Annotated in this window: 52 protein-coding genes (1 of these 52 running past the window's edge); 27 read left to right on the forward strand and 25 right to left on the reverse strand. The window is 72.1% G+C overall.

Going from position 1 to position 56,153, the window contains the following annotated elements; genetic code table 11:
- Positions 1-89: 89 nt before the first annotated feature.
- Both ACF1BE_RS32570 and ACF1BE_RS32575 read right to left on the reverse strand, forming a co-directional pair.
- A complete protein-coding gene (locus tag ACF1BE_RS32570) occupies positions 90-1,496 on the reverse strand; it encodes a glutamate decarboxylase (protein WP_392202595.1) in 1,407 nt (468 codons plus the stop codon).
- A 36-nt stretch (positions 1,497-1,532) separates the two neighbouring features.
- Positions 1,533-2,819: an ion channel protein gene (locus ACF1BE_RS32575; protein ID WP_392202596.1), complete on the reverse strand. Its 1,287-nt coding sequence runs from the start codon at positions 2,817-2,819 to the stop codon at positions 1,533-1,535.
- Positions 2,820-2,931: 112 nt separating this feature from the next.
- Between ACF1BE_RS32575 and ACF1BE_RS32580 the strand changes: the two genes are divergently transcribed.
- Complete coding sequence (locus ACF1BE_RS32580) at positions 2,932-3,696, forward strand: MerR family transcriptional regulator (RefSeq protein WP_392202597.1); 765 nt, start codon at positions 2,932-2,934, stop codon at positions 3,694-3,696.
- A 15-nt stretch (positions 3,697-3,711) separates the two neighbouring features.
- Here the strand turns inward: ACF1BE_RS32580 and ACF1BE_RS32585 are convergent, their stop codons facing one another.
- Positions 3,712-4,077, reverse strand: a complete 366-nt coding sequence (locus ACF1BE_RS32585; protein WP_373908307.1) for a YbjQ family protein — start codon at positions 4,075-4,077, stop codon at positions 3,712-3,714.
- A gap of 176 nt (positions 4,078-4,253) precedes the next feature.
- Between ACF1BE_RS32585 and ACF1BE_RS32590 the strand changes: the two genes are divergently transcribed.
- Positions 4,254-5,228 carry a DedA family protein gene (locus tag ACF1BE_RS32590; RefSeq protein ID WP_392202598.1) on the forward strand — a complete coding sequence of 325 codons (975 nt, stop codon included), beginning with the start codon at positions 4,254-4,256 and terminating at the stop codon, positions 5,226-5,228.
- A gap of 18 nt (positions 5,229-5,246) precedes the next feature.
- Here the strand turns inward: ACF1BE_RS32590 and ACF1BE_RS32595 are convergent, their stop codons facing one another.
- Positions 5,247-6,902 carry a threonine/serine exporter ThrE family protein gene (locus tag ACF1BE_RS32595; protein ID WP_392202599.1) on the reverse strand — a complete coding sequence of 552 codons (1,656 nt, stop codon included), beginning with the start codon at positions 6,900-6,902 and terminating at the stop codon, positions 5,247-5,249.
- A 133-nt stretch (positions 6,903-7,035) separates the two neighbouring features.
- Complete coding sequence (locus ACF1BE_RS32600) at positions 7,036-7,527, reverse strand: inorganic diphosphatase (RefSeq protein WP_030734045.1); 492 nt, start codon at positions 7,525-7,527, stop codon at positions 7,036-7,038.
- A gap of 124 nt (positions 7,528-7,651) precedes the next feature.
- Between ACF1BE_RS32600 and dacB the strand changes: the two genes are divergently transcribed.
- The 6 genes from dacB (at position 7,652) to folE (ending at position 15,333) form a co-directional block, all read left to right on the forward strand.
- Positions 7,652-9,211 carry a D-alanyl-D-alanine carboxypeptidase/D-alanyl-D-alanine-endopeptidase gene (dacB, locus tag ACF1BE_RS32605; RefSeq protein ID WP_392202600.1) on the forward strand — a complete coding sequence of 520 codons (1,560 nt, stop codon included), beginning with the start codon at positions 7,652-7,654 and terminating at the stop codon, positions 9,209-9,211.
- A 111-nt stretch (positions 9,212-9,322) separates the two neighbouring features.
- A complete protein-coding gene (locus ACF1BE_RS32610) occupies positions 9,323-10,456 on the forward strand; it encodes a zinc-dependent metalloprotease (RefSeq protein WP_392202601.1) in 1,134 nt (377 codons plus the stop codon).
- A 192-nt stretch (positions 10,457-10,648) separates the two neighbouring features.
- Positions 10,649-11,713 (forward strand): tRNA lysidine(34) synthetase TilS, encoded by a 1,065-nt coding sequence (gene tilS / locus ACF1BE_RS32615; protein WP_392202602.1) that lies wholly within the window; start codon positions 10,649-10,651, stop codon positions 11,711-11,713.
- A gap of 86 nt (positions 11,714-11,799) precedes the next feature.
- The gene (hpt, locus tag ACF1BE_RS32620) at positions 11,800-12,360 is read left to right on the forward strand and encodes a hypoxanthine phosphoribosyltransferase (protein ID WP_392202603.1); all 561 of its coding nucleotides are present in this window, start codon (positions 11,800-11,802) and stop codon (positions 12,358-12,360) included.
- A gap of 196 nt (positions 12,361-12,556) precedes the next feature.
- Positions 12,557-14,596 carry an ATP-dependent zinc metalloprotease FtsH gene (gene ftsH, locus ACF1BE_RS32625; RefSeq protein ID WP_392202604.1) on the forward strand — a complete coding sequence of 680 codons (2,040 nt, stop codon included), beginning with the start codon at positions 12,557-12,559 and terminating at the stop codon, positions 14,594-14,596.
- A gap of 131 nt (positions 14,597-14,727) precedes the next feature.
- Positions 14,728-15,333: a GTP cyclohydrolase I FolE gene (gene folE, locus ACF1BE_RS32630; RefSeq protein WP_356821310.1), complete on the forward strand. Its 606-nt coding sequence runs from the start codon at positions 14,728-14,730 to the stop codon at positions 15,331-15,333.
- 25 nt (positions 15,334-15,358) lie between these two features.
- On the opposite strand, the gene ACF1BE_RS32635 is transcribed toward folE, so the two are convergent.
- The 6 genes from ACF1BE_RS32635 to ACF1BE_RS32660 form a co-directional block, all read right to left on the reverse strand.
- Positions 15,359-15,847 carry a DUF3180 domain-containing protein gene (locus tag ACF1BE_RS32635; RefSeq protein WP_392202605.1) on the reverse strand — a complete coding sequence of 163 codons (489 nt, stop codon included), beginning with the start codon at positions 15,845-15,847 and terminating at the stop codon, positions 15,359-15,361.
- Positions 15,848-15,926: 79 nt separating this feature from the next.
- Positions 15,927-16,538 carry a 2-amino-4-hydroxy-6-hydroxymethyldihydropteridine diphosphokinase gene (folK, locus tag ACF1BE_RS32640; RefSeq protein WP_392202606.1) on the reverse strand — a complete coding sequence of 204 codons (612 nt, stop codon included), beginning with the start codon at positions 16,536-16,538 and terminating at the stop codon, positions 15,927-15,929.
- The gene (gene folB / locus ACF1BE_RS32645) at positions 16,535-16,894 is read right to left on the reverse strand and encodes a dihydroneopterin aldolase (RefSeq protein ID WP_392202607.1); all 360 of its coding nucleotides are present in this window, start codon (positions 16,892-16,894) and stop codon (positions 16,535-16,537) included. Before folB ends, folK begins: the two co-directional genes overlap by 4 nt.
- 272 nt (positions 16,895-17,166) lie before the next feature.
- Complete coding sequence (locus tag ACF1BE_RS32650) at positions 17,167-17,700, reverse strand: nuclear transport factor 2 family protein (protein ID WP_392202608.1); 534 nt, start codon at positions 17,698-17,700, stop codon at positions 17,167-17,169.
- Positions 17,697-18,659 (reverse strand): dihydropteroate synthase, encoded by a 963-nt coding sequence (gene folP / locus ACF1BE_RS32655; protein ID WP_392202609.1) that lies wholly within the window; start codon positions 18,657-18,659, stop codon positions 17,697-17,699. The genes ACF1BE_RS32650 and folP overlap by 4 nt, the downstream gene beginning before the upstream one ends.
- 126 nt (positions 18,660-18,785) lie before the next feature.
- Positions 18,786-20,600: a phosphatidylglycerol lysyltransferase domain-containing protein gene (locus ACF1BE_RS32660; protein WP_392202610.1), complete on the reverse strand. Its 1,815-nt coding sequence runs from the start codon at positions 20,598-20,600 to the stop codon at positions 18,786-18,788.
- 227 nt (positions 20,601-20,827) lie between these two features.
- On the opposite strand from ACF1BE_RS32660, the gene ACF1BE_RS32665 reads away from it, so the two are divergent.
- The gene (locus ACF1BE_RS32665) at positions 20,828-21,955 is read left to right on the forward strand and encodes an alpha/beta hydrolase (protein ID WP_392202611.1); all 1,128 of its coding nucleotides are present in this window, start codon (positions 20,828-20,830) and stop codon (positions 21,953-21,955) included.
- A 98-nt stretch (positions 21,956-22,053) separates the two neighbouring features.
- Entirely contained in the window at positions 22,054-23,328 is a 1,275-nt protein-coding gene (locus ACF1BE_RS32670) for a hypothetical protein (RefSeq protein ID WP_392202612.1), read from the forward strand.
- Positions 23,329-23,452: 124 nt separating this feature from the next.
- Here ACF1BE_RS32670 and ACF1BE_RS32675 read toward each other — a convergent pair whose 3' ends face one another.
- Together ACF1BE_RS32675 and ACF1BE_RS32680 are read right to left on the reverse strand one after the other, a co-directional pair.
- Positions 23,453-24,760: a PH domain-containing protein gene (locus tag ACF1BE_RS32675; RefSeq protein ID WP_392202656.1), complete on the reverse strand. Its 1,308-nt coding sequence runs from the start codon at positions 24,758-24,760 to the stop codon at positions 23,453-23,455.
- Positions 24,761-24,837: 77 nt separating this feature from the next.
- On the reverse strand, positions 24,838-25,341 hold the full coding sequence (locus tag ACF1BE_RS32680; RefSeq protein WP_392202613.1) for a PH domain-containing protein: 504 nt from the start codon (positions 25,339-25,341) through the stop codon (positions 24,838-24,840).
- A gap of 31 nt (positions 25,342-25,372) precedes the next feature.
- Between ACF1BE_RS32680 and ACF1BE_RS32685 the strand changes: the two genes are divergently transcribed.
- A complete protein-coding gene (locus tag ACF1BE_RS32685; RefSeq protein WP_392202614.1) occupies positions 25,373-26,524 on the forward strand; it encodes an NADH-quinone oxidoreductase subunit D in 1,152 nt (383 codons plus the stop codon).
- A gap of 19 nt (positions 26,525-26,543) precedes the next feature.
- Here ACF1BE_RS32685 and ACF1BE_RS32690 read toward each other — a convergent pair whose 3' ends face one another.
- A complete protein-coding gene (locus tag ACF1BE_RS32690) occupies positions 26,544-27,707 on the reverse strand; it encodes an SAM-dependent methyltransferase (RefSeq protein WP_392202615.1) in 1,164 nt (387 codons plus the stop codon).
- 118 nt (positions 27,708-27,825) lie between these two features.
- Here ACF1BE_RS32690 and ACF1BE_RS32695 point away from each other — a divergent pair, with 118 nt between their 5' ends.
- Together ACF1BE_RS32695 and ACF1BE_RS32700 are read left to right on the forward strand one after the other, a co-directional pair.
- Complete coding sequence (locus ACF1BE_RS32695; protein WP_392202616.1) at positions 27,826-29,031, forward strand: sensor histidine kinase; 1,206 nt, start codon at positions 27,826-27,828, stop codon at positions 29,029-29,031.
- A gap of 99 nt (positions 29,032-29,130) precedes the next feature.
- Positions 29,131-29,802 carry a response regulator gene (locus ACF1BE_RS32700; RefSeq protein ID WP_392202617.1) on the forward strand — a complete coding sequence of 224 codons (672 nt, stop codon included), beginning with the start codon at positions 29,131-29,133 and terminating at the stop codon, positions 29,800-29,802.
- 22 nt (positions 29,803-29,824) lie between these two features.
- Here ACF1BE_RS32700 and ACF1BE_RS32705 read toward each other — a convergent pair whose 3' ends face one another.
- Positions 29,825-30,967: a DUF5937 family protein gene (locus tag ACF1BE_RS32705; RefSeq protein ID WP_392202618.1), complete on the reverse strand. Its 1,143-nt coding sequence runs from the start codon at positions 30,965-30,967 to the stop codon at positions 29,825-29,827.
- Between the two features lie 213 nt (positions 30,968-31,180).
- Here ACF1BE_RS32705 and ACF1BE_RS32710 point away from each other — a divergent pair, with 213 nt between their 5' ends.
- On the forward strand, positions 31,181-31,387 hold the full coding sequence (locus ACF1BE_RS32710; protein WP_392202619.1) for a hypothetical protein: 207 nt from the start codon (positions 31,181-31,183) through the stop codon (positions 31,385-31,387).
- Between the two features lie 30 nt (positions 31,388-31,417).
- Here ACF1BE_RS32710 and ACF1BE_RS32715 read toward each other — a convergent pair whose 3' ends face one another.
- Positions 31,418-32,566 (reverse strand): threonine aldolase family protein, encoded by a 1,149-nt coding sequence (locus ACF1BE_RS32715; RefSeq protein WP_392202620.1) that lies wholly within the window; start codon positions 32,564-32,566, stop codon positions 31,418-31,420.
- 181 nt (positions 32,567-32,747) lie between these two features.
- Here ACF1BE_RS32715 and ACF1BE_RS32720 point away from each other — a divergent pair, with 181 nt between their 5' ends.
- From ACF1BE_RS32720 to ACF1BE_RS32765, 10 genes are all read left to right on the forward strand, one after another.
- Positions 32,748-33,776, forward strand: a complete 1,029-nt coding sequence (locus ACF1BE_RS32720) for a Rossmann-like and DUF2520 domain-containing protein (protein WP_392202621.1) — start codon at positions 32,748-32,750, stop codon at positions 33,774-33,776.
- Positions 33,773-34,765: a pantoate--beta-alanine ligase gene (gene panC, locus ACF1BE_RS32725; protein WP_392202622.1), complete on the forward strand. Its 993-nt coding sequence runs from the start codon at positions 33,773-33,775 to the stop codon at positions 34,763-34,765. Before ACF1BE_RS32720 ends, panC begins: the two co-directional genes overlap by 4 nt.
- Positions 34,762-36,483 carry an L-aspartate oxidase gene (locus tag ACF1BE_RS32730; protein WP_392202623.1) on the forward strand — a complete coding sequence of 574 codons (1,722 nt, stop codon included), beginning with the start codon at positions 34,762-34,764 and terminating at the stop codon, positions 36,481-36,483. The genes panC and ACF1BE_RS32730 overlap by 4 nt, the downstream gene beginning before the upstream one ends.
- Before the next feature lie 5 nt (positions 36,484-36,488).
- Positions 36,489-37,466 (forward strand): carboxylating nicotinate-nucleotide diphosphorylase, encoded by a 978-nt coding sequence (nadC, locus tag ACF1BE_RS32735; RefSeq protein WP_392202624.1) that lies wholly within the window; start codon positions 36,489-36,491, stop codon positions 37,464-37,466.
- Between the two features lie 5 nt (positions 37,467-37,471).
- On the forward strand, positions 37,472-38,269 hold the full coding sequence (locus ACF1BE_RS32740) for a type III pantothenate kinase (RefSeq protein ID WP_392202625.1): 798 nt from the start codon (positions 37,472-37,474) through the stop codon (positions 38,267-38,269).
- A gap of 157 nt (positions 38,270-38,426) precedes the next feature.
- Entirely contained in the window at positions 38,427-39,062 is a 636-nt protein-coding gene (locus ACF1BE_RS32745) for a hypothetical protein (RefSeq protein ID WP_392202657.1), read from the forward strand.
- Between the two features lie 120 nt (positions 39,063-39,182).
- Positions 39,183-39,362, forward strand: coding sequence for a hypothetical protein (locus tag ACF1BE_RS32750; protein WP_392202626.1), 180 nt, complete (start codon positions 39,183-39,185; stop codon positions 39,360-39,362).
- 250 nt (positions 39,363-39,612) lie between these two features.
- The gene (locus ACF1BE_RS32755; protein WP_392202658.1) at positions 39,613-40,011 is read left to right on the forward strand and encodes a BlaI/MecI/CopY family transcriptional regulator; all 399 of its coding nucleotides are present in this window, start codon (positions 39,613-39,615) and stop codon (positions 40,009-40,011) included.
- Positions 40,012-40,020: 9 nt separating this feature from the next.
- Positions 40,021-40,554 (forward strand): amino-acid N-acetyltransferase, encoded by a 534-nt coding sequence (locus ACF1BE_RS32760; RefSeq protein WP_392202627.1) that lies wholly within the window; start codon positions 40,021-40,023, stop codon positions 40,552-40,554.
- A 203-nt stretch (positions 40,555-40,757) separates the two neighbouring features.
- Positions 40,758-41,093, forward strand: coding sequence for an Lsr2 family protein (locus ACF1BE_RS32765; protein ID WP_030751806.1), 336 nt, complete (start codon positions 40,758-40,760; stop codon positions 41,091-41,093).
- On the opposite strand, the gene ACF1BE_RS32770 is transcribed toward ACF1BE_RS32765, so the two are convergent.
- Positions 41,072-41,695 carry an SCO3374 family protein gene (locus ACF1BE_RS32770; protein WP_392202628.1) on the reverse strand — a complete coding sequence of 208 codons (624 nt, stop codon included), beginning with the start codon at positions 41,693-41,695 and terminating at the stop codon, positions 41,072-41,074. The two genes, ACF1BE_RS32765 and ACF1BE_RS32770, sit on opposite strands and share 22 nt — an antisense overlap.
- Before the next feature lie 429 nt (positions 41,696-42,124).
- On the opposite strand from ACF1BE_RS32770, the gene ACF1BE_RS32775 reads away from it, so the two are divergent.
- Complete coding sequence (locus ACF1BE_RS32775) at positions 42,125-44,650, forward strand: ATP-dependent Clp protease ATP-binding subunit (RefSeq protein ID WP_392202629.1); 2,526 nt, start codon at positions 42,125-42,127, stop codon at positions 44,648-44,650.
- 67 nt (positions 44,651-44,717) lie between these two features.
- Here ACF1BE_RS32775 and ACF1BE_RS32780 read toward each other — a convergent pair whose 3' ends face one another.
- Both ACF1BE_RS32780 and ACF1BE_RS32785 read right to left on the reverse strand, forming a co-directional pair.
- Entirely contained in the window at positions 44,718-47,678 is a 2,961-nt protein-coding gene (locus ACF1BE_RS32780; protein WP_392202630.1) for an NACHT domain-containing protein, read from the reverse strand.
- Positions 47,679-47,737: 59 nt separating this feature from the next.
- The gene (locus tag ACF1BE_RS32785; protein WP_392202631.1) at positions 47,738-48,361 is read right to left on the reverse strand and encodes an HAD family acid phosphatase; all 624 of its coding nucleotides are present in this window, start codon (positions 48,359-48,361) and stop codon (positions 47,738-47,740) included.
- A 455-nt stretch (positions 48,362-48,816) separates the two neighbouring features.
- Between ACF1BE_RS32785 and ACF1BE_RS32790 the strand changes: the two genes are divergently transcribed.
- The gene (locus tag ACF1BE_RS32790) at positions 48,817-49,368 is read left to right on the forward strand and encodes a M23 family metallopeptidase (protein WP_392202632.1); all 552 of its coding nucleotides are present in this window, start codon (positions 48,817-48,819) and stop codon (positions 49,366-49,368) included.
- A gap of 1 nt (position 49,369) precedes the next feature.
- On the opposite strand, the gene ACF1BE_RS32795 is transcribed toward ACF1BE_RS32790, so the two are convergent.
- Positions 49,370-49,969 (reverse strand): TetR/AcrR family transcriptional regulator, encoded by a 600-nt coding sequence (locus ACF1BE_RS32795; protein WP_392202633.1) that lies wholly within the window; start codon positions 49,967-49,969, stop codon positions 49,370-49,372.
- A 125-nt stretch (positions 49,970-50,094) separates the two neighbouring features.
- On the opposite strand from ACF1BE_RS32795, the gene ACF1BE_RS32800 reads away from it, so the two are divergent.
- Entirely contained in the window at positions 50,095-51,666 is a 1,572-nt protein-coding gene (locus ACF1BE_RS32800; RefSeq protein ID WP_392202634.1) for an MDR family MFS transporter, read from the forward strand.
- Between the two features lie 96 nt (positions 51,667-51,762).
- Here ACF1BE_RS32800 and cseC read toward each other — a convergent pair whose 3' ends face one another.
- The 5 genes from cseC to ACF1BE_RS32825 all read right to left on the reverse strand — a co-directional run.
- Positions 51,763-53,115, reverse strand: coding sequence for a two-component system sensor histidine kinase CseC (gene cseC / locus ACF1BE_RS32805; protein ID WP_392202635.1), 1,353 nt, complete (start codon positions 53,113-53,115; stop codon positions 51,763-51,765).
- Between the two features lie 13 nt (positions 53,116-53,128).
- Positions 53,129-53,833, reverse strand: a complete 705-nt coding sequence (cseB, locus tag ACF1BE_RS32810; RefSeq protein ID WP_392202636.1) for a two-component system response regulator CseB — start codon at positions 53,831-53,833, stop codon at positions 53,129-53,131.
- 38 nt (positions 53,834-53,871) lie between these two features.
- The gene (locus ACF1BE_RS32815) at positions 53,872-54,525 is read right to left on the reverse strand and encodes a hypothetical protein (RefSeq protein WP_392202637.1); all 654 of its coding nucleotides are present in this window, start codon (positions 54,523-54,525) and stop codon (positions 53,872-53,874) included.
- The gene (locus ACF1BE_RS32820; protein ID WP_055703482.1) at positions 54,513-55,052 is read right to left on the reverse strand and encodes a SigE family RNA polymerase sigma factor; all 540 of its coding nucleotides are present in this window, start codon (positions 55,050-55,052) and stop codon (positions 54,513-54,515) included. The genes ACF1BE_RS32815 and ACF1BE_RS32820 overlap by 13 nt, the downstream gene beginning before the upstream one ends.
- 273 nt (positions 55,053-55,325) lie before the next feature.
- Positions 55,326-56,153: the 3' portion of an A/G-specific adenine glycosylase gene (locus ACF1BE_RS32825; protein WP_392202638.1), read on the reverse strand. It continues 48 nt past the right edge of the window; 828 of the gene's 876 nt are visible here — the last part of the coding sequence; the start codon falls outside the window, past its right edge; the stop codon is at positions 55,326-55,328.

Genomic DNA, 56,153 nt, shown 5'->3' on the forward strand with positions numbered 1-56,153 from the left:
CCCGCTACGACAAACGCGCCCGCCACTACCAGGCGCTGGTCACCCTCGCCTGCCTACGACTCTGGCTGCCCTGACTTTGCGGACACGACCTAGTGGTGGAACCCGGTGGCCGCCCCCTTGTCCCGGGTCCGGGGGGCCTGCTGCCGGCGCAGTTCGGGCAGGAGGCGGGTCAGGTCGGCCATGAACAGGTCGGCCAGGTCGTGGGAGAAGCCGTTGCGGCACACGATCCGCAGCACGGACAGGTCCTCCCGGTTGGCCGGGAAGGTGTAGGCGGGCACCAGCCAGCCGCCCTCGCGCAGCCGCCGGGAGACGTCGAAGACGTCGTACGCCGTGACATCGTCGGCCGTGGTGAACGCGAACACCGGCAGCTCGTCCCCCCGGGTGAGCAGCCGGAAGTCGCCCAGCGCCTCGATCCGCCCGGCGAGTGAGCACGCCACGTCCCGTGTCGACTGCTGCACCGCGCGGTAGCCCTCGCGGCCCAGCCGCAGGAACGTGTAGTACTGCGCGGCCACCTGGGCGCCGGGCCGGGAGAAGTTCAGCGCGAAGGTGGGCATCTCGCCGCCCAGGTAGTTCACCCGGAAGACCAGTTCCTCGGGCAGCGCCTCCTTGTCCCGCCACAGCGCCCAGCCGACACCGGGGTACACCAGCCCGTACTTGTGGCCCGAGGCGTTGATGGAGGTCACGCGCGGGAGGCGGAAGTCCCACACCAGGTCCTCGTCCAGGAAGGGCGCCACCATGGCACCCGACGCCCCGTCCACGTGCACCGGCACGTCCAGCCCGGTGCGTTCCTGGAGGGCGTCCAGGGCCGCGCACAGCTCGGCGACCGGCTCGTAGGAGCCGTCGAAGGTCGAGCCGAGGATGCCGACCACCCCGATGGTGTTCTCGTCGCACAGTTCCACGGCGGCCTGCGGGTCCAGATGGAACCGGTCGCCCTCCATGGGCACCTGCCGGGCCTCCACCTCCCAGAAGGCGCAGAACTTGTCCCAGCACACCTGGACGTTGACGCCCATCACCAGGTTGGGTCGCGCGCCCGGGTACCGGTCGGCGTTCCGCTTCGTCCAGCGCCGCTTCAGCGCCATCCCGGCGAGCATGCACGCCTCGCTGGAACCGGTCGTCGAACAGCCGACGACGGCCGCCGGGTCCGGTGCGTGCCACAGGTCGGCGAGCATCGCCACGCAGCGCCGTTCCAGCTCGGCCGTCCGCGGGTACTCGTCCTTGTCGATCATGTTCTTGTCGCGGCACTCCGCCATCAGCACCCCGGCCTGCGGCTCCATCCAGGTGGTGACGAAGGTCGCCAGGTTCAGCCGGGAGTTGCCGTCCAGCATCAACTCGTCGTGCACCAGCTGGTACGCCGTCGTCGGCGGCAGCGGGGCGTCCGGGAGCCGGTGCGTGGGCGGGGCCTCGGTCATGCCGCCGACCGGGTTCGCCTCCCCGAAGAACGGGTTGACCGACATCGGCCGCCCCTCGTGCTTCTGGGGACCTTTGTGCAGGGCCATGAATGTGCCTCCGGAGGGATGGGAGAAGGACGGGGGTCAGCGGAGCGGGGTGCCGTCGTCGCGCAGCTGCATCTGCGGGCGGCCCGTCACCAGCAGCCAGGCCGGCAGCGACGCGATGGTCAGCAGGGCGATGATCGTGGGCGACGCGACCAGGACGGCGGCGGTGAACAGGCTCACCCAGCCCTGCCGGGTGATGGCCAGCAGCATGCCGAGGACACCGGTGGCCACGCCCAGTGAGGGCTGCACGGCCGGCACGAGCGCATGGGCGCACAGGCCCAGGGCGGTGCCCACGAAGACCGCGGGGAAGATGCGGCCGCCACGGAAGCCGCATGCCGCGGCGACCAGCAGCGCGGCCAGCTTGACCACCGTCATCGTCGCGAACTGCCCGGCCGACCAGCCCTCGGGGTCATGGGCCAGCTGCCCGACCTCCGACAGCCCCTTGAACAGCGTCAGATGGCCGCCCACGGCCGCCAGGGCCCCGAGTACGGCCCCGCCGGCCGGAAGCATCAGCATCGGGTGCCGCAGGCGCCGGAAACCCGCGTGGACGTACGGGAAGGCGTACACGGCACACATGCCGAGCAGCGCGGACACGGGGGCGATCACGAGGGCCGCCAGCAGGTCCCCGGCGTGCGGATGACCCAGGGGCGGCAGCCCGAGGTCGAAGGTCGGACGGGCCACCAGGGTGGTCGTCATGGCCCCGCACGCGCCGGCCGTCAGCGGCGCGAACAGGTTGTCCCACAGCCGTCCCCGCATCGGCCGCCCCGCCAGCGCCTCGGAGATCACCAGCGCCGCCGCCACGGGCGTGCCGAACAGCGCGCCGATCGTCGCCGACTCCGCGAGCACCGGCCACAGGGCGTTCGGCGCCCTGGGCAGCAGGCGCCCGCCGAGCCAGACCGCGAGGCCCACGTTCACGGCGATGATCGGGTTCTCCGGGCCGAGGCTGGGGCCGCCGGCCAGCATCAGCGCGGTCGCCAGCGCCAGCCCGGGCAGCACCCCCGGCCGCAGGACCGGGGCGTCGAGGCCGAGCGTGGCCGGGTCGGGTCCGGCGTGCCCGGGCACCTTCCAGACCACCAGCCCGACGGCGATGCCGGTCGCCACGAGCATGACGAACATCCACAGCACCGAGTAGCGGCCCACGCCCAGCGCGTCCGGCAGGGGGCCCCACAGCACGTGCTGGAGCTCTTCCGCCGCCGTGCTCACGCCGACGAAGAGCAGGCTCGCGGCCACGCCCACGGCGACGGCGGGCACGATGAACGGCAGCAGGGCCCGTGCCGGGGCCGTGGGGGCGCTCGAGGGCGCCTGCTGCGTCGTGTCCTGGGCCACGCGCTCACCATAAGCGGACAAAAGCCACCCAACATCCCGAACGCCGGCCGGCTTGCACCTCACGTGACGTGATGCCGCAGCGTGGTGGCGTACCGACGACAAGGAGCGGAAAGTGAGCTACTCCGTGGGACAGGTCGCGGGGTTCGCCGGGGTCACGGTGCGCACCCTGCACCACTACGACGAGATCGGCCTGCTCGTACCCGGCGACCGGACGTACGCCGGCCACCGGCGCTACGACGACACCGACCTCGACCGGCTTCAGCAGATCCTGTTCTACCGGGAGCTGGGCTTCCCGCTCGACGAGGTCGCGGCCCTGCTCGACGATCCGGAAGCGGACCCGCGCGCGCACCTGCGCCGCCAGCACGACCTGCTGACCACCCGGATCGAGACGTTGCAGAAGATGGCCGCGGCCGTGGAACACGCCATGGAGGCACGCAGCATGGGTATCAGCCTGACACCGGAGGAGAAGTTCGAGGTCTTCGGTGACTTCGACCCCGACCGGTACGCCGGCGAGGTGGAGGAGCGCTGGGGCGACACCGAGGCCTACCGGCAGTCGCAGCGCCGGACCGCCTCGTACACCAAGGAGGACTGGAAGCGGATCAACGGGGAGATGGACGCGATCCACCGCCGTATGGCCGGCCTGCTCGCCGAGGGCACGCCCGCGGACTCGGACGCGGCGATGGACGTCGCCGAGGAACACCGCCGGTTCATCACGCGTGCGTACTACGACTGCGGGCACGCGATGCACGCGTGCCTCGGCGAGATGTACGTCGCCGACGAGCGCTTCACCGCCACGTACGAGGACATCCGGCCCGGTCTGGCCGGGTACCTGCGGGACGCGATCGTGGCGAACACGGCCCGGCACCGCACGTCCTGACGCGCCGGCCCGGGATCACTCCCGGGCCAGCACCACCGCCGTGCCGTACGCGCACACCTCGGTGCCCATGTCCGCGGCCTCCGTCACGTCGAACCGGAACGCCAGCACGCCGTTGCCGCCACGCGCGCGTGCCTGCTCCACCAGCCGCTCCATGGCCTGGGTGCGGGTCAGCACGAGCGTCTTGGTGAGCCCCTTCAGCTCACCGCCGATCATCGACTTCAGCCCGGCGCCGATCTGGCTGCCGAGGTGCCGCGAGCGTACGGTCAGTCCGAACACCTCGCCGAGCACCTCCTGCACCCGGTATCCGGGCACGTCGTTCGTCGTCACGACCAGCACGTCCGGCCGGGGCCCCTGGCCGCCGCCGTAGTCATCGAGTCCCATGGGTCACAGCTTTCTCCCGGTCGCCCCACAGTGCATCCTGGAGGCCCCGGTGGAACCTGGGGCGGTCACCTCACGTTGATAGCTTTGTGCGGCGACACCTGGACGCAGCAGACGCAGCGAGCACGGCGGCCCCCCGGCCGCCGTAGCCGCCTTCACCCCCTCAGGAGCCCGGACCCGTGATGACACTCGCCCTAGGCCCGAGCTGGATGGATCCCAACCACCTGCTCGGCACGTACGGCATCTGGGGTCTGCTGCTCGTCGTCTTCGCCGAGTCCGGCCTGCTCATCGGCTTCTTCCTGCCGGGTGACTCCCTGCTGTTCACCTGCGGCCTGCTGATCACGTCGCACAAGCTCGACTTCCCGCTGTGGGCCGCGATCGGCCTGATCTGTCTCGCCGCGATCCTGGGCGACCAGGCGGGCTACATGTTCGGCAAGAAGGTCGGCCCGTCCCTGTTCAACCGCCCGGACTCCCGCCTGTTCAAGCAGGAGAACGTCGTCAAGGCGCACGAGTTCTTCGAGAAGTACGGCCCCAAGTCCCTGGTGCTGGCCCGCTTCGTGCCGATCGTGCGGACGTTCACGCCGATCATCGCGGGCGTCAGCGGCATGCGCTACCGCTCGTTCCTGACCTTCAACGTCATCGGCGGCCTCCTGTGGGGCGCGGGCGTCACCCTGCTCGGTTCCTGGCTCGGCAACATCGGTGTCGTCAAGAACAACATCGAGGCCATCCTCATCCTGATCGTCCTGGTCTCGGTGGTCCCGATCGCGATCGAGTTCCTCCGCGCGCGCGGCAAGAGCAGGAAGGCGGCCGGCCGGACCGAGCCGGAGGCCCCGCAGCAGCCCGCGTACCAGCAGCAGCCGTACCAGCGGCAGCCGGTCATGGACGACGCGACGACCCGCCTGCGCCGCATCGCCCCGGAACAGCCGTACGAGCAGCCGTACCAGCAGCAGCCGTACCAGCAGGAACAGCCGTACCAGCAGCCCCAGCAGCACTGGAACCAGGGCGGCTACGAGCAGCAGCACCACGACCAGCAGCAGTACCCGCAGCAGCAGTACGACCAGAACCAGTACGACCCGAACCAGTACGACCAGAACCAGTACGACCCGAACCAGCACGACCCGAACCAGTACCCCTACGACCACCGCCGGCAGTAGCAGGCACGCGCCGGGCGCTCAGAAACCTCTGGTCCGCTTCGCGGCCCGGCGCTTGCCGGCGGAGCCGACGCGCAGGAACAGCCGCGAGATCTCCGACCCCAGGTTGACCCCGATGGCGATGGCCATCGCCAGTGACGCGGCCTTGGCCAGCGACACCAGCCCCTTGTCCACGTTGTTCTGCGCCATGGACAGCAGTCCGAAGTAGGTCGCCGAACCGGGCAGCAGCGGCCCGATCGCCGCGGTCGTGTACGGCAGCGCCGAGGCGAACCGGTACCGGGACAGCAGCTGCCCGAACAGCCCGACGAGTCCCGCCGCCACGGCAGTGGAGGCCACCGGCGAGATGCCGCCCGCGTAGTGCATCGCGCCGTACACCGACCAGGCGACACCCCCGTTGAGGGTCACCCAGAGCACGGTGGACCGTTCCTGCTGGAGCAGCACCGCGAAGGTCAGCGACAGCAGCATGGAGGCCGTGATCTGGAGCAGCGGACGCTCGGAGATGCCCAGCGCCGCGTCCGGGTTCAGCTCACCGCCGATCTTCACGCCGAAGTACAGGACCACCAGCACCCCGACGACGATGCCGACGAAGAAGTACATGACCTCCAGCAGGCGCGCCGACGCCGTGATGTAGAAGCCCGTCAGCCCGTCCTGCACGCCCGCCACCAGCGCCCGCCCGGGCAGCAGCGCGAACAGCCCACCGGTGATCACGGCGGACGCCTTCACGTCCACGTGCGCCAGTGTCAGCGCCACCCCTATCGCCGCGGGCGGCATCGCGGCCACCGTGAACTGGTAGAACTCCGGCAGCCCGCGTCCCGCGCACAGCCATGCCAGCCGGTCGCCGAGCATCGCGCCGACGGCCGCCGCGAGGAACACGATCGGGTCACCGCCGACCAGGATGGACGCCGCACCGGCCAGCAGTCCGCTCGCGAGGGTGAGCGCCCAGCCGGGGTACGGGTGCCGGTTGCGGCGGATCTCCGCCAGGCGCCGGTAGGCCTCCTCCAGGGAGACGTGCGTCTCCGGGTCCGTGAGGTCGTCCACGAGCCGGAAGACGGCCGCCAGCCGCGTGTAGTCGGTGCCCCGCCGCCGTACCGTCCGGGACGCCGTCACGGGGTCCTCGACCAGGGACGGCTGGTGCGAGATCGACAGCAGGGTGAAGGTGACGTTCGGCTCGCACCGGTCCAGGCCGTAGGACCGGCACACCGCGAACATCGCGGCCTCCACGTCCTCCGCACCCTCGCCGCCGGCGAGCAGCAGTTCCCCGATACGCAGGGTCAGGTCCAGCACGCGCGGGACGGCCGGGCCGCCCTCCTCCGCGCGCTGCACCGGCTCCGGCGCCGGCCGCTCGGTCACCGGCATGCGCAGCATGGTGCGCATGCGGTCCTGCCAGGGCGCGTCCTTGACCAGACTGACCAGCGGCACCCCGGCGGCCGGCGTGAACGCGGGCGGCGGGCTCTTCGCGTCGTAGGTGCTGGGCGTGCTGAACGCGGATCCCTCCGGTTCGGCACTGTGCGGATGCGGCGTCTGGAGCCCGTCGGGTACCGCGAACTCGGACGTCGTCTCCGGCTCACCACCGACCCTGGGAACGTCGAGGCCCCGGGGAACGGCGAACTCGGACGTGATCTCCGGGTCGTACCGCGCCTCGTCGGACCGCAGTTTCCGGTCCTCCGTCTCCGTCACCTCGCACCGCTCCCTGAACGACACATTCCGTAAGCCTCAGTATGCGCACACGTACCCGGACGGGCCGCACACCTGCCCGCATGCGAAACGGGCCGCACGCATGCGCGTGCGGCCCGTTCAGCGAAGCGTGGGCTCAGTGGCCGCCCTGCTCCTTGAAGCGCTTGTACGACCGCTCGATCTCCGTCTCGGCGTCCGTACGGCCGACCCAGTTCGCGCCCTCGACCGACTTGCCGGGCTCCAGGTCCTTGTACACCTCGAAGAAGTGCTGGATCTCCAGGCGGTCGAACTCCGACACGTGGTGGATGTCGCGCAGGTGCTCCACACGCGGGTCGGTGGCCGGGACGCACAGCAGCTTGTCATCGCCGCCGGCCTCGTCCGTCATACGGAACATGCCGATCGCGCGGCATCGGATGAGGCAACCCGGGAAGGTCGGCTCGTCCAGGATGACCAGCGCGTCCAGCGGGTCACCGTCCTCGCCGAGGGTGTTCTCGACGAAGCCGTAGTCGGTCGGATAGGCGGTCGAGGTGAAGAGGCGACGGTCCAGGCGGATCCGACCGGTCTCGTGGTCCACCTCGTACTTGTTCCGCGAACCCTTCGGGATCTCGATCGTGACGTCGAACTCCACCGGTGGCTCCTCCATGATCAGCACATAGTTCTGGTGGTTAAGTGTCCCTCACGCAGGTGTGTGATCGCGAAAGGGGCTGGTGGTCGTGCCAGTACTGAGGCCTTGGCGGGCCACGAGACCGCGGGTGGCGCGGATCGCGAACGCCGTACGACCGTGTCTGGCACGCGCCGCGACGGCCGCCGGGCCGCGGATCGCGCGGCTGACGAAGGCCGTGCGCGTCGGACCTGCGCACCTCTCCCGTCCGCGGACCGTCAGGACCTGGCAGTACACCGCGGGCGCCGCCACCGCCGGCCTGGTGCTGGCCGCCGGCGTGGTGACCGTCGCCGGTCCCTGGGACGCCAACGGTCAGCGTACGGCCGAGGGGGACCGCGCCGCCGCTCTGGAGGGATCAGGTGGCGCAGATCACGGCCGTTCCGGTACGGCTGCGGGAGCGCCCCGGCCCGCGCCGAGCGCCGCGCCCGTCCTGACGGGCCTGGGCGGCACCGGTGGCGCCGTCGGCACCCGGAAGGCCCCCTCGGGCGGCAGGCCTCTTCCGGACGTCCTGGAACCCCTCCTGGACGCCCCGGCGCTCGGCGACGACCGCGCGGCGGCCGTCGTCGACGTCGCCACCGGCACCCGCCTCTACGGCACCGGCGACGGCAAGGCCCTCACCCCCGCCTCCACCACCAAGATCGCCACCGCCGTCGCCGCCCTGTCCGCCCTCGGCCCCGACCACCGCCTCACCACCCGCGCCGCCCTCGAACCCGACACCCGGGAACTCGTCCTGGTCGGCGGCGGCGACCCCACCCTGACCGCACACCCGAAGGCCGGCGGGGGCTGGGCCGCCCTGCGCACCCTGGCCGCGGACACCGCGAAGGCGCTGGACAGGCGCGGCATCCACGACATCACCCTCTCGTACGACACCACCCTCTACACCGGCCCCGCCCTGCACCCCATCGGCGTCAACGACAACCTCGCCCCGGTCAGCGCCCTGGCCGCCGACGAGGGCCGCGCGGACGACTCCGCCGGCGGGCCGGCGCCCCGTGTGAGCGACCCGGCGGCGGACGCGGCCGCGAAGTTCGCGGGCTTTCTCAAGGCGGCCGGCATCACCACCACGTCCCCGGGCCCGTCCAAGGCCAGCACGCGCGCGCAGACCCTCGCCACCGTCTCCTCGCCCCCGCTGTCCGCCCTGGTCGAGCGCATGCTCACCAACAGCGACAACGACATCGCCGAGGCCCTGGCCCGCCAGACCGCCCTCGCCGGCGGTGACCCCGCGAGCTTCGCCGGCGGCGCCCGGGCGATCGCCACCCAGCTGCGCAAGCTCGGCCTGCCCGTGTCCGGGGCCGCCTTCCACGACGGCAGCGGCCTCGACCGCGCCGACCGGCTGACGGCGGACCTCCTCACCGCGCTCCTGGTCAAGGCGGGCGACCCGGCCCGCCCGGGCCTCCGCCCCGTCCTCACCGGCCTCCCCGTCGCCGGCTTCACCGGCACCCTGAGCGCCCGTTACACCGACGGCGCCGCCGGGGTCGTACGCGCCAAGACCGGCACCCTGACCGGCGTGAACACCCTCGCCGGCACGGTCGTCGACAAGGACGGGCGGCTCCTCGCCTTCGCCTTCCTGGCCTCGCACACGGCCGACGCGACGGAGGCCCAGTCGGCCCTGGACGCCGCGGCGACGGCACTCGCGGGCTGCGGCTGCGGGTAGGCACGCACACGTGGGCCGGACGTACGGTTCCCGCCGCGGCCCGGTCCCCGCCCGTGGTCGCCCCGGCCCCACGGCCTGCCCCAACGGGGGCCGCTCACGTACCGTTGACGCATGACTGGCTTCGGTGGCACCGCATCTCCCGGGATGGTCGACTGGAACCTCGCGGTGGCGACCGCGACACGGCTCGTGCGACCGGGCCCCGACGTCAGCCGTGACGAGGCCCGGTCCGTCGTCGCGGAACTGCGCCGCCACGCGAAGGCCTCGGAGGAACACGTCCGGGGCTTCACCCGGATGGGCACCGACGAGATCCACGACACCCCCGTCCTCGTGGTCGACCGCCCCGGCTGGGTCCGCGCCAACGTCGCCGGCTTCCGGGAGATCCTGAAACCGCTCCTGGAGAAGATGCAGGAACGGCGTGGCGGCAACCCGGGCAGCGCGGTCCTCGGCGCCGTCGGCGGCAAGGTCACCGGCGTGGAACTCGGCATGCTCCTGTCGTTCCTGTCCTCCCGCGTTCTCGGCCAGTACGAGACCTTCGCCCCCGCCGCCCGCGACCTCCCGGCCGGCGCGAACGGCGGCGGCCGGCTGCTGCTCGTCGCGCCCAACATCGTCCACGTGGAGCGGGAACTCGACGTGGAGCCGCACGACTTCCGGATGTGGGTGTGCCTGCACGAGGAGACCCACCGCACGCAGTTCACCGCCGTGCCCTGGCTCCGTGACCACCTGGAGGGCGAAATCCAGTCGTTCTTGGCCGAGACCGACGTGGACCCGATGACCTTCCTGGAGCGCATCCGGGAGGCTGCCCAGTCCCTGGCGGGCGGCCGGCCCGAGGCCGAGGAGGAGGACGGCGGACGCTCCTTCGTGGAGCTGGTGCAGAGCCCGGCCCAGCGAGAGGTCCTCGGGCGCCTGACCGCCGTGATGTCCCTGCTGGAGGGCCACGCCGACTACGTCATGGACGGCGTCGGACCCAGCGTCGTACCGACCGTCTCGGAGATCCGCGAGAAGTTCCAGCAGCGCCGCGCGAAGGGCGCCTCCCGGCTGGACCTCGCCCTGCGCAAGCTGCTGGGTCTGGATGCCAAACTCAAGCAGTACCGGGACGGCGAGCGGTTCGTGCGGGCCGTCGTCGACCAGGTCGGCGTCGACGGCTTCAACCGCGTGTGGACCTCGCCCAACACCCTGCCCACCAAGGGCGAGATCGCCCAGCCGGCCGACTGGGTCACCCGGGTGCACCGCAAGGCCGAGTCGTGATCCGTGCCCGGGCGTCGTGAGACGAATCCGGCCGACGGCAGGCGAACGCCCCTTCAATCACCCGTCCGAGGGACCGTGAGCCATGCGTAGGCGTGCAATGCTCGGGGAACGGCCCGCTTCTGTCACCATCTACACACTCTGTGTGACCGACTCGGGTTCACCCCCCGGAAAACTTCATGAAGGGAACCGGACATGGGTCCCCATCCTGCGGTCGCGGCGATACGCCTGGCGGTTCGCCGCGTCCTCCACGACATCCTGAACGACCACCAGACCTCCGGCGCGCACGCGGCCCGGCAGGCCCCCGGTGAGCGCCGGCGGCCCGGCCGGACGGACGAGCGGCCCCCCTCCCCGCTCGTCCTCGTCGCCTGCTCCGGCGGCGCCGACTCCATGGCACTCGCCTCCGCCCTCGCCTTCGAGGCCCCCAGACTCGGCATCCGCGCCGGCGGGGTCACCGTCGACCACGGCCTCCAGCCCGGTTCGGGACTGCGCGCCGACGAGGTCGCCCTGCGGCTGCGCGAGCTGGGCCTCGGCCCGGTCGACTCCGTCGCCGTGACCGTCGGCCGTGAGGGCGGGCCCGAAGCCGCCGCCCGCGACGCCCGCTACGCCGCCCTCGACGCCGCCGCCGAACGCCACGGCGCCACCGCGGTCCTGCTCGGCCACACCCGCGACGACCAGGCCGAGACCGTCCTGCTGGGCCTCGCCCGCGGCTCCGGCATCCGCTCCCTGTCCGGCATGGCCGCGGTCTCGGGGGCCGGCGGCCGTTACCGGCGGCCCTTCCTGCACCTCGACCGGCAGACCGCCCGCAAGGCCTGCATGGTCCAGTCCCTTCCCGTCTGGGACGACCCGCACAACGCCGACCCCGCCTACACCCGCTCCCGGCTCCGGCACGAGGGACTGCCCGCCCTGGAGAAGGCCCTCGGCAAGGGCGTCGTGGAGGCGCTCGCCCGCACCGCCCAGCTGTCCCGCGACGACGCCGACGCCCTCGACGCCTGGGCCGGCCAGGCCGAGGCCGCCGTGCGGGACGCGGCGGGCCTGCTGGAGTGCGCCAAGCTCTACGCCCTCCCGCCCGCCGTGCGCCGCCGGATCCTGCGCCGCGCGGCCATCGAGGCCGGCGCCCCGGCCGGTTCGCTGTTCGCCCGCCACATCGAGGAAGTCGACCGCCTGATCACCGGCTGGCGCGGTCAGGGAGCCATCAATCTCCCGGGCAGAGTCGTCGCCCAGCGCCAGGGTGGCAGACTGGTGATTCGGCAAGGCTGAACCCGGCCCCTCCCGGAGCGACCCTCCGGCGGGCCGGGCAGCCGGTGGCCGCGCATGCGGCCGTAAGTGCGGGACGACCGAAAGTGATGCGGGTGGACGCGAAAGACATGGGTGCCGACCTCCAGCAGGTGCTCATCACCAAGGAAGAGATCGACGCGAAGCTGGCCGAACTGGCCGCGAAGATCGACGCGGAGTACGCGGGCAAGGACCTGCTGCTCGTGGGCGTCCTCAAGGGCGCGGTGATGGTCATGGCCGACCTCGCCCGGGCGCTGTCCACCTCCGTCACCATGGACTGGATGGCCGTGTCCTCCTACGGCGCGGGCACCCAGTCCTCCGGTGTCGTCCGCATCCTCAAGGACCTCGACACCGACATCAAGGGCCGGCACGTCCTGATCGTCGAGGACATCATCGACTCCGGCCTGACCCTCTCCTGGCTGATCAACAACCTCGGTTCCCGCGAGCCCGCCTCCCTGAAGGTGTGCACGCTGCTGCGCAAGCCGGACGCCGCCAAGGTCGCCATCGACGTGGAGTGGGCCGGCTTCGACATCCCGAACGAGTTCGTCGTCGGCTACGGCCTCGACTACGCCGAGAAGTACCGCAACCTGCCGTTCGTCGGCACGCTGGCGCCCCACGTCTACGGCGGCTGAGCCAGTCGGCCCAAGCCCGGCAGGATGATCGGGAACCCCAGCGGGTCCTGTGCCGTTGAAGCTTGCAGAGACGGGTTTTCCCAGCCGTCGAAACGGCTCCGTGCGGCTTCGGGCAACAATGCTGGGGTACCGTCAGAAGAACTGTCTTATCAAACTCACTATGGCAGGAGGGACGGGGCGGCACCGCTCCGTATGGATGGACGTGAAGCGATACTTCCGTGGGCCGGTCATGTGGATCGTGCTGGCCGTCCTTGCCGTGGTCGTGTTGATGCAGGTCGTCGGCTCGTCCGGCGGCTACAAGACGGTGGACACCGGCCAGGTCGTGGCGGCGATCAATGCGAACAAGGTCGAATCGGCCAAGCTCACAACCGGTGACGAACAGAGCATCAAGGTCACCCTCAAGGACGGTTACAAGGTCCAGGGCAGCTCGAAGATCCAGGCGAGCTACATCGGCGACCAGGGCGTGACCATTGCCGGCACGCTCCAGACCAAGTACCAGGACAAGCAGATCACGGACGGCTACACCGTGGCGCCGTCCAAGCAGAACCCGTTCCTCGGCGTTCTGCTGTCGCTGCTGCCCTTCGTCCTGATCGTGGTCGTCTTCCTGTTCCTGATGAACCAGATGCAGGGCGGCGGCTCCCGGGTCATGAACTTCGGGAAGTCCAAGGCGAAGCTCATCACCAAGGACACGCCGAAGACGACCTTCTCCGACGTCGCCGGCTGTGACGAGGCCGTCGAGGAGCTCCAGGAGATCAAGGAGTTCCTCCAGGAGCCGGCCAAGTTCCAGGCCGTCGGCGCCAAGATCCCCAAGGGCGTGCTCCTGTACGGCCGCCCGGGTACCGGCAAGACCCTGCTCGCGCGCGCCGTCGCCGGCGAGGCGGGCGTCCCCTTCTACTCGATCTCCGGTTCCGACTTCGTCGAGATGTTCGTCGGTGTCGGTGCCTCCCGGGTCCGTGACCTGTTCGAACAGGCCAAGGCGAACGCCCCGGCGATCGTCTTCGTCGACGAGATCGACGCGGTCGGCCGTCACCGCGGCGCCGGCCTCGGCGGCGGTCACGACGAGCGCGAGCAGACCCTGAACCAGCTGCTCGTCGAGATGGACGGCTTCGACGTCAAGGGCGGCGTCATCCTGATCGCCGCCACCAACCGTCCGGACATCCTCGACCCGGCCCTCCTGCGCCCCGGCCGCTTCGACCGCCAGATCGCGGTCGACCCGCCGGACCTCCAGGGCCGTCTGGAGATCCTCAAGGTCCACCAGAAGGGCAAGCCGGTCGCGCCCGACGTCGACCTGGCCGCGGTCGCCCGCCGTACGCCGGGCATGACCGGTGCCGACCTCGCCAACGTGCTGAACGAGGCCGCGCTGCTCACCGCCCGCGGTGACCAGAAGCTGGTCGACAACAAGGCGCTGGACGAGGCCATCGACCGCGTGGTCGCGGGACCGCAGAAGCGGACCCGGATCATGTCGGACAAGGAGAAGAAGATCACCGCGTACCACGAGGGCGGTCACGCCCTGGTCGCGGCGGCCTCGCCGAACTCCGACCCGGTCCACAAGATCACGATCCTGTCCCGCGGCCGTGCCCTCGGTTACACGATGGTCCTGCCGGACGAGGACAGGTACTCGACCACCCGCAACGAGATGCTCGACCAGCTCGCCTACATGCTGGGCGGCCGGGCGGCCGAGGAACTGGTCTTCCACGACCCGACCACCGGTGCCGCGAACGACATCGAGAAGGCCACCAATCTGGCCCGCGCGATGGTCACGCAGTACGGCATGACCGAGCGGCTCGGCGCGATCAAGTTCGGCGGCGACAACAGCGAGCCCTTCCTCGGCCGCGAGATGGCGCACCAGCGCGACTACTCGGAAGAGGTCGCCGCGCTCGTCGACGAAGAGGTCAAGAAGCTCATCGAGACCGCGCACAACGAGGCCTGGGAGATCCTGGTCGAGAACCGCGACGTGCTCGACAACCTCGTTCTCCAGCTGCTGGAGAAGGAGACGCTGGGCAAGGAGGAGATCGCCGAGATCTTCGCCACCATCGTCAAGCGCCCGCCGCGGCCGGCCTGGACCGGCTCCTCCCGCCGCACCCCGTCCACCCGTCCGCCGGTGCTCTCCCCCAAGGAGCTGGCGCTGACGAACGGTGCGAACGGCGCGACGGCGGCGATCAGCACGGTCAAGTCCACCGTCACGGAGTCCGCCCCGGTCACGGAGCAGGCCCCGGAGGACCGCTCCGAGAGCTGATCGTCCGGCCCGCAGACCCGGAATGCATGCCGCGCCCCCCAGGTTCTAGCCTGGGGGGCGCGGCATTGCGCATGTCCGCAGACGGAACGCGTGTCCGACGCGTGTGCAAGGCACAGGAACGAGGAACCCAGATGACCGACCCGGTGACGCTGGACGGCCAGGGGCCCATCGGTGAGTTCGACGAGAAGCGCGCCGAGAACGCCGTACGGGAACTGTTGATCGCGGTCGGTGAGGACCCGGACCGCGAGGGCCTGCGGGAGACGCCGGCACGGGTGGCGCGAGCGTACAAGGAGATCTTCGCCGGTCTGTGGCAGCAGCCCGAGGACGTCCTGACGACGACGTTCGACCTGGGGCACGACGAGATGGTCCTGGTGAAGGACATCGAGGTGTACTCGACGTGCGAGCACCACCTGGTGCCGTTCCGGGGTGTCGCGCACGTCGGCTACATCCCGTCCGAGGCCGGCAAGATCACCGGCCTGTCGAAGCTGGCCCGGCTGGTGGACGTCTACGCCCGCCGGCCGCAGGTCCAGGAACGGCTCACCACGCAGATCGCCGACTCCCTGATGAGCATCCTGGAGCCGCGGGGCGTCATCGTGGTCATCCAGTGCGAGCACATGTGCATGTCCATGCGCGGCATCCGCAAGCCGGGCGCGAAGACCATAACGTCCGCCGTGCGCGGCCAGCTGCGGGACGCGGCGACCCGCAACGAGGCGATGAGCCTCATCATGGCGCGCTGAACAGACCGGTGGGCGGGGCCGGCGGTCAGGCCGCCGGTTCCACTCCCGTGGGGTTCTGGTCGTCGTCCTCGGGGAGCTTGCAGACCCGCTCCAGGAACAGGGCCGCCGCTATCACACCGACGCCCGCCAGGAGCGAGAAGCCGGCGTAGAGCGACTGGTCGCGGCGGGCCGGGATGTCCAGCAGCTCCAGCAGGAAGACGCCCGTGCCGCCGTACATCCCGGCGACGAGCGCGGCCACCAGGGCGCTGGCCTGGCCGAAGACGACCGCCCGTGCCGCCATCAGCGGGTCGACCCCCTTGGCGCCGGGCCGGCGCTCGCGCTGGGCCCTGAGGCGGGCGCGCAGCGAGAGCGCCGTGGAGAGCAGCACCACCGCGATCAGCGCGAGCACGATGGGGGCGGCCAGGGGGACGCTGGGCAGGGTCCCGATCGAGTTCCAGAGGCGGGCGCCCGCCCAGGACAGGATTGCGGCCACGGCGAACACGCCGACCAGCACCCTGATGCGCAGCTCTCTCACGGTGTCCCTTCAGTTCCCCCGGACCGTCCCGGTGCGTGGTCGTGGTGGTCTCGGTCCTGACCCGTCTCGACCTTAACGACTACTCGGGCAGGCGGAGTTCCAGGTCCTCGCGCGGTTCCACACCCTCACGGGTGACGGCGGACAGCAGATCGGCCACCGCGCCACGGCCGGCGAGCCGCGCCTGCGGGTCCACGTCGTGCCAGGGAGCGAGCACGAAGGCCCGCTCGTGGGCGCGCGGATGGGGCAGGGTGAGGTGCGGGTCGTCCGAGGTGACGTCCGCGTAGGCCACGATGTCGACGTCCAGCGTGCGCGGGCCCCAGCGCTCGTCCCGGACGCGGTGGAAGGCCTCCTCGACGGCGTGCGCCCGCTCCAGCAGGGAGGCCGGGGGCAGCGTCGTCCTCAGGACCACGACCGCGTTGAAGTACGACGGCTGGCTGCCGGGCGTCACGCCCCACGGCTCCGTCTCGTACACCGGGGAGACGGCCTTCACGCGGACGCCCGGGGTGTCCTCCAGGGCGTCGACGGCCCCCTGGAGGGTCTCCAGGCGGTTGCCGAGGTTGGAACCGATGGAGACGACGGCCCACTGCGGGTTGTGCAGGGTCGTGTCGGCGGCGTCCACCTTCTCCACGACCGAGGCGGGCACCGGCTGGACGGTGGGGTCGCTCTGACCCTGGCGGAAAGGTCGGGTCATACTCGGCTCCGGGTGATGGTGACGGTCACGTCGTCGAAGGGGACGGTGATCGGCGCGTCGGGTTTGTGGACGCAGACCTCGACCTCCCGGACACCCTCGTGCTCCAGGCAGGTCCGGGCGATCTGCTCGGCGAGCGTCTCGATGAGGTTCACCGGCTCGCCCTCGACCACGGCCACGACCTCCTCGGCGACGATGCCGTAGTGCACGGTCTTCGTCAGGTCGTCGTCGGCCGCCGCCGGCCGGGTGTCCAGGCCGAGGACGAGGTCCACGATGAAGGTCTGACCCTCCTCGCGCTCCCTGGGGAACACACCGTGATGCCCGCGGGCCTTCAGGCCGCGCAGCGCGACACGATCCACGCGAATCACTCCTGCAATCGTCGGGAACGACCGGTCGGTACCGCGTGCGGGCGGTACACCGGCCTTGGACGAATCTACCCGCGGGCACCGGCAGAGCCGGGCCGCGGGGGCGTGGGGCGGGGCCGCGGCGCGGAGGGTTCACCGGATGTTTCCCCCGGGGAACCCGGCCGTGCCGGCGGTTGGTAGCCGCTCCTACCCCCGGCGGGTGATTCCAAGCACGCTCCGTCTCCGCCCCGCTCCTGTGCGTGCCGCGGTCGCGGGTGCCCGTCCGCTCAGGCGAGAGGTTCGTCGCCCGGGTCCACTCCGTTGACGCTCTCCTCGTCGTCGGCGTCGTCGGTCTCGGCCAGGACGGGAGAGGCGTGATGGGACCAGAGTTTCCAGCCGGAGTGCGTGCGCCGGAACACGTTCGTGGCGACCACGAGCTGGCCGACCAGCGGTCCGAGTTCCGCGCCCTCCTCCGGGGCGGGACCACCGCTGAGGATGTTCTCCGTGCAGGTCACGAGCGCGGTGTCACCGGTGACGGAGACGTGCACGTCGGTGAGGAAGAACTGGATGTAGTCGGTGTTCGCCATGATCAGGGCGTACGACCTGAGAACCTCGCCGCGGCCGGTGAGCACCGGCCAGCCGGGGTGCACGCAGGAGACGACGCCGGTGTCCGCGGGGTCGTGGTACGTCTCGTCCACGCCCAGGTCGACGGGTGCGAGCCAGAGCGAGGAGACCTCTTCGAAGTCGCCGCGTTCCAGCGCCTCGTAGAAGGCGGTGTTGGCGGCCTCGACCTGCTCGACATCGGTATGGGGGGCGCTCACCGGTCTCCTTCCGCCCCGCGCTCGCCTTCGACGCCCGGCACGTGCGCGGTGCCAGGCGGGGCGCCGCGCGCACCCCCGGGGCCCGGCGTCGTCCCCGCCGTACGCGCTCCCTCCACGGCCCGTGCCACCCGTACGGCGTCCGCGGTGGCGCGTACCTCGTGCACGCGCACCGCCCATGCGCCGGCCTGGGCGGCGAGCGCGGACACGGCGGCCGTGGCGGCGTCGCGCTCCCGGGCCGGCGGGGGCGCCCCCTGGGGTCCGGCGAGGACCCGGCCGAGGAACCGCTTGCGGGAGGCGGCGACCAGCAGGGGGTGGCCGAGAGCGCGCAGGCGGTCGAGGTGGGCGAGGAGGGCCAGGTCGTGGCCGGCCTCCTTGGAGAAGCCGAGGCCGGGGTCGACGACGACGCGGTCGAGGGCGATGCCGCCCGCCAGCACGGCCTCCACGCGCGCACGCAACTCGTCCAGGACTTCGGTGACGACGTCCTCGTAGACGCCCCCGGCGTTGCCGCCCTGGAGGAAGCCGCGCCAGTGCATGACGACGAACGGGGCGCCCGCCTCGGCGACCACCGGGATCATCGCGGGATCGGCCAGGCCGCCGCTGACGTCGTTGACGAGGCAGGCGCCGGCCGCGAGGGACCGTTCGGCGACGCAGGCGCGCATGGTGTCCACGGAGACGGCGACGCCCTCGGAGGCGAGGCCGCGCACCACGGGGATGACCCGCCGCAGTTCCTCCGCCTCGTCCACGCGCGTGGCCCCGGGCCGGGTGGACTCGCCGCCGACGTCGACCAGGTCCGCGCCCTCGGCCACCAGACCGAGGCCGTGTTTGACGGCGGCGGTCGTGTCGAACCAGCGGCCGCCGTCGGAGAAGGAGTCGGGGGTCACGTTCACGACCCCCATGACCGCGCACCGGTCCCATGCCGGAAGGCCGGCCACTCGGCCGCGCCCGCTGAGGTTGTTCATACGTTCAGCGTAGGCCCAGCAGGGAGGCCGTGAACGCGCGGCGACCCGGGCGGAAGCCCTCGTGCCGGAGGGGGTGGGCTTCCGCCCGGGCCGGTCCTGGTGCCGCACCGTTCGTCCGGTCCGGGCTCAGGCCGCCCGGACGTCCCGTTCGCCCATCGCGTGGGCGCAGGGGCGCTGGGCGGCCGTCCTGCGCCGGCGCAGGAAGCGCGGCAGCGGCAGGGCGAGGTTGACGAAGCCCTCCGCCTGCATGGCGGCGAAGCCGATGCGGGGCAGGTCGCCGGAGGCCCGGTAGACCACGAACCGCGGCTCCCAGCGTGGCTGGAACTTGGCGTTGAACTTGTACAGCGACTCGATCTGGAACCAGCGCGAGAGGAACACCAGCAGCCCGCGCCAGGCGCGCAGCACCGGACCGGCGCCGATCTTCTCCCCGCGTGCGAGGGCGGAGCGGAACATCGCGAAGTTCAGCGAGACCCGGGCGATGCCGAGCTTCGGGGCGGCCTGCAGGGCGGCGACGATCAGCAGTTCGTTCATGCCCGGGTCGGCGCTGCGGTCCCGGCGCATCAGGTCCAGCGAGACGCCGTCACCGCCCCAGGGCACGAAGTGCAGGATCGCCTTCAGGTCGCCGTACTCGCCCGGCGTGTCGTCGGCCTTGTGCGCGGTGGCGATCAGGCAGTCACCGTCGGACGGGTCGCCGATGCGGCCGAGCGCCATGGAGAAGCCGCGTTCGGTGTCGGTGCCCCGCCAGTCCTCAGCGGCGCGGCGGATCCGCTCCAGCTCGGCGTCGCCGACGTCACGGATGCGCCGGACCCGGGTTTCGTAGCCGGCTCGCTCGATGCGCTTGACCATCTGGCGCACGTTGCGCATCGCGCGTCCGGCGAGCGAGAAATCCGCCACGTCCACCACCGCCTCGTCGCCCAGTTCCAGGGCGTCCAGGCCGGTCTCGCGGGTCCACACCTCGCCGCCCGTCTCCGAGCAGCCCATCACGGCGGGGGTCCACGAGTGGGCCCTGGCCTCGTCCATGAAGCGTTCGATGGCGCCCGGCCAGGCCTCGACGTCACCGATGGGGTCGCCGCTGGCGAGCATCACGCCGGACACGACCCGGTAGGTGACCGCGGCCTTGCCGCTCGGCGAGAACACGACGGCCTTGTCGCGGCGCAGCGCGAAGTGGCCGAGCGAGTCGCGCCGGCCGTGCTTGTCCAGCAGCGCGCGCAGCCTGTCCTCGTCCTCCTCGGTGAGGCGCGCGGCCGGGTGTTCGGGGCGGAAGGCCAGGTAGACGGTGGTGACGGCGGTGATCCAGCCGAGCGCGCCGAGGGAGAAGGCGACGGTCCAGGAGGTGTTTCCCTGGTAGTCGACCGGCCCCTCGAAGCCGAACAGGCCGTAGATGACGTGCGTCAGCCGATCGGCCAGGCTCGGGTCGCCGATCGTCCGATCCGGGTGGACGCTGACGATGACCAGTCCGAGAACGAGGGAACCGGCGCTCATGAGGACGAAGTTGGCGAGCGCTCGCCACCTGCTGCGCGGGTCCGGCAGGGCCGCGAACTGGCTCCGGTGGCGCAGCAGTGGCACCAGCAGTACGACCGCGATGAGCATGCCGACGACCGAGTGCCGGTACGCGAACTGCCCCACCGCACCAGCCGGCAGCAGCGCGACCGCCGCGCGCCACGCCCGGCGTTTGCGCCGTTTGAGCCCGTGCGCGAGCAGCAGCAGCAGCACGCCGGCGCTCAGCGAGAGCGCCGCCGCGAACGGCCCGAACGAGCCCGGCAGCACTTCGGCGATGGCGTGCATACGGCTGTGACGGAAGCGCGGGAACACACCCGCGGCAATGTCCAGGACGCCCACGAGCGCGGCGGCCCGGCCGACCAGAGCGGGGACGGCCTCGGGGCGCGGGCCGCGCAGCATTCGCCGCGCCCGGCTTGATCGACCCGGAACCTCGCCCGACATTTCCCCATCTATCCTGACAGACATCGCATCCCGTAGTTCTGCGAGAGACCTTGAACCCGGGCCCGATCGGGCAGCCGGCGACATTGCGCCCTCTAGGACGGTGTCTCGGGGAGAGAGGTTCACTCCTCACCGGAAAGTCCGGTCAAAGGCCAAGGAAAGCCCCGGGCAAGCCTTCGCGACGAAGCGTGGGTACGGTACGGGCGGAAAGCGCAGGCAGGAAACAGCTCATGGGTCTCACGAGCAACAAAGTGCTGGTGCTGGCGATCGCGATCGCCGCCGGGCTGTTCGTCGGCACGGTGTGGCTGTGGCCGCGCCTCGCCCCCCGGAACTGGCGGGCCGTCGGCGGACGGGTCGGCCTGATGCTGGCCACCCAGCTGGCGCTCTTCGCGTCCGTCGGGCTCGCCGCCAACCAGGCCTTCGGCTTCTACGCCAGCTGGGCGGACCTGTTCGGCAAGGAGACCGAGCAGGGGATCGTCATCGACCACTCGGCCAACGGCAGCACCGGCGGCCCCCTCCAGGTGGTCTCCACCTCCGAGGTACCGGGGGTGCGCGCCACGCGGCCCGAGACGGGCGGACAGGTCCAGAAGGTCGACATCATCGGCCGTACGACCCACATCGTCACCCCGGCGTACGTGTACCTGCCGCCGGAGTACTTCCAGCCGCAGTACCGCACGCGTACGTTCCCGGCCGCCGTGGTGCTGACCGGCTACCCCGGCACGGCGCGGTCGCTGGTGGACAAACTGAACTACCCGCGCACGGCGCAGCAGCTGTCCAAGGACGGGCGGATGCAGCCGATGATCCTGGTCATGCTGCGGCCCACCGTGGCACCGCCGCGGGACACCGAATGCGTGGACGTCCCGGGCGGGCCGCAAGCGGAAACGTTTTTCGCGAAGGACCTCCCGGAGGCCGTCCTCACGCACTACCGGGCCGGCAAGCGCCCGGGCAGCTGGGGCGTCATCGGTGACTCCACGGGCGGCTACTGCGCGCTCAAGCTCGCCATGCACCACCCCGACGTGTACGCGGCCGGTGCCGGCCTCTCGCCGTACTACCGGGCGCCGATCGACCCCACGACCGGTGACCTCTTCCACGGCGACGCGGAACTGCGCAACCGGGCCGACCTGTCGTGGCTCCTCCAGCACGAGTCCGCGCCGGACACCTCGCTGCTCGTGACCAGCAGCAAGGTCGGTGAGCACAACTACAACGCCACGATGAAGTTCATCGCGCGCGTGCAGGCCACGAACCTGACCCGGATCTCGTCGATCATCCTCGAGAGCGGCGGGCACAACTTCAACACCTGGCGGCGCGAGATCCCGCCGTCGCTCCAGTGGCTCAGCGGGCGGCTCACCGACCGCTGAGCCCGTGGCGCGCCTGACACACCATGAAGCACGAGGTAAGGCCGTGTTTTTACTGGGCGGGGACCCATGAATCGCCTACGGGCGGTAAGTTTCTGGCCATGCCACGTGGACGCCACCGCCATTCCCCGCCTCTGCACCGGCTGTTGCCTCCCTCGGCGCTCGCCGGTGTGTCCGTCATCTGCGCACTGGGCCCCTGGGTGTTCGCCGAGGCGCCGGTGGTGCGCGCGCTGGCCGCCGTGGCCGCCGCGACCGCGGTCGCCGGCGCGGTCCTGATGCGCCGCTGGGACACCCAGGCGGGCAAACAGGTCGCCGAACTCACGCGCGCGCGTGCCGGCGACGAATGGCGGTACGAGGAACGGGTCGCCGAACTGGAGACCGATCTCGAGGAGTCCCGCGAGCTGCGCGTGAAGCTGGAGCAGCGGCTCAGGGCCAAGCGCGCCGAACTGGCGGGCCTGCGCAACGAGCACGCGGCCCTCCTGCGCCGGTACGCCACGGCGGAGACCGAGCGCGCGAGCGCCCTGGAGGGACGCCGGCTGCTGGAGATCGAGGCGGTGGTGCCCGAGCCGGCGTCCTCCTCACCCGCCCTGCCGCCCGGTCCGAGCGCCCGGCCGCAGGCGGACCCGGGTGCCGCGGACGTGTCCGGGGGCGCGGCGGCCGCCGCGGGCGGGGCGACGCCGTACCCGGTGTTCTCGTCCGAGGGCGCGCGGTTGTACCGGCGGGCCCTGACGGCCCTGGCCCGGTTCGACCACGGGGCACCGGCAGGACCGGAACCGGAGGCCGAGCCCGAACCGGAGCCCGAGCCGGCGGCCGCCACCGCGCCCGAGGCCGACGTGACGGGTGAAGCGGGCAGCGCGGGCGACGCGCCGCCGGCTCCCGTGGGCGAGGTGACTCCCCTCGCCGGGGTGGCCCCCGCGGGCGAGCCGGCCGAAGCCGTGGCCGAAGGAGCCGAGGCCGTCACCGAAGGAGAAGACACCGCGGCAGCCGTGACGGACGCCGCCGACACCGACACTGACGCCGCGCCGGCGGCCGAGGCCGCCCGTCCCGCGGCGCAGCCGCCCGCCGGGCACTTCACGGTGCCCACCGCCGTGGCCGTCGCCCCGGCCGCGCCCGCGCGGCGCCCGGCGGTCGAGGGCGGCTTCGACTTCTTCGGCACCCAGAAGGGCGCGCCGAAGGCCGCGCTGGACTCCGTGCAGAACGAGGACCTGGCCGATGTCGTCGGCCAGGAGGCGCTCGCCGTGCACAAGGCGGAGACCGAGGCCGGGTTCAAGCCCGCCGACGCGCGGTCCCGGGGTGTCGGTCAGGTCATCGACCTGACGGCGCACGACGAGACCGAGCAGATCGACGTCCAGAGGCTGCGCGGCGCGGCTTCCTGAGCCCCCGTCAGCCGCAGGGACGCACCAGGCGCTCCGGACGATCGGGCCCGGCCCTCCCGCGAGGGGGAGCCGGGCCCGACGCGTCGTCCGGCGCAGCCGACCACCGCCGACCGCCGGCCTGCTGTCAGCCGGTGGTCATCCAGCGATCCGGCGGGGCGGCCCGGCGGCCCGTACGGGACCTCTCCGCCTGCTCCGCCAAGAGGCGCGCGGCCTCCTCGGCGTCCCGCAGCCGGGCCGTGACGGTCTTGTCCGCCCCCGTGTCCACGTGGACGTCCGCGAGCCCCCAGCGGCGCTCCCAGGGCCCCTGGGTGAGTCGTACGCTCTGCACCTTGGCGTGCGGGACCAGCGAGAGCCGGCGGCGCAGCAGGCCGCTCCGGGCGGCGAACACCGTGCCGGTCACCGCGAGCCGGTGTCCGCGCCACCAGAGCGGGAGGCACCACCGGGCCCGGCGCGGCACGCGCGCCGGTTCCCGTGGCACCGTCACGCCGGGCAGGACGCGCGCGATGACGGACTCGGCGACCGCGCGCGGGGCGACGGGTATCAGCACCGAGTTGGCGGATCCGGCCACGTCCAGTTCCACCCGCACCCAGCCCGGCCGGCGCCACAGCAGCGGTTCCACGATCCGCACGGTCTGCACGCGGCCGGGCGGTACCGTCTCGTGTGCGCGGTCGAGCAGCCCGTGGTCGATGCGCAGCCCGTCCGGCGACTCGCTCACCGTCCAGTCGAACTCGGTGACGAAGCGGCCCGCGCTGCGCGCGCCGGCCGCGCCGAGCAGGGGCAGGGCGGTGGCGAGGACCGTCAGCGCGTTGTGGGTGGCGAGCCACAGCACGGTGGGCACGGCGAGTGCGGCGCCCAGCGAGGCCCAGGTGGCTCCCGTCAGCACCAGGGAACGCGCGAGCGCCCGCGGGGGCACGTGCAGCAGCTCGCGCGCCGGTGCCTCTCCCACACCGGCCGCCGTCTCGGGCGCGAAACCCGCCGCGCGCGCGAGCAGCTCCGCGCGCAGGGCGCGCGCCTCCCGCTCGCCCAGGAAGACCAGTTCGTCCTTGTCGTCGGCGCCGACGACATCGATCCGCAGCTTGGCGACGCCCGCCACGCGCGCGAGGAGGGGACGGGAGACGTCCACGGCCTGGATGCGCTCCAGCCGGATGTGCGCGGTCCGCCGGAACAGCAGGCCCGTACGGATGCGCAGTTCGGTACCGGTGACCGCGAAGTGCGTGAACCACCAGGACAGGAAGCCGTAGAGCCCGGCCACCGGCACCACCACGGCGGCCCCCAGCAGCAGCATGGTGCCGGTCAGCCGGGCCAGCTGCTCCTGCGCGCCGCCCGGGTCGTGCACCGCCCAGCCGGCCAGTACGGCGAGCGGCGCCCACGCCCGGCGGAAGGGCGTCACCGGATGCAGCCGGCGCTCGACGACGGGCGGCTGCTCCGGCATGCCGCCGTCCGGGCCGGCACCGTCCGCCGGTATGCCGCCGTCCGGCCCGCTGCCGTCCGCGCCGCCGGCCCGGGGTGTCACAGGCCCGCCGATCGTGCCTCGCCCAGCTGGGTGAGCCGGTCGCGCAGGCGTTCCGCCTCGGCCGGGTCCAGGCCGGGGATGGTCGCGTCGGTCGCGGCGGCGGCCGTGTGCAGCTGCACGGTGGCCAGCCCGAAGCGCCGCTCCACGGGCCCGGAGGTCACCTCCACCAGCTGCATCCGCCCGTACGGCACGACCGTCTCCTCACGCCACAGGACACCGCGGCTGATCAGCAGGTCGTCGGCGCGCTCGGCGTACCGCCACGAACGCCAGTTGCGCGCCAGCAGCCGCCGGCACCAGGCGGCGGACACCAGGGGCAGCAGGGCCCAGGCCGCCCACGCGGGCCCCACGAGAAGCCCCAGCAGCAGCCCCGTGGCGACCGCCAGCGTCCCTGCCCACACCGCCAGCAGCATCCGGCGCACGCGCAGCAGGCCGGGCTGCAGCCCCCGCCACACCGGCTCGCCCGCCGCCGTTCCCGCGTCTTCCCGGCTCCCCGTCTCCATGGAGCCAGGGTACGTAGGGGAAACTGGGGCCATGACTCCTACGGCGGAGACCACGGTCGGGATCGGCGGCGCGGCGGAGAGCACCGACATGGTGCTCAACATCGGGCCGCAGCATCCGTCCACGCACGGTGTACTGCGGCTCAGGCTCGTGCTGGACGGGGAGCGCATCGTGCGCGCGGAGCCGGTGATCGGCTACATGCACCGCGGCGCCGAGAAACTCTTCGAGGCCCGCGACTACCGGCAGATCATTATGCTCGCCAACCGCCACGACTGGCTGTCGGCGTTCTCCAACGAGCTGGGCGTGGTCCTCGCCGTGGAGCGGATGCTCGGCATGGAGGTCCCCGAGCGGGCGGTGTGGACGCGCACCCTGCTCGCCGAGCTGAACCGGGTGCTGAACCACCTGATGTTCCTCGGCTCCTACCCGCTGGAGCTGGGCGGGATCACGCCGGTGTTCTACGCGTTCCGGGAGCGCGAGGTGATCCAGAACGTGATGGAGGAGGTGTCCGGCGGACGCGTGCACTACATGTTCAACCGCGTCGGCGGCCTCAAGGAGGACCTGCCCGCCGGATGGGCCGCACGCGCGCGTGCGGCCGTCGCCGCCGTGCGCGCGCGCATGGACGTCTTCGACGACCTGGTGCTCGGCAACGAGATCTTCCGGGGACGCACGCGCGGGGTCGGGGTGCTGGCGCCCGAGACGGTGCACGCCTACGGCGTGAGCGGGCCCGTCGCGCGCGGTTCGGGCGTCGACTTCGACCTGCGCCGTGACGAGCCGTACCTGGCCTACGGCGACCTCCAGGACGTCCTGAGGGTCGTCACCCGCGCGGAGGGCGACTGTCTCGCCCGTTTCGAGGTCCTGCTGGAGCAGACCCACAACGCGCTGGACCTTGCCGACGCCTGTCTGGACCGGCTCGCGGAGCTGCCGCCCGGGCCGGTCAACCAGCGGCTGCCGAAGGTGCTGAAGGCACCCGAGGGGCACACGTACGCGTGGACCGAGAACCCGCTCGGCCTCAACGGCTACTACCTCGTCAGCAAGGGCGAGAAGACCCCGTACCGGCTCAAGCTGCGCTCGGCGTCGTACAACAACATCCAGGTGCTGACCGAACTGCTGCCGGGGACGCTGGTGGCGGACATGGTGGCGATCCTGGGGTCGATGTTCTTCGTGGTCGGCGACATCGACAAGTAGGCCGCCGGGGGCCCGCCGGTCAGCGGGGCGCGGCCGGCGGGCCGGGCGTGCCCGGGTCCGGTGGGCCCGGGTGGGGCGGGCCGGGGCCGAGGGGGCCCCGGCCCAGGGGATCAGGGATGCCGACCGGCTGGAGCAGCCACCCGAAGTCGCCGAGGCCGCCAGGGGCGGTCAGCTCGGCGGCCTCGCCGGCGCTCGCGAGGGCGCGTACGTAGGCGGCGGGGTCCGTGGAAGCCAGCGTGAGCGGGGGACGTGCGCCGGTGATGTCCAGGGCGTGCAGAGCGGCGCGTTGCGTGAGCAGGCGCGCGTCGGCCGTCTCGCGCGCCGTTCCGCCGGTCCCCCGCGCCGTGCGGGGGAGCGCCCGCGCCGGCCCGGGGGACCTGGACGCCGCCGCGCACGCGTCCAGGGCGACGTGTGCCGTGATGTCGCACGACCCGTCCGGCACGGGCGTCGTCCCGCGCCCCTCCCGGAAACCGGTGAGCGTTCCGAACGGGGGCCGCGTCCGCACGGTGTGCGCGTAGTCCACGGCCACCGCGAGCCCCCCGGCCACCCGGTCCACGGCCGAAGCCCAGGCCCGGTCACGGGGCAGTCCGATCTCCGCCCGCAGCCCCTCCTCGGCCGGCAGCGGCCACCAGCGTGCGAGCCAGTCGGCGTCCGGGCCCGTCACGGGCTCACCGAGCCGCTCGGAGCCGTCCGCCGCGACCAGCACCAGCCGGGGCACGCCGGCGCGGTCCACCTCGACGACGTCGACGGGTACGTTGTCCAGCCACTCGTTGGCGAACAGCAGCCCGGTGACCGCCTCCGGGAGGTCGTGCCGCCAGGTGACACGGGGATCCAGACCGGCCGGGCGGCCGGCGATCTCGACGGCGTACGCACGCGCGCGGGCCGCCACCCCCGGCGGCAGCGCGGCGAGCACCCCGGTGACCAGTTCCCCCCGCCCGGCGCCCAGGTCGACGAAGTCCAGCACCGCGGGCCGCCCCAGGGCTTCGTCGACCCGGCACAGCAGCCGGGCCACGGCCCGCGCGAACAGCGGGGAGGCGTGCACGGACGTACGGAAGTGGCCGGCCGGGCCCTCCGGACGCCGGTAGAAGCCCCCGGGCCCGTACAGCGCCGCCTCGGCCGCCGCGCGCCAGCCGCGCGGGCCGCGATCCTCGCGCGGATCCTCCGCAGTCGTCCCGTCCGCCACCGGAACAGACTAGGCGCACTGATGATCAGGGTCTCCACCTTGCGGAGTACACGCGCCCGGCCCGGATCGGTCCTCCGGTTGACCCCTGCGCACATCGGGTTTACCTACTCTGGGTTACGTGCAGCGCCTCTATGACTTCCTCCGCCGCCACCCGACCTGGGTCGACGCCTTCTGGGCCGTCGTCCTGTTCGGGCTGTCCGGCCTGAGCGTGGTCAGTCTCGACGGGGTGCACGGTCACCACGGAACGGTCATCGTGGGGATGGCCGTCTCCGCCGTCCTGTGTGCCGTCGTGGCGCTGCGCCGCCGTCTCCCGGAGCCCATGCTGCTGGTCGCCCTGGTGACCGGGCTGGCCCAGCTGGTGCTGGACGTCGAGACGACCGTCGCCGACTTCGCCATGCTGGTGATCACCTACACGGTGGCGGCGGTCGGCGAGCGCTGGGCCTCCCGGCTCGCGCTCGTCGTCAGCCTCTGTGCGGCGGCCCTCGCCCAGATCCGCTGGCCGGCCGAGCAGACCGGCTTCCTCGGGCAGATCGCCCTGGTGGTCTTCCAGACGGTGCCCTTCGCCCTGGCCTGGGTGCTCGGCGACTCCGTGCGCACCAGGCGCGCGTACTTCGCCCAGCTGGAGGAGCGCGCTGCGCGGCTGGAGAAGGAGCGGGAGGCGCAGTCGAAGGTCGCGGTCGCCGCCGAGCGTGCCCGGATCGCGCGCGAGCTGCACGACGTCGTCGCCCACAACGTGTCGGTGATGGTGGTGCAGGCCGACGGCGCCGCCTACGTCCTGGACGCCGCGCCCGACCAGGCCAGGAAGGCCCTGGAGACGATCTCGTCCACCGGGCGCCAGGCCCTCGCCGAGATGCGCCGCCTGCTGGGCGTGCTGCGCACCGGGGAGCACCAGGAGGGCGGCGAGTACGTCCCGCAGCCCGACGTCGAGCAGATCGACGACCTGGTCGAGCAGTGCCGCAGCTCCGGCCTGCCCGTCGACTTCCGGGTGGAGGGGACCCCGCGTCCGCTGCCCAGCGGGGTGGAGCTGACCGCGTACCGGATCGTGCAGGAGGCGCTCACCAACACCCGCAAGCACGGCGGGCCCCACGCGGGCGCCAGCGTCCGGCTGGTCTACTTCGACGACGGTCTCGGCCTGCTGGTCGAGGACGACGGCAAGGGCGCCCCGCACGAGCTGTACGAGGAGGGCGGCCCGGACGGGCAGGGACACGGCCTGATCGGCATGCGCGAGCGGGTCGGCATGGTCGGTGGCACGCTGGACGCCGGCCCGCGCCCGGGCGGAGGATTCCGGATCAGCGCCCTGCTGCCGCTCAAACCGGCGCACTGACCATCGCGCCCCCCGCTGACACCCGCACCCCTGCGCCGACGGCAGCCGGACACGGCACCGACGGCGAGGACGGCAACCGAAGACACGGAAGAGGACCCGATGACGATCCGCGTGATGCTCGTCGACGACCAGGTGCTGCTGCGCACCGGGTTCCGGATGGTGCTCGCCGCCCAGCCGGACATGGAGGTCGTCGCGGAGGCGGGCGACGGCGTGGAGGCCCTCCAGGTGCTGCGGTCCGCCGCCGTCGACGTCGTCCTGATGGACGTCCGCATGCCGAAGCTGGACGGCGTGGAGGCCACCCGGCGGATCTGCTCGGAGCCGGGCGCGCCGAAGGTGCTCATCCTGACCACGTTCGACCTGGACGAGTACGCGTTCTCGGGGCTGAAGGCGGGCGCGTCCGGCTTCATGCTCAAGGACGTGCCGCCCGGCGACCTGCTGGCGGCCATCCGCGCCGTGCACAGCGGTGACGCGGTCGTGGCCCCCTCCACCACCCGGCGTCTGCTGGACCGCTTCGCGCCGATGCTGCCCTCCGCCGGGAGGAACCCCCAGCACAAGGAAGTGGAGCGGCTCACCGAGCGGGAACGCGAGGTGATGATGCTGGTGGCGCAGGGCCTGTCCAACGGTGAGATCGCGGCCCGGCTGGTGCTGAGCGAGGCGACGGTGAAGACCCATGTGGGCCGCATCCTGACCAAGCTCGGCCTGCGCGACCGCGTACAGGTGGTCGTACTGGCGTACGAGACCGGGCTGGTGCGCGCGGGCGGCCACGGCTGACACCGCCCCACCCGGCGGGGCCTCAGCGCAGGACGCCCTCGATGAAGTCGCTGCCCAGCCGGGCCACCGCCGACAGGTCCAGCTGGTGCTGGACGTACCGGCCGCGGCGGCAGCCGCTGATCAGGCCCGCCTTCTTGAGCACCGTCAGGTGCCGGGATATCTCGGGCGCCGACATGCCGTGCGCGTCGGCCAGCTCGCTCGTGGTGTGCGGGGCCCGCGCGAGATGCCGGCACAGCCGCATCCGCACCGGGTGGGCCAGTGCCTCCATGCGGCGGGTGAGCTGCTCCACGGAGGGGGCCTGCGCACGGGTGCCGCTCGCCGGGTAGGTGATCGAGGGCTGCCAGCCGTACCGGTGCAGGACCATCACGTGCGGCCAGCCGAGGCTGGTCGGCACCAGCACCAGGCGGCCGTCGCCCGTGGCGGCATGGCCCACCAGCAGCTTGTCGACCGTGATGAGCCCGGCCTCCTCGTCCAGCGAGATCGCCCCGGACAGCGATGCCAGGGCCTCGCCGAGTCCCCTGCGGCGCAGCAGGTCCGTCCTGTGCCGGGCGTCCGCGGCCAGCTGGGGATGGACGCGGGCCCAGGCGTCGGCGAAGAAGGCCTTGTCGCAGTCGAGCATCAGCTGCCGGAACCAGGCGCGCACGGCCGGGGGATCCGTCAGCAGGCGGCGCGTGAACCGTTCCTGTACGGCACCGCGCGCGGCGGCCAGCTCCAGGGAGCGCCGACGCAGCCGCGGGTCGTCCAGCGGGCCCGGTTCCTTCAGGTCGTAGCGCAGCTGGCAGGTGAACTCCAGGGCCGCGTTGACGAACTGTTCGTCCGTCAGCGTGTCCAGCTGGTCCAGCTCCTCGGCGAGCGTGGCCCCGGGGAGCGCCTGCCCGCCGGGGATGCCGGCGAACGGCGCGAAGACGTCCGAGAACGTCGTACGCCACAGGAAGTCCGCCTCGCACAGCCGGTCCGCCAGGCAGGGGTCCAGCCGGGAGGAGACGGCGGTCGCCCAGCCCCGCAGGTCCGGGTGGTGGCCGGGTTCGCTGAGCGCGTGCAGCGCCATCCCCAGCTCGGCGAGGGGGGAGGGCACGACGCAGACCCTCGCCCACCTCTCGGCCGCGTTCGGGCCGGAGGCGTCCCCGTCGGTGGCCAGTCCGGTGATGTCGATGGTCACGCTCATGCCCCCATCGTGCACCGCGCCACCGACAGTGCCCCCGTGGATTGACGGCAGCCGTCAATCCACGGGACATCGGTCCGGGGCCGGAGCAGTCTGAGGTCACCGAGGCAGCCGCGGAGACCGATAGGTCACCGAGCGGTCGGTGACCAGCCGAACGACCGGTCAACGAGCGGTCTCGATCGCCCGTACCCACGCATCCCGAGAAGGCGGTCCACCATGAGCATCACCCAGCAGTACCTCCTCGACAGCTACCGCGCCCGCCTGCACGGCGAGCCCGCACCGCCCGCGCCGGGCCGCGGCGACCTCGGTCTGATCCGTGAACTGAGCGACCACCGGCGCTTCCGCGCGGCCGTTGCCGAGCGCCCGGCGCACGGACGGCTGCGGAGCGCCCTGGACCGCTGGCTGCGCCCGCGCGCGCTGTGACCCACGCGCCGCACGGGCTCTGCCCGCCCGCTACGGCAGCCGCGCCACGAACTCCGCGACCGCCGCCCGCACGTCCCGCGCCGTCCACTCCAGCCCGGCCTCGTCGACCGTGACCTCCGTGCACGCGAGCCCGGGGCCGGACGTGTCCCAGCCGCCGGCGAACAGCAGCACGGAGGTCTCCTCGGCCTGACGCACCGCCGCCTCCGCCAGTACGTCCGCGTCGTACGGCAGCCAGACCTGGAACTGGTGGGTGTGCGGTTCCTCCGGGTGGACGCGCGACCAGGGCAGCCCGGCGGCCGTGAACCCCTCGCGCAGCGCGGCGGCCACCACGCGCGCGTGCCGCACGTACTCGGGCAGCCGCGGCAGCTTCAGGTCGAGGCCGGCGAGCGCCGACAGCACGGTCGGGAACTGCTGCACGATCATCCCGCCGTACCGGTGCCGCCAGGCCCTGGCCTCCTCGATCAGCGTCCTCGGGCCGGCGACGGCGGCACCGCCGAACCCGCCGAGGGACTTGTAGAACGACACGTAGACCGTGTCGGCGAGGCCGGCGATCTCCTCCAGCGAACGGTCGAAGTGGACGGTGGACTCCCACAGGCGCGCGCCGTCGAAGTGCACCACCGCGTCGCGCTCCCGCGCCGCCTGGACGACCTCCGTCAGCTCCTCCCAGGTCGGCAGCACGAAACCGGCGTCCCGGAGGGGCAGTTCCAGCATGAGTGTGCCGAAGGGCTCTTCGAAGTCGCGTACCTCGTCGGCCGTCGGCATCCGGGGCTCGGTGGTCACCTGGACCGGACGCAGGCCGCTGACCTCACGGAAGGCGTTCCGTTCATGCCGTTCCGGATGGGCGAGCGGATGCAGGGCGACCGTGGGCGAACCGGTGCGGGCGGCCCAGCAGCGCAGGGTGACCTGCTGGGCCATCGTGCCGGTCGGGAAGAACGCGGCGGCCTCCGTGCCGAGCAGGGCGGCGACCCGCTCCTCCAGGTGCACGACGATCCGGTCGCCGTACAGGTCGGCCGGCTCGTCCAGGTCGTAGACCTGGGGGGCCGTCTCCATCAGGTACGCCAGCCGTTCGCCGATCGTGTCCCGCAGGCCGGGACGCGACAGCACGCGCGCCTTCCGGTGGACGGCCGCCCGCCGTTGTCGCACCGACCGCTCGTCGCCCTGCCCCACCGCATCGTCCATGCGCGCGATGATGCCGTGCCGCACGCGCGCGGGCACCCCGTTTTCTCCGCCGGCGACCGGCACCACGGCGTGGGGAAACCCACAGCCTGTGGACAACCGGCCGCCGCCCGCCGGATAGCGTTAACATGACGAGAAATCGTCCGGTACCCAGAGCGGACTGGAACGGGAAGGCCGCCGTCGCGTGAGTACAGTCCACCAGCCAGACCTCAGGGACCGCCCCGCGCGGCTCACCGTCGGCGTCGTCGGCGCCGGCCGCGTGGGCCCCGCGCTGGCCGCGTCCCTCCAGCTCGCCGGGCACCGCCCGGTGGCCGTCTCGGGAGTCTCCGACGCCTCCCGCAGGCGCGCCGGGGCCCTGCTCCCGGACGTTCCCCTGGTGCCGCCCGCCGAGGTCCTGCAGCGCGCCGACCTGGTGCTGCTCACGGTCCCCGACGACGCCCTGCCCGGCCTCGTCACGGGCCTGGCCGAGACCGGCGCGGTACGACCGGGACAGCTGCTCGTGCACACCTCCGGACGCTACGGCGCGAAGGTGCTCGATCCGGCCCTGCGCGCGGGCGCCCTGCCCCTGGCCCTGCACCCGGCGATGACCTTCACCGGCACGCCCGTGGACGTCCAGCGCCTCGCGGGCTGCTCCTTCGGTGTCACCGCCCCCGAGGAACTGCGGCTGGCCGCCGAGGCCCTGGTGATCGAGATGGGCGGTGAGCCGGAGTGGATCAGCGAGGAGAACCGCCCGCTGTACCACGCGGCCCTGGCCCTCGGCGCCAACCACCTGGTGACCCTGGTCGCGCAGTCCATGGAGCTGCTGCGCACGGCCGGCGTGGCGGCGCCCGACCGGATGCTCGGCCCGCTGCTCGGCGCCGCCCTGGACAACGCCCTGCGCTCCGGTGACGCGGCCCTGACCGGGCCCGTCGCGCGCGGGGACGCCGGCACGGTCGCCGCGCACGTCACCGAGCTGCGCAAGCACGCCCCGCAGGCGGTGGCGGGCTACCTGGCGATGGCCCGCGCGACGGCCGACCGGGCCCTCGCACACGGCCTGCTGAAGCCGGAGCTGGCCGAGGACCTCCTCGGGGTACTCGCCGACGCGAGCCCCGGAGCCTTGGGACGCCCCGGACGCGACGGAACCGGCGGCCCGGACGGCAGCGGAGGCACCGACGGCACGAACGGCTCCGACGGCACCGACGGCTCGACCGGCATCGAGGGGAACGACCGATGACCACCGCCCTGCTCGGCACCGCCCAAGAGCTGCACGCGCGGGTGCGTCACGGCCGTCGTGCCGTCGTGATGACCATGGGCGCCCTGCACGAGGGCCACGCGACCCTGATCCGGACCGCACGCGAGATCGCCGGCCCGGACGGCGAGGTCGTCGTCACGGTGTTCGTGAACCCGTTGCAGTTCGGCGCGGGCGAGGACCTCGACCGTTATCCGCGCACCCTCGACGCCGACCTGGCGCTGGCCGGTCGGTCCGGCGCCGACGCCGTGTTCGCGCCCTCCGTGGACGAGGTCTACCCCGGCGGCGAACCCCAGGTGCGTGTCTCCGCGGGACCCATGGGCGAGCGGCTGGAGGGCGGTTCACGGCCCGGGCACTTCGACGGCATGCTCACCGTCGTCGCCAAGCTGCTCCATCTCACCCGCCCCGACGTCGCCCTGTTCGGGCAGAAGGACGCCCAGCAGCTGGCCCTGATCCGGCGCATGGTGCGGGATCTGAACTTCGGCGTCGACATCGTCGCCGTACCGACCGTGCGGGAGGAGGACGGGCTCGCCCTGTCCAGCCGCAACCGCTACCTCTCGCCGCCGGAGCGCCGTACCGCGCTCGCGCTGTCCCGCGCCCTGTTCGCGGGCCGGGACCGGCACGCGGCGCAGGAGGCGCTGTGCGCCCGGGCCCGGGAAGTGCCCTCCACGCACGCGCGTGCCCAGGCGCTGAGCGCCCTGGGCGAGTCGCGTGCGGCGGCCGACGCGCACGCGGTGGCCACGGCCGCGCCCGGCGGCCCGGCGGCCGTCCGTGCCGCCGCCCGCCAGGTCCTGGACGACGCCGCCCGCCTCGAACCGCCGCTCCGGCTGGACTACCTCGCGCTGGTCGATCCCGCCGACTTCACGGAGATCGGTGACGACTTCACCGGCGAGGCCGTCCTCGCCGTCGCCGCCCGGGTCGGCACCACCCGGCTGATCGACAACCTCCCCCTCACCTTCGGAGCCGCCTCGTGACCAGCACAGGCATACGACTGCACGCACCCGCGCCCGGCTGGGCCGTCTCCGCGGACGTGGTGGTCGTCGGCTCCGGAGTGGCCGGCCTGACCGCGGCGCTGCGCTGCGAGGCCGCCGGGCTGAGCACGGTCGTCGTCACCAAGGCCCGCCTGGACGACGGCTCGACCCGCTGGGCCCAGGGCGGTATCGCCGCCGCCCTCGGCGAGGGCGACACCCCCGAGCAGCACCTTCAGGACACCCTGGTGGCGGGCGCGGGCCTGTGCGACGAGGAGGCCGTACGGATCCTGGTCACCGAGGGCCCCGACGCGGTACGGCGGCTCATCGACACCGGTGCCCACTTCGACGAGTCCTCCGAGGGAGGGCTGGAGCTCACCCGCGAGGGCGGCCACCACCGCCGCCGCATCGCGCACGCGGGCGGCGACGCCACTGGCGCGGAGATCTCCCGGGCGCTCGTGGAGGCCGTCCGCGCGCGCGGGCTGCGCACCGTCGAGAACGCGCTGGTGCTGGACCTGCTCACCGACGCCGAGGGCCGCACGGCCGGCGTCACCCTGCACGTGATGGGCGAGGGCCAGCACGACGGCGTCGGCGCCGTGCACGCCCCCGCGGTGGTCCTCGCGACCGGCGGCATGGGCCAGGTGTTCTCCGCGACCACCAACCCGTCGGTGTCGACCGGTGACGGCGTGGCGCTGGCGCTGCGCGCGGGCGCGGAGGTCAGCGACCTGGAGTTCGTGCAGTTCCACCCGACCGTACTGTTCCTCGGCACGGACGCCGAGGGCCAGCAGCCGCTGGTCTCCGAGGCGGTGCGCGGCGAGGGCGCCCACCTGGTCGACGGCGACGGCGTGCGCTTCATGGTGGGCCAGCACGAACTGGCCGAACTGGCCCCGCGGGACATCGTCGCCAAGGGCATCACGCGGCGGATGCAGGAGCAGGACGCCGAGCACATGTTCCTCGACGCCCGGCACTTCGGCGCCGAGATGTGGGAGCACCGCTTCCCGACCATCCTGGCCGCCTGCCGGGCCAACGGCATCGACCCGGTCACCGAGCCCATCCCGATCGCCCCGGCCGCCCACTACGCCTCCGGAGGCGTCCGCACCGACGCCCACGGCCGGACGACCGTGCCCGGGCTGTACGCGTGCGGCGAGGTGGCGTGCACCGGCGTGCACGGGGCCAACCGGCTCGCCTCGAACTCGCTCCTCGAGGGGCTCGTGTACGCCGAGCGGATCGCCGCCGACATCGCCGCCGCACACGCGGACGACGGCCTCCGGGCGCGCGTGCCCGCACCGGTCCCGTACCCCGGCAGGCCCGCGCACCCGCTGCTCGCCCCGGAGAGCCGGTTCGCGATCCAGCGGATCATGACCGGCGGCGCCGGCGTACTGCGCTCGCAGGAGTCCCTGGCCAGGGCCGCGGACCAGCTCCTGGACCTGCACAGCGAGGCCCGGGACGCGCTGGAGGAGAACGGCAAGACCGCCGAGCCCGGCGTGGACACCTGGGAGGCGACGAACCTCCTGTGCGTGGCCCGCGTCCTGGTCGCCGCGGCCCTGCTCCGCGAGGAGACCCGCGGCTGCCACTGGCGCGAGGACCGGCCCGAGCGCGACGACACCACCTGGCGGCGCCACATCGTCGTACGGCTCAACCCGGACCGGTCGCTGGCCGTACGCACCACCGCCACCGCAGACTTCCCCCAGATCCGGCCCGACCAGCGTCCACAGGAGCAGTGACAGACGTGAGCACCGACGACCTTCCCCTCGCCCCGACCGGCGGCTGCGGTGACGGCTGCGCCTGCGGCGCCGAGGGCGACGCAGAGTACGCGGAGTGCGGGCTCGACCCCGCGCTCGCCGAGCTGCTGGCCGCTGCCGGCCTCGACCCCGTCGAGGTCGAGGACATCGCCAACGTCGCCGTCCAGGAGGACCTGGACGGCGGCGTGGACGTGACGACCGTCGCGACCATCCCCGAGGAGGCGGTGGCCACCGCCGACTTCACCGCGCGTGAGGCCGGTGTCGTGGCCGGCCTGCGGGTCGCCGAGGCCGTGCTCTCCGTGGTCTGCACGGACGAGTTCGAGGTCGAGCGGCACGTGGAGGACGGCGACCGGATCGAGGCCGGGCAGAAGCTGCTGTCGGTCACCACGCGCACGCGTGACCTGCTCACCGGAGAGCGGAGCGCGCTGAACATCCTGTGCCGGCTGTCCGGCATCGCGACCGCCACGCGCGCGTGGGCGGACGCGCTGGAGGGCACCAAGGCGCGCGTGCGGGACACCCGCAAGACGACCCCGGGCCTGCGCTCGCTGGAGAAGTTCGCCGTCCGCTGCGGCGGAGGCGTCAACCACCGCATGTCGCTCTCGGACGCGGCCCTGGTGAAGGACAACCACGTGGTCGCCGCCGGCGGCGTCGCGCAGGCCTTCGAGGCCGTACGGGAGACGTTCCCGGAGGTGCCCATCGAGGTCGAGGTCGACACGCTGCACCAGCTGCGCGAGGTCGTGGACGCGGGCGCCGACCTCATCCTGCTGGACAACTTCACGCCCGGCGAGTGCGAGGAGGCCGTCGCCGTCGTCGGCGGCCGGGCGCTGCTGGAGGCCTCCGGCCGGCTGACGCTCGCCGACGCGCGCACGTACGCCGAGACCGGCGTGGACTTCCTGGCCGTCGGCGCGCTCACCCACTCCTCGCCGATCCTGGACATCGGCCTGGACCTGCGCGAGGCGGAGTAACGGCCATGCTGCTCACGATCGACGTCGGCAACACGCACACCGTCCTCGGCCTGTTCGACGGCGAGGACATCGTCGAGCACTGGCGCATCTCCACGGACGCCCGCCGCACGGCGGACGAGCTCGCGGTGCTGCTCCAGGGTCTGATGGGCATGCACCCGCTGCTCGGCGACGAACTGGGCGACGGCATCGACGGCATCGCGATCTGCGCGACCGTCCCGTCGGTGCTGCACGAGCTGCGTGAGGTCACCCGGCGGTACTACGGCGACGTTCCCGCCGTGCTGGTCGAGCCGGGTGTGAAGACGGGCGTCCCGATCCTCACCGACAACCCCAAGGAGGTCGGCGCGGACCGGATCATCAACGCGGTGGCGGCCGTGGAGCTGTACGGCGGCCCGGCGATCGTCGTCGACTTCGGCACGGCGACCACGTTCGACGCGGTCTCCGCGCGCGGGGAGTACGTGGGCGGCGTGATCGCGCCCGGCATCGAGATCTCCGTGGAGGCGCTCGGCGTCAAGGGCGCACAGCTGCGCAAGATCGAGGTGGCCCGGCCGCGCAGCGTGATCGGCAAGAACACGGTCGAGGCCATGCAGTCGGGCATCGTGTTCGGTTTCGCCGGGCAGGTCGACGGAGTGGTCGGCCGGATGGCCCGGGAGCTGGCCGGCGACCCGGACGACGTCACGGTGATCGCCACCGGCGGGCTCGCGCCGATGGTGCTGGGGGAGTCCTCGGTGATCGACGAGCACCAGCCGTGGCTGACGCTGATCGGACTGCGGCTGGTGTACGAGCGGAACGTCTCGCGGCTGTGAGGTGCGGCCGGTGCCTCCGGGGGTGCCGGCCCCGCCCGTGACCCCGGACGGGGGAAACCGGAAGCGACACGCGCCGGAACAACGTTCCGATCCGTCGCTTTTGTCCGATTAGCGATAGCGTCGCCGCATGCCCACGCCATACGGATCCCGCGGCGGCATGGCGTTCGGCGCGGAGGAGCTGCGTGTGCTCCGTCGCGCCCTCGCCCTCGCCCTCCACCCCGGCCACGCCTCCGCCGAGGACGTGCAGGACTGCTTCCGCCTCGCCGAGTCCCTCGACGAGGCGATGGGCGAGGGGGCCAGGCTGCGCGCCTTCCTGGTGGCCGACCTGGGCCGGTACCGGGCCGCGCTGCCGGGTACCGTCGCCGGCTACCTCGCCCTCCTGGAGGAGGTCCTGGGGGTCGGGTACCGGCCCGCGCCGGACGACCTCGCCGCGCTGCGGGCACTGCGCGGGAACCCGGTGGCGGCGGCGCTGCTGGACCGCTGCCGGACGCTGGCCGAGCAGGACGTACGGGCCCGGTTCGCCCAGGGCGCGCGCAAGGTGCCCGCGCCCGCCGTGCCGTCCGCGCGGACGCGTCTGCTGGCCCTCGCGGGCGGCGCGGGAGAGCCGGGCGCGCGGAGCGCGGCAGCCCGGGCCGAGGAGCCCGCCGCGCCCGCGCCGGAACCCGCTCCCAAGCCCGCCCCCACCCCCGGGGAGCGACCCGCGCCGGAGACGCCGAAACGGCCCGTCCCCACGCCGGGGGAGGTCTTCCCGCGCCGCAAGCCGAGGGAACCCCGGCAGCTGGCCGCAGGCTAGCGCCGGCCCCCAGCACCCGGCCCCCAGCACCCAGCACCCTGCCCCCGCCCGCCCGCCCGTGCCGCGGCGCGGCGAGGGGGCCGCGCCGGTCCGGCCGGGATCCGTGGCTACCCTGTTGGCATGGACTACGTCTCCGCGCTCGTGCCCCCGGTCGTCATGGCCGCGTTCTTCGTCGGTGTGGTCAGGGTGATCGTGAAGACCCAGGGCGGGGCCGCCAAGGCCAAGGAGGACGCGGCCGTCGACGCCGCCCTCGCGCGCGCGGAGGGTCCGGGCAGGGCCCCCGCCGCCGGCGACGCCTGAGCGGCAGGCCCTTCCCCGCCGACGGCGGCGGGGGCCGGCCGTCGCGCCCCCTGCCGTACGCCGGTGAGCGCGCCCTGCGCGGCGCCCGCCTGGGCGTACGGCATCCCCGCACCCCTCGAAGCCTTCCGAGCCGTGCGCCCCTTTTGTGCGCGTTTGCAGGCCTAGTGCACGTCCGGCACGCCATTGCCGGGATCTCCCACTATTGTTCTGAGCTGTGCCTCGCCCATTGGGAGAACTCGAAGACGCGGTCATGACGCGGGTGTGGAAGTGGAACCGCCCGGTGACCGTTCGGGAAGTCCTGGAAGACCTGCAGCAGGAACGGTCGATCGCGTACACCACCGTGATGACCGTCCTGGACAATCTTCATCAGAAGGGCTGGGTCCGCCGCGAGGCGGAAGGACGGGCCTATCGATATGAGGCCGTGTCGACACGAGCCGCCTACGCCGCCGCCCTCATGAACGACGCCTGGTCGCAGAGTGACAACCCGGCCGCCGCTCTCGTCGCCTTCTTCGGGATGATGAGCGACGAACAGCGCCAGGCCCTCCGGGACGCCGTACGCATCGTCCAGGGACCGGAAGAAACCCGGCAGGCCGCCGAAGACCGCCGAGAGGAGAACCCCGGCTCGGCGGAGGGGTCGGACGGGCGATAGCGTCCGTTCATGCCAGCAGAGCGTCCCGAAGTCCCCGCAAAAGCCCTGACCGTCCGGCGGGCCCGGACCAGCGATGTCCCCGCCGTGCGCCACCTCCTCGACGCCTACGTCCGTGACCGCATCCTGCTCGACAAAGCCATGGTCACCCTTTACGAGGACATCCAGGAGTTCTGGGTCGCCGAACGCGACGACAACGCCGAGGTGGTCGGCTGTGGAGCGCTGCACGTCATGTGGGAGGACCTCGCCGAAGTCCGCACTCTCGCGGTGAAGCCCGGCCTGAGGGGCTCCGGCGTCGGCCACCGGCTGCTGGAGAAGCTGCTCCAGACCGCACGCTGGCTCGGCGTTCGCCGGGTTTTCTGCCTGACCTTCGAAGTGGACTTCTTCGGGAAGCACGGCTTCGTCGAGATCGGGGAGACGCCGGTCGACACCGATGTCTACGCCGAGCTGTTGCGCTCCTATGACGAGGGCGTCGCGGAGTTCCTCGGTCTCGAACGAGTGAAACCGAACACCTTGGGCAACAGCCGGATGCTTCTGCATCTGTGATCGTCATTGCCCCGGTGCCCTATGTCCGAAACGCGCATGTTTCCGTACGCTGCCGGTCCGCTGAGGCACTCCCGGGGGTTTGTGTTTTTCCGGCAAAAGCGGTTTGCTTTCCGACGTAACGCAGTACTGCATATAACAGGGGCGGCGAAACGGCGGACGCCACACACCCCTGGTCCTCAACGTTATCGATGAAAGGAAATGCGGTGGCACAGAAGGTTCAGGTCCTTCTTGTCGACGACCTCGACGGCGGCGAGGCTGACGAGACCGTGACGTTCGCGCTGGATGGCAAGACGTACGAGATCGATCTCACGACTGCCAATGCGGACAAGCTGCGCGGTCTTCTCGACCCCTATGTCAAGGGCGGTCGTCGTACCGGGGGCCGTGCCTCCGGTGGACGCGGAAAGGCACGTGCCGCTTCCGGCGGCAACCAGGACACCGCGGCGATCCGCGCCTGGGCGAAGGAGAACGGTTACGAGGTCAACGACCGCGGCCGGGTTCCGGCGTCCATCCGCGAGGCCTACGAGAAGGCCAACGGCTGATTCCGCCCGGAGGCGGCCGGCCCGGCGCACAAGCGCCGCAGCCGGACCCGGTGACACTGTGCTGCCACCGTGTCCAGCAGTCGTACGAGATCAGGGGCGCTCCCCTCGCGCCCTACGGCCGGCATCGCCGGCAGCAAGGCCTCGACTCCGCGTCCCGGCCCAGGGGGCCGCAGCCACACGGCGGCCCCCTGTACGGTTCCCGCCCGTCCTGACGTGACGGCTCCCGTGGGCGGCGGTGCCTCCACCGTGCCGCCCGCGCCCAGCAGCCGCAGGTCCAGCGTCACGGCGCCCCACTCCAGCCAGTCCAGCACCCCGGGCACCTCCTCCGCGCTGCCCGCGGCCAGCAGCAGTTCCATCCGGTCGCCGCGAAGGGCCACCGGAGAGCCGGGCGCGAGATGCCCAAGCGCCCCCGCGCCCGCCTCGGCCGGCACGTCCAGCACGTCGAACCGCACCCCCGTGCGCAACCGCAGCGGCTGTCCGGGCACTGTCGGCCAGCCCAGAGCGTTCTCGTACCAGTGCCGGGCCCGGGCGTCCGGCGCGTCCGGATCGAAGGGCCTACGGGGGAGGGGGACAGCGGACGTGGTGAGGACCGGGCCAGCCATACCCGTGCAACCGCCCCGGGAGCCCCCGGGTTACGCTGGGTGCGCGGTCGACTGCGCCGAGTGCCGGGAAAAGGGGCAAGTGGGGGCCGGGGGAGGCGCGAGGTTGTTCGCCCATAGCGGAGCGAACCGGTGCCCGCGGCATGGACTGTCAGTGCCCGCGGGTAAGACATGCCTAGTGGGAGGGGGCGACAAGCAGGACGGGCCGTCTCACGTTCGCCATCGGCGTACTGGCGACTGGGGTAACTGCCTGGCCTGCGGGAACATCGTCTCGCACCATCGGGTTGGAGCAGATGTCGGCGTTCGGGGTCAGGAGGCCATCGACGGTGTCGGCAGTTGGAATGAGCGGTCCCCGCTTGCGGGACTAAGCTGCGGAAGGACAGGGAGGGGAAGTTCCCCCCACTGCCTGACCGCTCTGAGGAGCGATTAACGATGTTCGAGAGGTTCACCGACCGCGCGCGGCGGGTTGTCGTCCTGGCTCAGGAAGAAGCCCGGATGCTCAACCACAACTACATCGGCACCGAGCACATCCTCCTGGGTCTCATCCACGAGGGCGAAGGTGTCGCCGCTAAGGCCCTGGAGAGCCTCGGCATTTCGCTCGAGGCGGTCCGCCAGCAGGTGGAGGAGATCATCGGGCAGGGTCAGCAGGCCCCGTCCGGGCACATCCCCTTCACTCCCCGTGCCAAGAAGGTCCTGGAGCTGTCGCTCCGCGAGGCTCTTCAGCTGGGTCACAACTACATCGGCACGGAGCACATCCTGCTCGGCCTGATCCGCGAGGGCGAGGGCGTCGCGGCCCAGGTCCTGGTCAAGCTGGGCGCAGACCTCAACCGGGTGCGGCAGCAGGTCATCCAGCTGCTCTCCGGTTACCAGGGCAAGGAGACCGCCACCGCCGGCGGCCCGGCCGAGGGCACCCCCTCGACCTCCCTCGTCCTGGACCAGTTCGGCCGGAACCTCACCCAGGCCGCTCGTGAGTCCAAGCTCGACCCGGTCATCGGGCGCGAGAAGGAGATCGAGCGGGTCATGCAGGTGCTGTCCCGCCGCACCAAGAACAACCCGGTGCTGATCGGTGAGCCCGGCGTCGGCAAGACCGCCGTCGTCGAGGGTCTCGCCCAGGCCATCGTCAAGGGCGAGGTGCCCGAGACCCTCAAGGACAAGCACCTCTACACCCTGGACCTCGGCGCCCTGGTCGCCGGCTCCCGCTACCGCGGTGACTTCGAGGAGCGCCTGAAGAAGGTCCTCAAGGAGATCCGCACCCGCGGCGACATCATCCTGTTCATCGACGAGCTGCACACGCTGGTCGGTGCGGGTGCCGCCGAGGGCGCCATCGACGCCGCCTCCATCCTCAAGCCGATGCTGGCCCGCGGTGAGCTCCAGACCATCGGTGCGACCACCCTGGACGAGTACCGCAAGCACCTGGAGAAGGACGCCGCTCTCGAGCGCCGCTTCCAGCCCATCCAGGTCGCCGAGCCGTCCCTGCCGCACACGATCGAGATCCTCAAGGGCCTGCGCGACCGGTACGAGGCGCACCACCGCGTCTCCATCACGGACGAGGCCCTGGTCCAGGCCGCCACCCTGGCCGACCGGTACATCTCGGACCGCTTCCTGCCCGACAAGGCGATCGACCTGATCGACGAGGCCGGCTCGAGGATGCGCATCCGCCGGATGACCGCGCCGCCGGACCTGCGCGAGTTCGACGAGAAGATCGCCGGCGTCCGCCGTGACAAGGAGTCCGCGATCGACTCGCAGGACTTCGAGAAGGCCGCCTCCCTGCGCGACAAGGAGAAGCAGCTCCTCGCCGCCAAGGCCAAGCGGGAGAAGGAGTGGAAGGCCGGCGACATGGACGTCGTCGCCGAGGTCGACGGCGAGCTGATCGCCGAGGTCCTCGCCACGGCCACCGGCATCCCGGTCTTCAAGCTGACCGAGGAGGAGTCCAGCCGCCTGCTCCGCATGGAGGACGAGCTCCACAAGCGGGTCATCGGCCAGGTCGACGCCGTCAAGGCGCTGTCGAAGGCCATCCGCCGTACGCGTGCCGGTCTGAAGGACCCGAAGCGTCCGGGTGGTTCGTTCATCTTCGCCGGCCCGTCCGGTGTCGGTAAGACCGAGCTGTCCAAGGCGCTCGCCGAATTCCTCTTCGGTGACGAGGACGCGCTGATCTCCCTCGACATGTCGGAGTTCAGCGAGAAGCACACGGTGTCGCGTCTCTTCGGTTCGCCCCCCGGCTACGTGGGCTACGAAGAGGGCGGCCAGCTGACCGAGAAGGTCCGCCGCAAGCCGTTCTCCGTCGTCCTCTTCGACGAGGTCGAGAAGGCCCACCCGGACATCTTCAACTCGCTGCTCCAGATCCTGGAGGACGGTCGCCTGACCGACTCCCAGGGCCGGGTCGTGGACTTCAAGAACACGGTCATCATCATGACGACCAACCTCGGCACCCGGGACATCTCCAAGGGCTTCAACCTCGGCTTCGCGGCCTCGGGTGACACGAAGACCAACTACGAGCGCATGAAGAACAAGGTCTCGGACGAGCTGAAGCAGCACTTCCGGCCCGAGTTCCTCAACCGTGTGGACGATGTCGTCGTCTTCCCGCAGCTCACGCAGGCGGACATCCTGCGGATCGTCGACCTGATGGTCGGCAAGGTCGACGAGCGCCTGAAGGACCGGGACATGGGCCTGGAGCTCTCCCAGCCCGCCAAGGAGCTGCTGGCCAAGAAGGGTTACGACCCGGTGCTGGGCGCGCGTCCGCTGCGTCGCACGATCCAGCGCGAGATCGAGGACACGCTGTCGGAGAAGATCCTCTTCGGCGAGCTGCGTCCCGGTCACATCGTGGTCGTGGACACCGAGGGCGAGGGCGACGCCCAGATCTTCACCTTCCGGGGTGAGGAGAAGTCGGCGCTACCCGACGTCCCGCCGATCGAGCAGGCGGCCGGCGGTGCCGGACCGAACCTGAGCAAGGACGCGTAGGCGTCCGGCGGACAGGCGGTGAAGGGGCCGGTGCCTTCGGGCACCGGCCCCTTCCGGCTTTCCCGGGTCAGCCCACGAGAACTTCGGCCTGAGGGAAGAAACCGGCGTAACGGGTGGGGGACGCACGAGGTCCCGGACGCGTGATCAGGACGACCGAGCGGACCCGTGGAAACCGTGCCGCCGCAGTGGCGAGCCCCACGGAGTCATCGATGCCGTACAGCACCAACGTCCTGACGTGGGGCAGTTCGGGCACGGGGTCGAAGTCGTCCGCGCCGCTCAGCTCGAGACTGAGTGTGCGCACGCTTGTCCACTTCTCCAGTCCGCGAAGTCCCGTGCCCGCGAAGCTTCCGCCGCCCAGGTAGAGGGATTCCAGCGGCGCGTCGACCGGCAGGCTGTGGGTCAGGTCGGTGCCCGGCAGGCGCACGCCCGACACCGAGAGTCTGGTGAGCGACCGCAGGGAACCCAGGCCCGTCACATCGCCGACGCGGGAGAGGACCAGGTTGGTCAGGGGCAGATCGGCCAGGTGATGCAGACCCGTCGCGGCCGGGCACCCGGCCAGGTGGAGGTCGCTCAGCGAGCCGAAGGCCAACAGAGCCGCGCAGTCCGTGAGGAGGCCGTTCGCCATCAGGCCCAGTGTCGTCACCTGCCCGGTGGCGGGCAGGGCGGCCACGATGTCCTCGACCAGGTGCGGGCCCGTGAGCTGGAGGCGGTGCCAGGGGCGCATCCGTGCCAGGCAGTCCCGTTGGTCCACGCTCTCGCAGGTCAGCACCAGATCCGTCCGCTCCAGGCGGTCCAGAACCTCGGTCGCGTACTCGCCGGCGTCGAACCGCCCCCATGTCCCGACCAACTGCCGTCGCACACCCAGGTCCGGATGGTCCCGGAACCGCCGTAGCACCGCCAGCGCCGTGTCGGGCTCCTCGTCCCCCAGGAGAGAGGCGGTGACCGCCACCCCCCGCGCCTGTTCGGTGGTCAGCCCTGCCGGTCCCGGCAGCAGTTCGAGCACCAGGGGGCCGGCTTCCGCCAGGACCCTCGCCTCCTCCGTCGTACCCGGCGGGATCAGTGCCTCCGCCCGCGCCTCCACCTCCGCCCGTACCCCCGGCTCCAGCGCCGCCGCGTGTTCCAGGCAGGCCAGTGCGAGCAGGGTCAGGCGCGGGGTGTCGCGGGACAGCAACCGGCGCAGCAGTGTGGCACGTTCACGGGGCCGCGCATGGGCCACCGCCATGCGGATGACGTCCTCCCACTGGGTGTCGTCGGCGTGGCCGGCGAGGACGTCCAGGTGGCCCTCCTCCACCGCGTACCGGGCGCCCAGGTAGTCCTGGAAGGTGCGGTGCACGAAGTCCACGACGCCGTCGGAGGGTTGCCGGAGCAGGCCGCTGCGCAGCAGCACGGCGCGCAGCACGGTGGGCGCGTCACCCTGGCCGGCCGCCGAGGCGACCGACGGCAGGGACCGCTCCACGATCCCCTCGGCGGTGCCGAGGTCCATCTCGGTACGACCGCTGAGCACGAGCGCGTACGCCAGGCGCTGGAGCAACTCCAGTTGCACCTCCTCGCCCAGCTCCACGCCGTCCACCGCCCCCATCCCCCGCTCCCGGTCGCGGCGGGCGAGCAGCATCGTGAGGGCGGCGTCGTACAGTTCCTTGCGGCCGGTGGGGAGATAGCCGCGGCGCTCCCGGTGCAGGGCGCAGATCAGGCCGCACATCAAGGGGTTGGTGGCCAGCCGGGCCAGGTCCCGCTTGGTGCGCAGCGAGTCCAGCAGCGGGCCCTCGTACTCCGGTGCCCGCGCCGCCTCGTGCCAGCGGTGGACGAAGGTGGCGACCTCCGGGCGGCGCATCGGGGCCAGGGTCAGTTCCTGGAAGCCTTCCGGGGCCAGCCAGTCGGAGCGGACGGCCGTCGGGCGGGAGGTCAGCAGCCAGGCGTTGCCGGGGTACGCGGCGAGCAGGGAGCGCAGCCAGTCGCGGGTGCGATGGCGGTCGGCGGCCGGGATCTCGTCCAGGCCGTCCAGGAGGACCAGGCCTCGGCCGGCCGTCAGCACGCGGTCGGTCCAGCCCTCCGGCGGAGTCAGCGGGCAGTTCACCGCTCCGAGGAAGCCGGCCGGCGCTGGAAGGGGGCCGGTGCGGATCAGGGTGCGCAGCGGGAGGACGTACGGGATGCGGTCGGCGTCACGGGCCGCGGTGACCGCGAGCCACTGCACCAGCGTGGTCTTGCCGGAGCCGGCGTCGCCGCGCAGCAGCACGCGGGAGCCGCCGGCCAGGGCGTCTTCGGCGGGCAGCCGGCCGGTGGTCAGGGGCGGGCGCCCGGTGCCGTCCCGCACGGTGTCCTCCGCCGCCGTCGCCTCCAGGCTCAGATAGGCGACCTCGAGGGGCCAGCGGTCCGGGGAGTCGCGCAGATCGATGCCGTAGATGGTGATGTGGTGGTGCCGGTCGGCGACGTAGGGCAGGTAGCGGCGTTCGAAGGCGAGGTCCTGCGCGTCGGGGCGGGGCGTGCGGGCGATCAGTTCGTCGACCTTGGCGATCAGTTCCCGTTGGGTGCGGGTCTGCTCGACCAGGGTGCGGGCCACGAACGTGGAGCGGCGGGTGAAGAACTCCAGGATGTGCAGGCAGGCCCACTGGGTCGCCGAGTCCAGGAAGGCGGACGCGTCGGCGGACAGGCCGTCGGGCGGCGGGGCGTGGCGGTGCAGGTGCCGGGCGAGTTCGTGGCTGCCGAGGCGCACGGCCTGGACGTCGTCCATGTCCAGGTCACCCAGGGCGAGCAACCGGCGGGTCAGGGTGTCGGTGACGGCCGTTTCCTCGTCGGCCGGGAAGGGCCGCTCACCCGGTGAGGCCATGGCCTCCGCCGTCAGCCGACCGGCCAGCCCGCGCACCTCCTTCTCGCCCAGGGTGCGCCTTACGCCCCGGAAGGACACGAGCGCGGACAGGCGTACCGGTCTGTCGACCAGCCCCGCCCCCGGTCCGTCCGGGACGAACAGTCTCTTCACCAGCGGGCCGATCAGGCTCGACGCCAGCTTCCCGCCCAGTACCGCCGGTTCCATCCGCCACCCCCGTTGCGTACGACGTACGGAGGGAGCCTAGCCAGCACGGTTGCCGCGTGTTACGACAACTGGCCGTCGTAGTCGGGGAGTTTGAAGGTCCTCTCGGCGTGGCCGCCGGAGAGGTCGGTGGCGCTGTTGCCGATGTTCGCGATGATCGTGTAGCCGTCGTTCTCGATGCCGGCGCGCTGTGCGGTCTTGTAGGCGGCGACGTCCTTGAAGAGGTCGGAGAGGCCGCGGACGTGCAGGCCGGAGACGCGGTAGCCGTCGTGTTCGAGGTTGTACTCGGTGGGCCAGTACAGGATGCCGGGGCGGGCGGTGACGAAGAACAGGGAGACGCCGTGGTCCTGGGCGTACCGGGCGACGTCCAGGACGGGCCTGTTGGCCGGCTGGGGGTAGCTGAAGCCGAAGTCGGTCTCGAGCGTGGTGTTGTCGATGTCGAGGACGACGGCCTGTTTCTCGCCGGGCCGGGCGGCGGCGATGCGCTGCTTCAGGTACGGCAGGGCCTGGTCCATGACGGCCTGGCAGTCCTTCTGCCAGGTGGCGTGGTCGACCGCCGCTGCGGCGGTGGAGCCGGCCGTGGTCTCCGGGCGGCCGGCCGCCTCGGCCGGGGCGGCCAGTGCGGCCAGTGCGGCCAGGGAGACGGCGGTCACGGAGACGGGGTGCGCCCAGGGGCGTCGGGTCATCGGTGGGGGGTCCTCTCACGTCCGTACGCGTGTCCGTACGCGTCCTGAGTGTCAGGGGCATGATCTGAGCTGAGGATGGCGCGAGGGGAACCGTAGGGTTACCGGACGGTAGGTGCCTAGAGGTCTGCGTCACATTTCCGTGCTCGTCGGGTCGCGTGACCGGTGATAAGCCGCACAGGCGGTAAAGGGCCTACTAAGAGGGCTAGTGAGTGCAAATAAGAGGATAAAAGGGACATTTACGTCTCGTGACGTCCGTGGGAAAAGGCGTCGTCAGCGGGGGTGGCCAGGACCGGCGGGGTCTGTCAAGAGGCCGATGGATCTGCGGTCATCTACTACCTGACGCCGTAGCCGGGCGTTTTGGGGGCTGCCGGGGTGCTCGGTTACCAAGGGATGGCCGCCCGGTCGGACGTCTGTACGCCGGGTGCACCGACCGTCCCCGACTCCACGAGGTACCGATGTTCCAGCGCGTCACGTCCCGCTCTTCCCGTACGTCCTCGCTCCGCACCCGCGTGGCCGTCCTGGCTGCCGGCATCGGCGCCACGGCCGTGCTGGGCACGGGGGTCGCGAGCGCCGCCACGGCGTCCGCCGCCTCCTGGATCGACCCGGTGAAGTCCTACACGCTCTCCGCGAGCTTCGCCCAGGCCGGCGGTCACTGGGTCGCCAAGCACAGCGGTCAGGACTTCGCCGTGCCGACCGGCACCGAGGTCATGGCCGCCCATGGCGGCACCGTCGTCAAGGCCGGCCCCAACGGCGCCGGTGACGGCCCGGCGTACGGCAACGCCGTCGTCATCAAGCACGGCAACGGCACGTACTCGCAGTACGCGCACCTGTCCCGGATCGACGTCAGGATCGGCCAGGTCGTCGCCACCGGCCAGCACATCGCGCTGTCGGGCTCCACCGGCAACTCCACCGGGCCGCACCTGCACTTCGAGATCCGTACCACCCCGAACTACGGCTCCGCCGTCGACCCGGTCTCCTTCCTGCGCGCCAAGGGCGTCACCGTCTGAGCTACTCCGTCCCGTGGGCGCCCCGGTGCGCCTGCGTGACCAGGTCCAGGGCGACTTCGAGAACGGCCTCCCGCTTCTTCCCGGAGTCGCCTTCCAGGTCCTGCATCACGAACATCCCCGCGTGCAGCGTGAACATCGCGCTGACGCAGCGGACCTGCTCCACGAGCGGCGCCTCGGGGTCGATGATGATGTCCCTGAGGCCGCGCAGCCGGTCCTTGAAGGTGTCGCCGATGCGCAGGTCGCGCACGGTCGCCTGGTTCTCCTGCATGAAGCGGAAGAGCGGTTCCGCGCCCGACAGCGCCTCGCTGTAGCGCCGTACGATCTCCCGCTTGGTCCGAAGTGTGTGCGGCTGCTGCCTGCCCCACTCGATGAGGTCCTCGATCGGCTGCGTCAGATCCTCGAAGAGGCTGACGATGATCTCTTCCTTCGTCTTGAAGTGGTAGTACAGGGCCGCCTTGGTGACGTCCAGGCGCTCGGCGATCTCGCGCAGCGAGGTCTTCTCGTATCCCTGCTCCACGAAGAGTTCGAGCGCCACGTCCTGGATGCGCTGGCGGGTGTTGCCGCGGCGCTGCTGCTTGGTGCCGTCCATGGTGACGCCCATCCTGGTACTCCTCGCGCTCCCGCGGAAACTTACTTGACGACCGGCTAGTGACAGGTCTACCTTCCCAGTGTACTGAACTAGCCGGGCGGCAAGTAAGTAGCTGCCGCAGGGGGAGTGGGACGAGGATGGCGGACGCGGTCGAAAGTGTCGCAGAGGGCAAACAGCCCAGAAGTGTGCGAGTGGTGCTGCTCGCTCTGATGATCGCGATGATGCTCGCGATGCTGGACAACATGATCGTGGGCACGGCGATGCCGACGATTGTCGGTGATCTCGGCGGCCTGGAGCACCTGTCCTGGGTCGTCACCGGATACACCCTGGCCACCGCGGCCTCCACCCCGGTCTGGGGCAAGGTCGGCGACATGTACGGCCGCAAGGGCGCATTCCTCAGCTCGATCGTGATCTTCCTGATCGGCTCGGCACTGAGCGGCATGGCCCAGGACATGGGCCAGCTGATCGGGTTCCGGGCCGTGCAGGGTCTCGGCGCCGGCGGCCTGATGGTCGGTGTCATGGCGATCATCGGCGACCTCGTGCCGCCGCGTGAGCGGGGCAAGTACCAGGGCATGATGGCCGGCGTCATGGCGCTCGCCATGATCGGCGGTCCGCTGGTCGGCGGCACCATCACCGACAACTGGGGCTGGCGCTGGGCGTTCTACATCAACCTGCCGCTCGGCGCGGTCGCCCTCGCGCTGGTCACCGCCGTGCTGCACCTGCCCAGGAAGCGGTCCAGGGCCGGCATCGACTACCTCGGCGTCGTTCTGCTGACCGTGGGCATCACCTCCATCGTGCTGGTCACCACCTGGGGCGGAAGCGAGTACGCCTGGACCTCCGCGCGGATCATGGAGTTGATCGGCATCGGTGTGGCCACGCTGGTCGGGTTCGTGTTCTGGCAGACCAGGGCCGCCGAGCCGGTGGTGCCGCTGCACATCTTCCGGAGCCGCAACTTCACCCTGATGTCGCTGATCGGCTTCATCACCGGCTTCGTGATGTTCGGCGCCACCCTGTTCCTGCCGCTGTACCAGCAGGCGGTGCAGGGCGCCTCCGCGACCAACTCCGGTCTGCTGCTGCTGCCCATGCTCGGCGCGATGCTGGTGACCTCGATGGTCGCCGGACGGGTCACCACCGGCAGCGGCCGGTACAAGGTCTTCCCGATCGCCGGTGGCGCGCTGATGATCGTCGGGCTGTACCTGCTGTCGCTGATGGACACGGGCACCACCCGCCTCACCTCCGGCCTCTACATGGCGGTGCTGGGGGCCGGCATGGGCTGCCTGATGCAGATCACCATGCTGGTCGCGCAGAACAGCGTGGAGATGAAGGACATGGGCGTGGCGTCCTCGTCCACCACCCTCTTCCGCACCCTCGGATCCTCCTTCGGCGTGGCCATCATGGGCGCGCTGTTCAACCACCGGGTCCAGGACGTCATGTCCGAGCGGGCCGGCGCGGTGGGCTCCAAGCTCACCGAGAAGTCGGCGCAGCTGGACGCGGCGAGCCTCGCCAAGCTGCCCAAGGCGGCCCGGGAGGCCTACCAGCACGCGGTGTCGGAGGGAACGCACTCCGCGTTCCTGCTCGGCGCCGGGATCGCGGTGCTGGTGCTGGTCGCCGCGCTGTTCGTCAAGGAGGTCCCGCTCAAGGGCGGACCGCAGAAGCCCTCCGCCGACGGCGGGGACGCGGTGCCGGCGCCCCTGGCCGAGATCGTCTGACATCCGCACGCACACGAGGGCCCCGGGGCGACCGCCTCCGGGGCCTTCGTCGTGTACGCGCACCCGCCCGCCCGGTGACGGCCCGGCGGCCGGTGGTCACTTGCCGAGGGGGCGCGGCAGCATCGGATAGCTTCCCGTGCTGGTGGGGGCGTGTTCGGGGAGCCAGAGGACGGCCACCGCACCCTCCGAGGGAAGGCGGGCGGGCGCCCCCGCGGGCCGTACGTTGCGGAACGTCAGCCGGGCGCCGAGCACCCGTGCCTGGCCGGCCGCGATGGTCAGCCCCAGCCCGTGCCCCTGTCCCGCGCGGTCCTCGCTGCCGGTGCGGAACCGGCTCGGCCCCTCGGCGAGCAGGTCCTCGGGGAACCCGGGGCCGTGGTCGCGGACCCGGATGACCCGGCCCTCCACGGTGACCTCGATGGGCGGGCGGCCGTGCCGGGCGGCGTTGGCGAGCAGGTTGAACAGCACCCGCTCCAGCCGCCGCGGGTCGGTGGTGACCTCCGACTCGTGCACCACCCGTACGGTGACCTCCGGGTCCTTCGCGGCCACCCTGCGGGCGACGAACTCGCCCAGCATGAGGTCCTGGAGCTCCGCCCGCTCCGATGCCCCGTCCAGCCGGGCCACCTCCAGGACGTCCTCCACCAGCGTGCGCATCGCCTTCGCCCGGTCCAGGACCAGCTCCGTGAGCCGGCCGGGCGGCAGCAGTTCGGCGGCCGTCAGCAGGCCCGTGACCGGGGTGCGCAACTCGTGCGCGATGTCGGCGGTGACCCGCCGCTCGGCCTCCAGACGCTGCTGGAGCGCGTCCGCCATGGCATCCACCGCGCGGGCGAGGTCGTCGGTCTCGTCCCGCACGACCCCGCCGATGGCCTCCCGCACCCGCACGTCGGTCTCGCCCTTGGCGACCCGGTTCGCGGCGGCCGCCGCCTTGCGCAGCCGGCGGGAGAGCTGGCCGCCTATCAGCACGCCCAGCGCGCTGCCGCCGAGCACGACCGCGACCGAGCCGATCACCAGGGCCTGGTCCAGGTCCTTCATGACGTTGCTGCTGCGGTCCGGCAGATGCAGATGCACGGACAGCACGTGCCCGTTCTTCACCGGCACGGCCGCCCAGATGTCCGGCACCCCGCCGTGTTCGGAGACGTCGCTGGCCCGGCGGCCCCGCTCGACCTTCTCGCGCAGCGCGACCGGCAGCTCCGGGTCGTCGGTCCTCACGTGGGGGAAGATCGGCCCCCGGTTCAGCTCGTAGTTGCGCTGGGCCAGCAGGAGGCGTTCGTTGGCCAGCTCACGCGCGTTGTCCAGCATCGAGACGCGGGCCGCGTTGTGCACGACCAGGCTCAGCACGATCGCCACCAGGCCGGCCACCAGCGCGATCGCCGCACTCAGCTTCCATCTGAGCCCGGTGCGCAGGTCCGCGCGCTCCATGCGCCGGGCCGGATACCGAAGAATCCCCCGCATACCGTCGCTCCGCTCAGGCCTTCAGCTTGTAACCGAAGCCGCGGACCGTCTCGATCCGGTCCTGGCCGATCTTCTGCCGCAGCCGCTGCACGTGCACGTCGACGACCCGGGTGTCCCCGCCCCAGCCGTACTCCCACACGCGTTCCAGCAGCTTGTCCCGGGAGAGCACGGTGCCTGGCGCGGAGGAGAACTCCAGCAGCAACCGCATCTCGGTCGGGGTCAGCGCCACCGGCTGCCCGGCCCGGCGCACCTCCATGCCGTCGGTGTCGATGTACAGGTCCCCGAAGGCCAGCGTGCCGCCGTCGACAGCGGACCCGGGATCCCCCGCCTGCGCGGAGCCGCCGGCGTGCCCGAAGCGGCGCAGCACCGCACGGATCCGGGCGACCAGGACGGCACCGTCGAACGGCTTGGTCACGTAGTCGTCGGCGCCCGCCTCCAGGCCGAGGACGACGTCGATGCTGTCGGCACGCGCCGACAGCATGATCACCGGCACGGTCGACTCGTCCCGGATACGGCGGCACAGGCTGACGCCGTCCAGACCCGGGACCATGACGTCCAGCAGCGCGATGTCGGGCCGGTCCGCCCGGAACGCGGCCAGGCCCGACAGGCCGTCGGGCATGGCGGTGACCGCGAAGCCGTCCCGCTCCAGCGCGAGTTGGGTGGCCTCGCGGATGACGTCGTCGTCCTCGACGAACAGGACGTGGGTCTGGTCTGCCATCCCGGTGCTCTCAGTCCTCATGGTGTGCGTGTGGGCGGTCAGTTGTCCGGCGCGGGCGTCGGGCCCCCGCCGGCGGACTTGCTGTACTCGTTACGGGTGGGTTTGCCCTGGGTGAACCGTCCCTGCCGCCACCTGTAGGGGGTCACGATCTCACCGGACGGACTGGAGATCGGGTCCCCCTGCTCGTAGTACTGCCGGGTCACCGACAGGACGCCCTGGTCGATCTCCGCGTAGACCGGGGACTCCTCGCTCTTGAAGACGTTCGTGAACGCGCCACCGTCCTCGCGGTACACGTACGAGCCGACACCGACCGCGTCGGCGCAGGTCAGCACGTTGACGACGACGTCGTCCACCGGGCCGCCGGTCAGGTTGCCGTAGGAGACGTCGACCGGGTACTCGTCACCGTCGCACGGTTTCAGCTCCCGCTTGACCGCGCCCGACACCTCGGGATCGTGCATGAGCAGCGCCACGGGGTCCACCCGCCGGTACCTCCCGGACGGGCTGGGGGCGGGGGAGGCGACGGCTCCCGCCACCGCCGAGGCGTGCGCCGGGCCCTCGTCCCGCGCACCCGTGCCCCCGCTGCCGCACGCGGCGAGGAAAAGGGCGAGGGCGGCGAGCGCGGCCCCCACCGCGATCACCGCCTGTGTACTGCCTAGGACCCGGTCGGGTCCGGCCCCGGTCAGGCCGCGCAACGCTCCCGCTCCTCACGCTCCAGCGCGCGTGCGTCCAGATCGCGGGCCTCCAGCTCCTCACGGAGCCGGGCGAGCGCCCGGTGCAGCGTGCTCTTGACCGTACCGGCCGACATGCCGAGGGCGGCGGCCGTCTCCTCCGTGGACATCTGCTCCCAGTGTCGCAGCACCACGACACTGCGCTGCTTCGGAGCGAGCACCTTCATGACGTCCATCAGCAGGGCCCGGTCGGCGTGCTGCTCGGTGGAGTCCTCCACGGAGGCGTCCGGGAGCTGCTCGGTCGGGACCTCCTCCAGCTTGCGCGCACGCCACCACTCGGTCCGCGTGTTGATCATGACCCGGCGCAGGTAGGCGTCGGCGAGCCGCTTGTCGGCGATGCCCTCCCAGCGGCCGTACGTCCGTACCAGCGCGGTCTGGAGCAGGTCCTGGGCGTCGACGGGGTCCGGCACCAGTCGCCGCGCACTGCGCAGCAGCGCGTCCTGCCGGGTACGGACGTACTCCTCGAATTCGAGCACCTCGCCCTGCGCCATGATCAACCGCCTCCGTTCCCCGTCGTCCCCCGGGCCGCTGCCCGAAGTCCTGCCGTTCCCGTGTCCGGTGGTCCGCCGGGCACGGAGAGAAAACTACGGAGCGGTTGTCACGGGGCTGTGCGGACCAGCCTGCGGCTGGCAATCGGCTATCCGTCGGTTGTGTAACGAAAGCCGGAACGGGGTATAGAGAGCGGCCTACTTGCTCTTTTTGTGGTCATTTGCCCGAATCGAAATGCCGTAACAGGCGCCCGTGGGCTGTGACATGCCTGTGCGTCAACACTGCGGCAGCCGGTACAGGCCCCCCGGCAACGGCTCCACGAGACCGTCCGCGACCAGCCCGTCGAGTGCGCGGGCCCGCTGCACCGGCTCGTGCCACACCCGGTCGAGCGCCGCCTGCGGCACCGCCGCGTGCGCCTCCCGCAGCACGGCCAGCAGCTTGCCGCGCACCTGCCGGTCGGTACCGGCGTACGTCTGCCCGCGGCGCGGCGGCCCCGTGTGCTCCGGCTTGCCCGCGAGCCGCCAGGCGCACCGCTCGGCGATCGGGCACCGCCGGCACTCCTCGTTCTTGGCCGTGCACACCAGCGCGCCCAGCTCCATGGAGGCGGCGGCCCACCGGGCGGCGGTCCGTTCGTCCTCCGGCAGCAGCTCCCGGGCCAGCCGCCGCTCGGCGGCCGTGGTGGCGTTCGGCGGGTACCGCACGCCCGTCACCGCCCGCGCCAGGACCCGGCGCACATTGGTGTCCAGCACCGCGTGCCGCTGCCCGTACGCGAACGACGCCACCGCGGCGGCCGTGTACTCGCCGATGCCGGGCAGCGCGAGCAGCTGCGCGTGGTCCGTCGGTACGTCCCCGCCGTGCCGTTCCGTTATGGCGACCGCGGCACCGTGCAGGCGCAGGGCGCGGCGCGGGTAGCCGAGCCTGCCCCAGGCGCGTACGGCCTCACCCGGCGCCTCCTCGGCGAGGTCGGCGGGGCGCGGCCAGCGGGTCAGCCATTCCTCGTAGACGGGCAGAACCCGGTTCACCGGCGTCTGCTGGAGCATGAACTCGCTCACCATCACGCCCCACGGGCCCGCCTCCGGGCGGCGCCAGGGGAGGTCGCGGGC

Origin of the sequence: Streptomyces sp. NPDC014991 (assembly GCF_043080665.1) — a bacterium.
GTDB lineage: Bacteria > Actinomycetota > Actinomycetes > Streptomycetales > Streptomycetaceae > Streptomyces.

Bases quoted from the DNA above. Each gene is read 5' to 3' on its own strand.
- ACF1BE_RS32710 (WP_392202619.1), top strand. From the start codon at position 31,181: ATGAGCATCACCCAGCAGTACCTCCTCGACAGCTACCGCGCCCGCCTG.
- hpt (WP_392202603.1), top strand. From the start codon at position 11,800: ATGCGGGTGGACGCGAAAGACATGGGTGCCGACCTCCAGCAGGTGCTC.
- ACF1BE_RS32715 (WP_392202620.1), bottom strand. From the start codon at position 32,566: ATGGACGATGCGGTGGGGCAGGGCGACGAGCGGTCGGTGCGACAACGG.
- cseB (WP_392202636.1), bottom strand. From the start codon at position 53,833: ATGGCAGACCAGACCCACGTCCTGTTCGTCGAGGACGACGACGTCATC.
- ACF1BE_RS32795 (WP_392202633.1), bottom strand. From the start codon at position 49,969: ATGGGCGTCACCATGGACGGCACCAAGCAGCAGCGCCGCGGCAACACC.
- ACF1BE_RS32665 (WP_392202611.1), top strand. From the start codon at position 20,828: ATGGGTCTCACGAGCAACAAAGTGCTGGTGCTGGCGATCGCGATCGCC.
- ACF1BE_RS32770 (WP_392202628.1), bottom strand. From the start codon at position 41,695: ATGGCTGGCCCGGTCCTCACCACGTCCGCTGTCCCCCTCCCCCGTAGG.
- ftsH (WP_392202604.1), top strand. From the start codon at position 12,557: ATGGACGTGAAGCGATACTTCCGTGGGCCGGTCATGTGGATCGTGCTG.
- ACF1BE_RS32585 (WP_373908307.1), bottom strand. From the start codon at position 4,077: ATGGGACTCGATGACTACGGCGGCGGCCAGGGGCCCCGGCCGGACGTG.
- folK (WP_392202606.1), bottom strand. From the start codon at position 16,538: ATGACCCGACCTTTCCGCCAGGGTCAGAGCGACCCCACCGTCCAGCCG.
- ACF1BE_RS32705 (WP_392202618.1), bottom strand. From the start codon at position 30,967: ATGAGCGTGACCATCGACATCACCGGACTGGCCACCGACGGGGACGCC.
- ACF1BE_RS32780 (WP_392202630.1), bottom strand. From the start codon at position 47,678: ATGGAACCGGCGGTACTGGGCGGGAAGCTGGCGTCGAGCCTGATCGGC.
- ACF1BE_RS32570 (WP_392202595.1), bottom strand. From the start codon at position 1,496: ATGGCCCTGCACAAAGGTCCCCAGAAGCACGAGGGGCGGCCGATGTCG.
- ACF1BE_RS32680 (WP_392202613.1), bottom strand. From the start codon at position 25,341: ATGGAGACGGGGAGCCGGGAAGACGCGGGAACGGCGGCGGGCGAGCCG.
- ACF1BE_RS32800 (WP_392202634.1), top strand. From the start codon at position 50,095: ATGGCGGACGCGGTCGAAAGTGTCGCAGAGGGCAAACAGCCCAGAAGT.
- ACF1BE_RS32790 (WP_392202632.1), top strand. From the start codon at position 48,817: ATGTTCCAGCGCGTCACGTCCCGCTCTTCCCGTACGTCCTCGCTCCGC.
- ACF1BE_RS32740 (WP_392202625.1), top strand. From the start codon at position 37,472: ATGCTGCTCACGATCGACGTCGGCAACACGCACACCGTCCTCGGCCTG.
- tilS (WP_392202602.1), top strand. From the start codon at position 10,649: ATGGGTCCCCATCCTGCGGTCGCGGCGATACGCCTGGCGGTTCGCCGC.
- ACF1BE_RS32820 (WP_055703482.1), bottom strand. From the start codon at position 55,052: ATGGCGCAGGGCGAGGTGCTCGAATTCGAGGAGTACGTCCGTACCCGG.
- ACF1BE_RS32785 (WP_392202631.1), bottom strand. From the start codon at position 48,361: ATGACCCGACGCCCCTGGGCGCACCCCGTCTCCGTGACCGCCGTCTCC.
- ACF1BE_RS32760 (WP_392202627.1), top strand. From the start codon at position 40,021: ATGCCAGCAGAGCGTCCCGAAGTCCCCGCAAAAGCCCTGACCGTCCGG.
- ACF1BE_RS32775 (WP_392202629.1), top strand. From the start codon at position 42,125: ATGTTCGAGAGGTTCACCGACCGCGCGCGGCGGGTTGTCGTCCTGGCT.
- folE (WP_356821310.1), top strand. From the start codon at position 14,728: ATGACCGACCCGGTGACGCTGGACGGCCAGGGGCCCATCGGTGAGTTC.
- ACF1BE_RS32670 (WP_392202612.1), top strand. From the start codon at position 22,054: ATGCCACGTGGACGCCACCGCCATTCCCCGCCTCTGCACCGGCTGTTG.
- ACF1BE_RS32745 (WP_392202657.1), top strand. From the start codon at position 38,427: ATGGCGTTCGGCGCGGAGGAGCTGCGTGTGCTCCGTCGCGCCCTCGCC.
- ACF1BE_RS32610 (WP_392202601.1), top strand. From the start codon at position 9,323: ATGACTGGCTTCGGTGGCACCGCATCTCCCGGGATGGTCGACTGGAAC.
- panC (WP_392202622.1), top strand. From the start codon at position 33,773: ATGACCACCGCCCTGCTCGGCACCGCCCAAGAGCTGCACGCGCGGGTG.
- ACF1BE_RS32750 (WP_392202626.1), top strand. From the start codon at position 39,183: ATGGACTACGTCTCCGCGCTCGTGCCCCCGGTCGTCATGGCCGCGTTC.
- cseC (WP_392202635.1), bottom strand. From the start codon at position 53,115: ATGCGGGGGATTCTTCGGTATCCGGCCCGGCGCATGGAGCGCGCGGAC.
- ACF1BE_RS32700 (WP_392202617.1), top strand. From the start codon at position 29,131: ATGACGATCCGCGTGATGCTCGTCGACGACCAGGTGCTGCTGCGCACC.
- ACF1BE_RS32685 (WP_392202614.1), top strand. From the start codon at position 25,373: ATGACTCCTACGGCGGAGACCACGGTCGGGATCGGCGGCGCGGCGGAG.
- folP (WP_392202609.1), bottom strand. From the start codon at position 18,659: ATGAACAACCTCAGCGGGCGCGGCCGAGTGGCCGGCCTTCCGGCATGG.
- ACF1BE_RS32755 (WP_392202658.1), top strand. From the start codon at position 39,613: ATGACGCGGGTGTGGAAGTGGAACCGCCCGGTGACCGTTCGGGAAGTC.
- ACF1BE_RS32675 (WP_392202656.1), bottom strand. From the start codon at position 24,760: ATGCCGGAGCAGCCGCCCGTCGTCGAGCGCCGGCTGCATCCGGTGACG.
- ACF1BE_RS32660 (WP_392202610.1), bottom strand. From the start codon at position 20,600: ATGTCGGGCGAGGTTCCGGGTCGATCAAGCCGGGCGCGGCGAATGCTG.